The sequence below is a fragment of the Saliphagus infecundisoli genome, assembly GCF_020177375.1.
Taxonomy (GTDB): Archaea; Halobacteriota; Halobacteria; order Halobacteriales; family Natrialbaceae; genus Saliphagus; species Saliphagus infecundisoli.
Window position 1 is genome coordinate 385,291 of sequence record NZ_JAIWHV010000002.1, and the last position, 55,985, is coordinate 441,275.

The 55,985-nt window shown below is 68.7% G+C and carries 54 protein-coding genes (2 of these 54 only partly in view); 34 read left to right on the forward strand and 20 right to left on the reverse strand.

The genetic code is table 11. The features are described 5' to 3' along the window. Positions 1–309, reverse strand: the start of a protein-coding gene (locus LCF40_RS06715) for a hydantoinase/oxoprolinase family protein (protein WP_224827850.1). The gene continues 1,707 nt to the left of window position 1, outside the view; only the first 309 of its 2,016 coding nucleotides appear in the window; its start codon is at positions 307–309; the stop codon falls past the left edge of the window. A gap of 99 nt (positions 310–408) precedes the next feature. Here LCF40_RS06715 and LCF40_RS06720 point away from each other — a divergent pair, with 99 nt between their 5' ends. Beyond that, positions 409–687, forward strand: a complete 279-nt coding sequence (locus LCF40_RS06720; RefSeq protein ID WP_114576903.1) for a DUF5808 domain-containing protein — start codon at positions 409–411, stop codon at positions 685–687. A 78-nt stretch (positions 688–765) separates the two neighbouring features. Then, positions 766–1,311 (forward strand): RdgB/HAM1 family non-canonical purine NTP pyrophosphatase, encoded by a 546-nt coding sequence (gene rdgB / locus LCF40_RS06725; RefSeq protein WP_224827851.1) that lies wholly within the window; start codon positions 766–768, stop codon positions 1,309–1,311. Here rdgB and LCF40_RS06730 read toward each other — a convergent pair whose 3' ends face one another. Continuing rightward, on the reverse strand, positions 1,312–1,827 hold the full coding sequence (locus LCF40_RS06730; RefSeq protein WP_224827852.1) for a DUF7384 family protein: 516 nt from the start codon (positions 1,825–1,827) through the stop codon (positions 1,312–1,314). 168 nt (positions 1,828–1,995) lie between these two features. Between LCF40_RS06730 and LCF40_RS06735 the strand changes: the two genes are divergently transcribed. Both LCF40_RS06735 and thiD read left to right on the forward strand, forming a co-directional pair. Then, positions 1,996–3,006: an AIR synthase-related protein gene (locus LCF40_RS06735; RefSeq protein ID WP_224827853.1), complete on the forward strand. Its 1,011-nt coding sequence runs from the start codon at positions 1,996–1,998 to the stop codon at positions 3,004–3,006. Between the two features lie 68 nt (positions 3,007–3,074). Continuing rightward, a complete protein-coding gene (thiD, locus tag LCF40_RS06740; protein WP_224827854.1) occupies positions 3,075–4,280 on the forward strand; it encodes a bifunctional hydroxymethylpyrimidine kinase/phosphomethylpyrimidine kinase in 1,206 nt (401 codons plus the stop codon). 561 nt (positions 4,281–4,841) lie between these two features. On the opposite strand, the gene LCF40_RS06745 is transcribed toward thiD, so the two are convergent. Continuing rightward, a complete protein-coding gene (locus tag LCF40_RS06745) occupies positions 4,842–5,600 on the reverse strand; it encodes an IclR family transcriptional regulator (RefSeq protein ID WP_224827855.1) in 759 nt (252 codons plus the stop codon). A 147-nt stretch (positions 5,601–5,747) separates the two neighbouring features. Between LCF40_RS06745 and dgoD the strand changes: the two genes are divergently transcribed. Next, a complete protein-coding gene (dgoD, locus tag LCF40_RS06750) occupies positions 5,748–6,932 on the forward strand; it encodes a galactonate dehydratase (RefSeq protein WP_224827856.1) in 1,185 nt (394 codons plus the stop codon). A 4-nt stretch (positions 6,933–6,936) separates the two neighbouring features. On the opposite strand, the gene LCF40_RS06755 is transcribed toward dgoD, so the two are convergent. After that, positions 6,937–10,083 (reverse strand): glycoside hydrolase family 2 TIM barrel-domain containing protein, encoded by a 3,147-nt coding sequence (locus tag LCF40_RS06755; RefSeq protein ID WP_224827857.1) that lies wholly within the window; start codon positions 10,081–10,083, stop codon positions 6,937–6,939. A gap of 211 nt (positions 10,084–10,294) precedes the next feature. Here LCF40_RS06755 and LCF40_RS06760 point away from each other — a divergent pair, with 211 nt between their 5' ends. The 12 genes from LCF40_RS06760 (at position 10,295) to LCF40_RS06815 (ending at position 25,884) form a co-directional block, all read left to right on the forward strand. Continuing rightward, entirely contained in the window at positions 10,295–11,761 is a 1,467-nt protein-coding gene (locus LCF40_RS06760; protein ID WP_224827858.1) for an ABC transporter substrate-binding protein, read from the forward strand. 68 nt (positions 11,762–11,829) lie between these two features. Further along, positions 11,830–13,017, forward strand: a complete 1,188-nt coding sequence (locus LCF40_RS06765) for a carbohydrate ABC transporter permease (RefSeq protein WP_224827859.1) — start codon at positions 11,830–11,832, stop codon at positions 13,015–13,017. Continuing rightward, entirely contained in the window at positions 13,017–13,853 is an 837-nt protein-coding gene (locus LCF40_RS06770) for a carbohydrate ABC transporter permease (protein WP_114576911.1), read from the forward strand. Before LCF40_RS06765 ends, LCF40_RS06770 begins: the two co-directional genes overlap by 1 nt. 10 nt (positions 13,854–13,863) lie before the next feature. After that, positions 13,864–14,991 carry an ABC transporter ATP-binding protein gene (locus tag LCF40_RS06775; protein WP_224827860.1) on the forward strand — a complete coding sequence of 376 codons (1,128 nt, stop codon included), beginning with the start codon at positions 13,864–13,866 and terminating at the stop codon, positions 14,989–14,991. Positions 14,992–15,465: 474 nt separating this feature from the next. Further along, positions 15,466–15,789, forward strand: coding sequence for a tRNA-binding protein (locus LCF40_RS06780; RefSeq protein ID WP_224827861.1), 324 nt, complete (start codon positions 15,466–15,468; stop codon positions 15,787–15,789). A gap of 39 nt (positions 15,790–15,828) precedes the next feature. Continuing rightward, on the forward strand, positions 15,829–18,486 hold the full coding sequence (mutS, locus tag LCF40_RS06785) for a DNA mismatch repair protein MutS (RefSeq protein ID WP_224827862.1): 2,658 nt from the start codon (positions 15,829–15,831) through the stop codon (positions 18,484–18,486). Between the two features lie 347 nt (positions 18,487–18,833). Then, complete coding sequence (locus LCF40_RS06790; protein WP_224827863.1) at positions 18,834–19,463, forward strand: SOUL family heme-binding protein; 630 nt, start codon at positions 18,834–18,836, stop codon at positions 19,461–19,463. 125 nt (positions 19,464–19,588) lie between these two features. Next, entirely contained in the window at positions 19,589–21,730 is a 2,142-nt protein-coding gene (gene mutL / locus LCF40_RS06795) for a DNA mismatch repair endonuclease MutL (protein WP_224827864.1), read from the forward strand. Continuing rightward, on the forward strand, positions 21,727–22,812 hold the full coding sequence (rtcA, locus tag LCF40_RS06800) for an RNA 3'-terminal phosphate cyclase (RefSeq protein WP_263623600.1): 1,086 nt from the start codon (positions 21,727–21,729) through the stop codon (positions 22,810–22,812). The genes mutL and rtcA overlap by 4 nt, the downstream gene beginning before the upstream one ends. Before the next feature lie 88 nt (positions 22,813–22,900). Further along, positions 22,901–23,851, forward strand: coding sequence for a bifunctional 2-dehydro-3-deoxygluconokinase/2-dehydro-3-deoxygalactonokinase (kdgK1, locus tag LCF40_RS06805; protein WP_224827866.1), 951 nt, complete (start codon positions 22,901–22,903; stop codon positions 23,849–23,851). Positions 23,852–23,917: 66 nt separating this feature from the next. Further along, positions 23,918–25,336: a dihydrolipoyl dehydrogenase family protein gene (locus LCF40_RS06810; RefSeq protein WP_224827867.1), complete on the forward strand. Its 1,419-nt coding sequence runs from the start codon at positions 23,918–23,920 to the stop codon at positions 25,334–25,336. Between the two features lie 107 nt (positions 25,337–25,443). Next, entirely contained in the window at positions 25,444–25,884 is a 441-nt protein-coding gene (locus tag LCF40_RS06815) for an Hsp20/alpha crystallin family protein (protein ID WP_224827868.1), read from the forward strand. Between the two features lie 156 nt (positions 25,885–26,040). Here the strand turns inward: LCF40_RS06815 and LCF40_RS06820 are convergent, their stop codons facing one another. The 3 genes from LCF40_RS06820 to LCF40_RS23135 are packed head-to-tail and all read right to left on the reverse strand — an operon-like array spanning position 26,041 to position 27,838. Further along, positions 26,041–27,327 (reverse strand): RNB domain-containing ribonuclease, encoded by a 1,287-nt coding sequence (locus LCF40_RS06820; protein WP_114576922.1) that lies wholly within the window; start codon positions 27,325–27,327, stop codon positions 26,041–26,043. 39 nt (positions 27,328–27,366) lie between these two features. Next, positions 27,367–27,669: a DUF7562 family protein gene (locus tag LCF40_RS06825; protein WP_114576923.1), complete on the reverse strand. Its 303-nt coding sequence runs from the start codon at positions 27,667–27,669 to the stop codon at positions 27,367–27,369. A gap of 34 nt (positions 27,670–27,703) precedes the next feature. After that, a complete protein-coding gene (locus LCF40_RS23135; protein ID WP_263623590.1) occupies positions 27,704–27,838 on the reverse strand; it encodes a hypothetical protein in 135 nt (44 codons plus the stop codon). Positions 27,839–27,895: 57 nt separating this feature from the next. Here LCF40_RS23135 and LCF40_RS06830 point away from each other — a divergent pair, with 57 nt between their 5' ends. The 4 genes from LCF40_RS06830 (at position 27,896) to LCF40_RS06845 (ending at position 30,064) form a co-directional block, all read left to right on the forward strand. Then, on the forward strand, positions 27,896–28,300 hold the full coding sequence (locus LCF40_RS06830) for a DUF5518 domain-containing protein (protein ID WP_157972360.1): 405 nt from the start codon (positions 27,896–27,898) through the stop codon (positions 28,298–28,300). A gap of 117 nt (positions 28,301–28,417) precedes the next feature. Further along, positions 28,418–28,675, forward strand: coding sequence for a hypothetical protein (locus tag LCF40_RS06835; protein ID WP_224827870.1), 258 nt, complete (start codon positions 28,418–28,420; stop codon positions 28,673–28,675). A gap of 54 nt (positions 28,676–28,729) precedes the next feature. Beyond that, positions 28,730–29,335 (forward strand): AI-2E family transporter, encoded by a 606-nt coding sequence (locus tag LCF40_RS06840; RefSeq protein ID WP_224827923.1) that lies wholly within the window; start codon positions 28,730–28,732, stop codon positions 29,333–29,335. 249 nt (positions 29,336–29,584) lie between these two features. After that, the gene (locus LCF40_RS06845; RefSeq protein WP_114576924.1) at positions 29,585–30,064 is read left to right on the forward strand and encodes an RNA-binding protein; all 480 of its coding nucleotides are present in this window, start codon (positions 29,585–29,587) and stop codon (positions 30,062–30,064) included. 122 nt (positions 30,065–30,186) lie between these two features. Here the strand turns inward: LCF40_RS06845 and LCF40_RS06850 are convergent, their stop codons facing one another. Next, the gene (locus tag LCF40_RS06850) at positions 30,187–30,615 is read right to left on the reverse strand and encodes a GNAT family N-acetyltransferase (protein WP_224827924.1); all 429 of its coding nucleotides are present in this window, start codon (positions 30,613–30,615) and stop codon (positions 30,187–30,189) included. A 166-nt stretch (positions 30,616–30,781) separates the two neighbouring features. On the opposite strand from LCF40_RS06850, the gene mdh reads away from it, so the two are divergent. The 5 genes from mdh to LCF40_RS06875 all read left to right on the forward strand — a co-directional run bounded on the left by mdh (position 30,782) and on the right by LCF40_RS06875 (position 34,267). Then, complete coding sequence (gene mdh / locus LCF40_RS06855) at positions 30,782–31,696, forward strand: malate dehydrogenase (protein WP_114576925.1); 915 nt, start codon at positions 30,782–30,784, stop codon at positions 31,694–31,696. Positions 31,697–31,825: 129 nt separating this feature from the next. Then, positions 31,826–32,257 carry a GNAT family N-acetyltransferase gene (locus LCF40_RS06860; RefSeq protein WP_224827871.1) on the forward strand — a complete coding sequence of 144 codons (432 nt, stop codon included), beginning with the start codon at positions 31,826–31,828 and terminating at the stop codon, positions 32,255–32,257. A gap of 93 nt (positions 32,258–32,350) precedes the next feature. Next, complete coding sequence (locus LCF40_RS06865) at positions 32,351–32,629, forward strand: GNAT family N-acetyltransferase (protein WP_224827872.1); 279 nt, start codon at positions 32,351–32,353, stop codon at positions 32,627–32,629. A gap of 131 nt (positions 32,630–32,760) precedes the next feature. Then, the gene (locus LCF40_RS06870) at positions 32,761–34,017 is read left to right on the forward strand and encodes an RNA-guided endonuclease InsQ/TnpB family protein (RefSeq protein WP_224827873.1); all 1,257 of its coding nucleotides are present in this window, start codon (positions 32,761–32,763) and stop codon (positions 34,015–34,017) included. A 19-nt stretch (positions 34,018–34,036) separates the two neighbouring features. Continuing rightward, complete coding sequence (locus LCF40_RS06875; RefSeq protein WP_224827874.1) at positions 34,037–34,267, forward strand: GNAT family N-acetyltransferase; 231 nt, start codon at positions 34,037–34,039, stop codon at positions 34,265–34,267. Here the strand turns inward: LCF40_RS06875 and LCF40_RS06880 are convergent. Beyond that, positions 34,264–34,509: a ferredoxin gene (locus LCF40_RS06880; RefSeq protein WP_114576928.1), complete on the reverse strand. Its 246-nt coding sequence runs from the start codon at positions 34,507–34,509 to the stop codon at positions 34,264–34,266. The genes LCF40_RS06875 and LCF40_RS06880 overlap by 4 nt on opposite strands. A 76-nt stretch (positions 34,510–34,585) precedes the next feature. Then, positions 34,586–35,200 (reverse strand): HAD family hydrolase, encoded by a 615-nt coding sequence (locus tag LCF40_RS06885; RefSeq protein WP_224827875.1) that lies wholly within the window; start codon positions 35,198–35,200, stop codon positions 34,586–34,588. A gap of 157 nt (positions 35,201–35,357) precedes the next feature. On the opposite strand from LCF40_RS06885, the gene LCF40_RS06890 reads away from it, so the two are divergent. Both LCF40_RS06890 and LCF40_RS06895 read left to right on the forward strand, forming a co-directional pair. Further along, positions 35,358–36,113 (forward strand): class I SAM-dependent methyltransferase, encoded by a 756-nt coding sequence (locus tag LCF40_RS06890; protein WP_224827876.1) that lies wholly within the window; start codon positions 35,358–35,360, stop codon positions 36,111–36,113. A 166-nt stretch (positions 36,114–36,279) separates the two neighbouring features. Next, a complete protein-coding gene (locus LCF40_RS06895; protein ID WP_224827877.1) occupies positions 36,280–38,667 on the forward strand; it encodes a heavy metal translocating P-type ATPase in 2,388 nt (795 codons plus the stop codon). A 285-nt stretch (positions 38,668–38,952) separates the two neighbouring features. Here the strand turns inward: LCF40_RS06895 and LCF40_RS06900 are convergent, their stop codons facing one another. Next, positions 38,953–39,948, reverse strand: coding sequence for a radical SAM protein (locus LCF40_RS06900; RefSeq protein WP_224827878.1), 996 nt, complete (start codon positions 39,946–39,948; stop codon positions 38,953–38,955). A gap of 152 nt (positions 39,949–40,100) precedes the next feature. Between LCF40_RS06900 and LCF40_RS06905 the strand changes: the two genes are divergently transcribed. From LCF40_RS06905 to LCF40_RS06915, 3 genes are all read left to right on the forward strand, one after another. Next, on the forward strand, positions 40,101–40,316 hold the full coding sequence (locus LCF40_RS06905) for a hypothetical protein (protein WP_224827879.1): 216 nt from the start codon (positions 40,101–40,103) through the stop codon (positions 40,314–40,316). Between the two features lie 92 nt (positions 40,317–40,408). Next, positions 40,409–41,506, forward strand: a complete 1,098-nt coding sequence (locus LCF40_RS06910; RefSeq protein WP_114576934.1) for a DUF373 family protein — start codon at positions 40,409–40,411, stop codon at positions 41,504–41,506. A gap of 73 nt (positions 41,507–41,579) precedes the next feature. After that, the gene (locus LCF40_RS06915) at positions 41,580–43,565 is read left to right on the forward strand and encodes an alpha/beta hydrolase family protein (RefSeq protein ID WP_224827880.1); all 1,986 of its coding nucleotides are present in this window, start codon (positions 41,580–41,582) and stop codon (positions 43,563–43,565) included. Between the two features lie 15 nt (positions 43,566–43,580). On the opposite strand, the gene LCF40_RS06920 is transcribed toward LCF40_RS06915, so the two are convergent. Continuing rightward, a complete protein-coding gene (locus LCF40_RS06920) occupies positions 43,581–43,778 on the reverse strand; it encodes a hypothetical protein (RefSeq protein ID WP_114576936.1) in 198 nt (65 codons plus the stop codon). Between the two features lie 231 nt (positions 43,779–44,009). Here LCF40_RS06920 and LCF40_RS06925 point away from each other — a divergent pair, with 231 nt between their 5' ends. Beyond that, positions 44,010–44,315, forward strand: coding sequence for a non-histone chromosomal MC1 family protein (locus LCF40_RS06925; RefSeq protein WP_114576937.1), 306 nt, complete (start codon positions 44,010–44,012; stop codon positions 44,313–44,315). A gap of 153 nt (positions 44,316–44,468) precedes the next feature. Here LCF40_RS06925 and metX read toward each other — a convergent pair whose 3' ends face one another. Both metX and LCF40_RS06935 read right to left on the reverse strand, forming a co-directional pair. Next, the gene (gene metX / locus LCF40_RS06930; RefSeq protein WP_114577061.1) at positions 44,469–45,665 is read right to left on the reverse strand and encodes a homoserine O-acetyltransferase MetX; all 1,197 of its coding nucleotides are present in this window, start codon (positions 45,663–45,665) and stop codon (positions 44,469–44,471) included. Between the two features lie 117 nt (positions 45,666–45,782). Next, positions 45,783–47,084 (reverse strand): O-acetylhomoserine aminocarboxypropyltransferase/cysteine synthase family protein, encoded by a 1,302-nt coding sequence (locus LCF40_RS06935; protein WP_224827881.1) that lies wholly within the window; start codon positions 47,082–47,084, stop codon positions 45,783–45,785. Between the two features lie 142 nt (positions 47,085–47,226). Between LCF40_RS06935 and LCF40_RS06940 the strand changes: the two genes are divergently transcribed. Beyond that, the gene (locus tag LCF40_RS06940; RefSeq protein ID WP_318247890.1) at positions 47,227–48,492 is read left to right on the forward strand and encodes an MFS transporter; all 1,266 of its coding nucleotides are present in this window, start codon (positions 47,227–47,229) and stop codon (positions 48,490–48,492) included. Between the two features lie 173 nt (positions 48,493–48,665). Here the strand turns inward: LCF40_RS06940 and aspS are convergent, their stop codons facing one another. The 6 genes from aspS to LCF40_RS06970 all read right to left on the reverse strand — a co-directional run bounded on the left by aspS (position 48,666) and on the right by LCF40_RS06970 (position 55,603). Next, complete coding sequence (aspS, locus tag LCF40_RS06945; RefSeq protein WP_224827883.1) at positions 48,666–49,976, reverse strand: aspartate--tRNA(Asn) ligase; 1,311 nt, start codon at positions 49,974–49,976, stop codon at positions 48,666–48,668. 55 nt (positions 49,977–50,031) lie between these two features. Next, positions 50,032–51,678 (reverse strand): hypothetical protein, encoded by a 1,647-nt coding sequence (locus tag LCF40_RS06950; RefSeq protein WP_224827884.1) that lies wholly within the window; start codon positions 51,676–51,678, stop codon positions 50,032–50,034. Beyond that, the gene (locus LCF40_RS06955) at positions 51,675–53,027 is read right to left on the reverse strand and encodes a DUF58 domain-containing protein (RefSeq protein ID WP_114576942.1); all 1,353 of its coding nucleotides are present in this window, start codon (positions 53,025–53,027) and stop codon (positions 51,675–51,677) included. The genes LCF40_RS06950 and LCF40_RS06955 overlap by 4 nt, the downstream gene beginning before the upstream one ends. Beyond that, a complete protein-coding gene (locus LCF40_RS06960) occupies positions 53,021–53,749 on the reverse strand; it encodes a DUF7269 family protein (protein ID WP_157972361.1) in 729 nt (242 codons plus the stop codon). Before LCF40_RS06960 ends, LCF40_RS06955 begins: the two co-directional genes overlap by 7 nt. Beyond that, complete coding sequence (locus LCF40_RS06965; RefSeq protein WP_224827885.1) at positions 53,746–55,068, reverse strand: DUF4129 domain-containing protein; 1,323 nt, start codon at positions 55,066–55,068, stop codon at positions 53,746–53,748. Before LCF40_RS06965 ends, LCF40_RS06960 begins: the two co-directional genes overlap by 4 nt. Positions 55,069–55,135: 67 nt before the next feature. Then, positions 55,136–55,603 carry a TRAM domain-containing protein gene (locus LCF40_RS06970; RefSeq protein ID WP_114576945.1) on the reverse strand — a complete coding sequence of 156 codons (468 nt, stop codon included), beginning with the start codon at positions 55,601–55,603 and terminating at the stop codon, positions 55,136–55,138. A gap of 150 nt (positions 55,604–55,753) precedes the next feature. Here LCF40_RS06970 and LCF40_RS06975 point away from each other — a divergent pair, with 150 nt between their 5' ends. Next, positions 55,754–55,985, forward strand: the start of a protein-coding gene (locus LCF40_RS06975; RefSeq protein WP_224827886.1) for an electron transfer flavoprotein subunit beta/FixA family protein. The gene runs 566 nt beyond the window's last position; only the first 232 of its 798 coding nucleotides appear in the window; the start codon lies at positions 55,754–55,756; the stop codon falls past the right edge of the window.

The following is a 55,985-nucleotide window of genomic DNA, read 5'->3' on the forward strand; positions in this document are numbered from 1 at the left end:
ATCGGGCCGGTCCTGGCGGCCGATCTCGACGACGTCACGGAACCCCTCGGTGGTGACCAGGGCTGTCTGCGCGCCCGCCCGCTCCAGGAGGGCGTTGACGGGGACGGTCGTCGCGTGGGTGAACTCGCCGATCCCCGCGGGGACGATTCCGGCCCGCTCGCAGGCGACCTCGATCCCCCACATGACGCCGTCGGCCTGCTCGGGCGTCGTCGCCACCTTGGCGGTGACCAAGCCGTCGCCGGTCCGGAGGGTGACGTCGGTGAAGGTCCCGCCGACGTCGACCCCGATTCGGGCGGTCCCGGTTTCCATGGGATATCCGGGAGGCTCCGGGACAAAAACGTGTCCCACCGGCCCCGACCCGCCCGCGGACAACCGAATACTCATATCGGGGGAGGTTCAATGCGGGGTATGGTGGAGAAACCGACGTCCGGCGAGATCTTCGGCGTGCCGTACAACTTCGACCGACCGAGCCTGGGACGGATGCTCTCCGCGTACTGGCAGCCCGGCCAGGGGATGTTAGTCGAGAAGCCCTTCGGCGTCGGCTACACCCTCAACATGGCGAACTGGCGCTCCTGGATCGTGCTGGGCGTCGCCGCCGTCCTCCTCTGGCAGGAAGGCGGGACCGACGCCGCCGGCGAGGTCCCCGACGAGGAAGAGCCCGTCGAGGTCATCGTCGACGACGAGTAAGGCGACGCCTTTCTACCGGGCGCCGTCGGCCGACGGCGGGACCGAAGCCGACTTGGGTCGACCCGTCCGACTTCCCCCATGACCGTTCGGTTCGTCACGGGAAACGAGGGGAAAGTACGGGAGGCCGGCGAGTATCTCACGGAGTCCGTCGAGCAGGTCGACTACGACTATCCCGAGATCCAGGCCGACGACGTCGGCGTGATCGCGTCACGAGGGGCGAGGGAGGCGTTCGCGGACCTCGGCGGCGAGGAGGGGGTCGTCGTCGACGACACCGGGCTCTCCGTCGAGGCCCTCGGCGGGTTCCCGGGGCCGTACTCGGCGTACGTCGAGGACACGCTGGGGATCGAGGCGATCCCGCGGCTGCTGGAGGACGACGCGGATCGCCGGGCACGCTTCCGGACGGTCGTCGCCTACGCCGACGGCGAGGGGGTCGAGACGTTCGAGGGCTCGGTCGGCGGAACGATCGTTTCTCCGCGGGGCGAGGACGGGTTCGGCTACGATCCGGTCTTCGAGTACGACGGACGGACGTTCGCGGAGATGAGCACCGCCGAAAAGAACGCCGTCTCCCATCGCGGGCGCGCCCTCGAGGCGTTCGCGGAGTGGTACGCCGGTCGCGAGCGGTAGTCAGGCCCGGGGATCGCGGTCGGGGCCCGGGTACTCGCCCCCGCGTTCGGCCTCGTAGAGCGACTCGGGGTCGAACAGCCGGGCGAAGGCGTCGGGCGGGCGGACGCTCACCCGCACGTGGGGTTGGAGGGCGATGCCGGCCCCCGGCGAGGCGAGCTCCTCGCTCTCGGTGAGCAGGTGGGCCGCGTTTCCGTGATACGCGGAGGCCAGCGCCGGGTGGTCGTCCTCGGGATGGGTGACCGCGACCCGGTCGGCCTCCAGACGCTCACGGTGGGCGGCCGCGAGGTCCGCATCGGCGAGGGTGGCGACGAGCTCTTCGGTTTCCTCGAGGAGCGGGTCGCTCGCGACCAGGCCCATCCAGGAGTGGGCCCGAACGTGATCGAGGGCCTCGCGGGCGGCACCTCCCACGAGGAGGTCCGCGGCGAGGACCCCGCTGTCGGCGACGACGCGGGTCGGGTCCGGCCGATCGTCGCCCCTGGCGTCGTCGAAACGATCGCCGTCGGCTTCCTCAGCCATCGCTCCCCTCGCGCTCGCGGATCGCCTCCTGGATCCTCGCGGCGTCTACCTCGACGTCGGCCGCCCGCTCGAACAGCGCCGCCCAGTTATCCATACGGGTCGTGGGTGGGGCGGGCGAAAAAGCGTTCCGTCGATAGGGTGAAGGCGCCCCCCTGCCTCGGTTCGGGCGTGACCGACCTCGGCAAGGTAGACCGCGCGTTCTTTGAAGACCGGATCGCCCCGAAGTTGGGTGCCGACCGCGAGGACGTCCGCATCGGTCCGACCCACGGCATCGACTTCGGGTTGCTCTCGGTCGGCGGCCGCGCGGTCGCCGTCGCGACCGACCCGATCTCGATTCTCCCCGTGCTCGGGTTCGAACGCGCGACACGGTTCGCGCTCGACCTCGTGATCGCCGACGTCGCGGTGAGCGGCCTGGCGCCCTCGCATCTCTCGATCTCGTTTACCCTCCCGCCGGAGATGGGCGACGAGGAGTTCGCGACCGTCTGGGAGACGGTAGACCGGGAGTGCCGGGAGATGGGGATCGCCGTCGCGACCGGCCACACCGCCCGCTACTCCGAGTGTTCGTACCCCTGGATCGGCGCGGCCACGGTGTTCGGCGTCGGTGACCCCGAGGAGCTGATCCGCCCCGACGGCGCCCGCCCCGGCGACCGCCTGCTGCTGACGACGGGTCCGGCCGCGGAGGCCGTCGGCGTGCTCGCGACACTCTTTTCCGACCGGATCGATCTTCCCGACTCGGTTCTCTCGGCTGCTCGCGACCGTATCGAGGACGTCCACTGTGCCAGAGACGCCCTCGCGGCCGCCGCGGCAGGTCCCATAAGCGCGATGCACGACGCCACGGAGGGCGGGATCGCGGGCGCGATGAACGAGATGGCGGCGGGCGCGGGCGTCCGCTTCGAGATCGATCGGGACGCCGTCGTGCTCCGGCCGGGCGTCGAGGAGGTCGCGGACCACTTCGACTTCGACTCCTGGGCGGCGACCTCCTGTGGCACCCTCCTGCTCGCGGTCGACCCTTCGGGGGTCGAGCGAGTCGTCGAGGCCCTCGAGGCCCGGGACACTGCCGTCGCCGAGATCGGCCGCGTCCGGGAGGGCGAGGGCGTCGTCGCCGACGGCGAGCGAGTCGCTCCCCCGGAGCGCGACCCCTCCTGGGCGGTGTACGCCGCGCTCGCGGCGGGGTCGTAGCCGCGTCGGTTCCCCGTCGGCGCGAGCGCGACCACCACTGACTTGTACAACCGGAGATTAGGGCGGCCATGCTCCCACCCCATCCCGACTCCCGACCGGTCGCGCTCACGATCGCCGGCAGCGACTCCGGCGGCGGCGCGGGGATCCAGGCCGACCTCGCCGCGATAGCGGGTCAGGGCGCCTACGGCACCTCCGTCGTCACAGCGATCACCGCCCAACACACCCGCGGCGTCGAGGGCTCGTTTCCGTTGCCCGCCGAGGAGGTCGCCGCCCAGCTTTCGGCCGTCCGCGACGACTTCGCGATCACCGGCGCGAAGACGGGGATGCTCGCGACGGCCGAGATCGTCGAGTCGGTCGCCGAGCGAGCGGGAGAGTTCGGGTTCCCGCTCGTCGTCGACCCCGTGATGGTCGCGAGCTCCGGCGACCGGCTGCTCGAGCCCGCGGCCGAACGCGCCTACGAGGAGTTGATCGCCGAGGCGGCGCTCGTCACGCCGAACGCCGACGAGGCCGAGGTTCTCACCGGTCGAACGATCACGAGTCCGGCGGACGCGCGTGCGGCCGGCGAGGACCTCCGCGACCTCGGCGCGGAGGCCGCTCTCGTCACCGGCGGCCACCTTCCCGGGGAGCGAATCTCGGACGTCCTCGTCGACGGCGAGGGCGCACGAACCATGGAGCATCCCCGGATCGACACGGACGCGACCCACGGCTCGGGCTGTGCGCTCTCGGCGGCGATCGCCGCCCGGCTGGCGGCCGGCGACGACCTCCGGGCGGCCGTCGAGGCGGCCGTCGCCGCCCTCTCGCGGGCCGTCCGCTTTCACTATGACGTCGGAGGGGGGCCGGGCGCGGTCAACCACGCACTCGAACTCCGGAACGCGGCCGCGAGAGCCGACGTCGCGGAGGCGGTCGGTGCACTGGCCGAGCCGGACGGCGAGCGCGTCGCGGTCGCCGGCGCGACGCCGTACGCCGCGAACGTCGACGACGTCGCCGTCGCGGACGGCGCCCGACCCCGGTTCGGCCTCGAGACCGACGCCGCGAACGCGCTGCTCGCTGCCCGGGAGGAACGGCCCGACCTCCGCTTTGTGGCCATCGTCGGCGGGAGACGCGCGGCTCCCGCCCGGCCGGTTGTAGAGAGCGATACCGACCCCTCGGAGGGGCCGTTCGACCTCCCTGGCGACCGATCCCCGGTCGCGGTGGCCGGGGCCGAACGGACGGTCCTGTTCGCCGCCGATGCCGGGGAGCTCCGGCGGGCCGTCGCCGACCCCTCCGAGCGGTAGCGAGGGCCGGCGAACTCTCCTCCAGCCGAAGAAACATAAGAATCCGATCTATATATGAAAACAGCCATATAGGGCGGGGAAAACGTCGAAACGTGGGAACCGAGACCAGCGTTGGGGGGTCGTGGGGCGTTGTCTCGCCCCGTCTTCTGCGCTCCACCGGAACGGACGAACGCCGGAAGGGTACGAACACGGATAGAGGGGGCGGGCAGCTTGTCGATTTGTTTCGGGAAACTCCCCGGGACCTCCCGGACCGTTGGACCGAGCCCCTCTATCGACCGTTCGACGATCACCACCGTTCGTGGTTGGTGTTCCCTCACGACGTCTCGGTTCCTCGGCGCCATGGACTCGGTTAATATATTAGGATAGGCGTGTTCGACGAGCAATAATATTTCTTTCACTAGGGCGCAGTCCTCCAGGGGGTCGTCCGGACGGGCGGCGATGGCGACGACATCACCACCGGTCCCGACCTCTGGGTATTACACGCGTATGGGTGTCAGTCTCGGCCGGCGAGCTCCCGCACCAGGAGTGGGTGCCGCCCAGGCGTTCACTCATCGTGAACGCCTACCGCGAGAGGAGGGCGTTCTCGACGGACTTCGCGGCGCTGGTCACCAGCCCCACGGCGTCCTCCTCCAGGCGCTTGCCCGACATGTGGTAGTCGCTGCCCGTGACGCTGATCGCGCCGATCGCCGTCCCCTCGCTCCCGATGATCGGGGAGGCGACACACTGGTGGCCCTTCCGGTACTCCTCGCGGTCGAAGGCGACCCGCCGGTCGCGGACCGAGCGGAGTTCGCGCTCGAGGTCGGCCCGGTCGGTGAGCGTCTTTTCGGTATAGGCCGGCAGGCTCGAGTCTGCGAGCAGGGCGCGTTTCTCGTCGGCCGGAAGATGTGCGAGGATGGCCTTCCCGCCCGCGGTCGCGTGTAGCGGGGCGACGTCGCCCTCCGCGATGTCTCCATCCTCGCTCCCGTCGGGTCTGATCCGGAGCGCGTAGATGCCCCTGTCGTCCTCGCGGGCGATGAAGTTCGCGACGTGGCCGGTGGTCTCGGCCAGGTCGGAGACGACCGGGCGGACGTGTTCGATCGGGAATCGCTCTCTGGCCTGGATCCCCAGGGAGAGAAACCGGTTGCTCAGGTAGTAGCCGTCGCCCTCGCGGACGAGGTAGCCGAGGTCGGTGAGCGTGTGCACGTGTTTGGAGACCGCACCTTTCGAGAGGCCGACCTCCCGCCCGAGGGCACTGATCCCGAGACCGGGCTCGTCGCGGATCGCCTCGACGATCCGGAAGCTGGTTTCGGTCGTCTTCACGCCGCGTCCCGTGTCGCTCATGTATGGGCGGTGGGCCCCGGCGAGCAAAAGCGTTCTCATACCGTGAACGGAAGTGGTTCGCGGACGGGCGAAGACAGGACGTGTACGGCCGATCGCCGGACGGCGGGAGGCGTCGCGTTTATGCCGGATCGGTCCGTCGGTCGGGTCATGAGTTCGGGCAACGCCGAGACGACCGGATCGAGCCGGATCGCCGACTACGAACTGTTCGAGGTCCCGCCAAGGTGGCTGGTGCTCCGCCTCGAGACCGCCGACGGGGTCGTCGGCTGGGGCGAACCGATCGTCGAGGGCCGGGCCCACACCGTGCGAGCGGCCGTCGAGGAACTCCTCGAGAGCTACCTCCTCGGGGAGGACCCCGCCGACATCGAGGACCACTGGCAGACGATGTATCGCGGCGGGTTCTACCGGGGCGGGCCGGTCCTGATGAGCGCCATCGCCGGCATCGACCAGGCGCTGTGGGACATCAAGGGCAAGCGCTTCGGCGCGCCGATCCACGAGTTGCTCGGCGGGAAGGCCAGAGACCGGATTCGGGTCTACCAGTGGATCGGCGGTGATCGGCCCAGCGAGGTGGCCGACGAGGCCCGCCAGAAGGTCGAGAGCGGCTTCACCGCGCTCAAGATGAACGCGACCTCCGAACTCCAGCGGGTGGACGATCCCGCCAGCGTCGCGGCCGCCGTCGACCGCCTCGCCGAGGTCCGCGAGGCCGTCGGTCCCGACGTCGACGTCGGCGTCGACTTCCACGGCCGGGTCACGAAACCGATGGCCAAGCGCCTTGCGGCGGCTCTGGAACCCTACGAGCCGATGTTTGTCGAGGAACCGGTCCTCCCCGAGCACAACGACGCGCTGGGGACGATCGCGGCCCACACGACGACCCCGATCGCGACCGGCGAGCGGATGTACTCCCGCTGGGACTTCAAGGAGGTCTTCGAGGACGGCAGCGTCGACGTCATCCAACCGGATCTCTCTCATGCTGGTGGCATCACTGAAGTCAAGAAGATCGCCGCGATGGCCGAAGCCTACGACGTCGCCGTCGCGCCCCACTGCCCGCTGGGGCCGATCGCGCTGGCCTCGTGTCTCCAGGTCGACGCCTGCTCGCCGAACGCGCTCATCCAGGAACAGAGTTTGAACATCCACTACAACGAGACCAGTGACGTCCTCGACTACCTCGCGGACCCCTCCGTGTTCGACTACGAGGACGGGTTCGTCCAGATTCCCGACGGACCCGGCCTCGGGATCGACGTCAACGAGGCGTACGTCCGCGAGCAAGCAGAGAAGACCGTCGACTGGCACAACCCCGTCTGGCGCCACGAGGACGGCAGCGTCGCCGAGTGGTGAGCGGTCAGTCCCGCGCGAACGGCCGGAGTTCGACGCCGAACTCGATCGATTCCGGGAGAACGCGGTAGGACTCGAGCGTCGCCGGGCCACAGCTTCCCGTCCCGAGCCCGCAGTGGGCGTGATCGATCGAGAGCGACACCTCGTCTCGGCGGGGAACCTCGTGGGGGTGGGCCGCGGCCTCGAGGTCGGCGGTCGTGTAGCGATGAGCCGCGAGATTCAGGAGGTCGTCCCCCGAGACCGAGAGCCCGACGCCGCCGTCGTCGGTGACCGTCGCCCACCGGACGTCCGTCCGATTGCCGTTCTCCTGGGGGCGGACGTAGGGCGTGTGTAGCTCCTCGACCCGGTGCTCGTAGCGGCCGACGAGCGCCGCCTGCTTGCTGTCGGCGTAGGACTCGCCGGGGCCGCGCCCGTACCAGGCAACCCGGTCGAACTCTCCCGGAAGGACGAGGTCGAGGCCGACCCGCGGAAGCGAGGGGAGCCCCGAGAGATCGCCCTCCGGTTCGAGTCGCGTGTCGATCCCGACGCTCCCGTCCGCCGAGACGGTGTACACCTGTTCGACGGCGAACCCGTGGTCGAAGATCGGCGGCGCGAGCCGTCCCTCGACCGTGACCGCCACCTCGTCGTCCCGGGTGGCGTACTCGACGTCGTCGGCCCGGAAGCCGAGTTCGTCCATGCCGTACTCGCGCCAGAGCTGTGCGAACCCCACCGTTCGGACCTCGGTCTCCGAGAGGCGACCCTCGTCGCGGGCGATCTCGGACATCCGCGAGAGGAACGTCCGCGAGAGCGGGAGGCCCCCGTCGTTGTCCGTCGGCGCCCGCCAGAGGCCGAGTTCGGGCCCCGAGGCGAGCAGCTCCCGGCCCCGGTAGGTCAGCGAGTCGATGATTCCCCGAGTCTCGTCGAACGCGACCTCGACGTGGGCGTTCGAGACGACGATGCCGTCGTCGGTCCGGTCACACGAGAGCGGCGCCGACTCCGCGGACGGCGGCGATCCGGGGGAGCCGCCCAGTTCGAACTGGCCGGTCGCGACGGTGTGGCCGGCGGGGGCAAAGCGAGTCCACTCGCCGAGTTCGACCTCGACCGTCAGCAGGCGTTCGGCGTCCTCGGAGAGCGCGTCGGGATCGACCGGGAGCTCGACGGCGGCGCACTCGCCCGGGTCCGGGTCGGGGAGCTCCAGGGAGCCGCTCTCGACGGCCCGGCCGTCGGCCTCGAGACGCCAGGTCGCCCGGAGGTCCGAAAGCGAGCGGAAGTCGTAGCGGTTCTCGACGGTCAACTCGCCCGCCTCGGGGCCCGCCGAGAGGGCGACCGGCTCGACGACCTTCTTGTGCTCGACCAGCCCGGGGGAGGGCTCGCGGTCGGGGAGGACGAGCCCGTTGATGTTGAAGTTTCTGTCGTTCGGTTCGTCGCCGAAGTCCCCGCCGTAGGCGAAGAACTCCGGGCCGTCCGCGCCCGAGGGGTCGGCCGCGCGGGTGACGACCGCCCCCTCGTCGGTCTCGACGGCCCGAATCCCCTGGTCGATCCAGTCCCAGACGAACCCCCCCTGGAGGCGGTCGTTCGCCTCGAACAGTTCCCAGTACTCCGCGAGGTTTCCGGGGCCGTTGCCCATCGCATGGGCGTACTCACAGAGGATCACCGGATGGTCGTATTCGGCCTCGCTCGCCCACGCCTCGAGCTGTTCCCAGGGCGGGTACATCGGGCCGACGACGTCCGAGACCTCCTGGTCTTCGTCGGGTTCGTAGTGGATGGGGCGCGTCGGGTCTCGTTCTCGCGTTTCCTCGGCCATCGCGACGTGGTTCGAGCCGAAGTCGGACTCGTTGCCGAGCGACCAGAGGATCACGCTCGGGTGGTTCTTGTCGCGTTCGACCATCCGGACCATCCGGTCGACGTAGGCGTTCTCCCACTCGGGATCGTCGCTCGGGTGGGCGGTTTCGGGGGCGAACTCCATTCCGTGACACTCGAGGTCGGTCTCGTCGACGACGTAGAGGCCGTACTCGTCACAGAGATCGTAAAACCGGGTGTCGTTGGGGTAGTGGGCGGTCCGGACGGCGTTGACGTTGTGACGCTTCATCAGCTCGACGTCCTCGCGCATCCGTTCGAGGGGGACGTGGCGCCCGCGGTCGGGGTCGAAGTCGTGGCGGTTCACTCCCCGGATCGTCACGGCCTCGCCGTTGACAAGCAGGTGGCCGTCTGCGATCTCGACCTCGCGGAAACCGAGGGTCTCGGCGACGACCGTCCCGCCGGGAACCGAGAGGACGAGCGCGTACAGCGCCGGGGTCTCGGCGGTCCACTGCTCCGGCTCCTCGACGGTCGTCTCGACCGTCGCCGACGCGGTCTCCCCTGGAGCGACGTCCACGCTCCGCTCGAACTCCGCCACCGTTTCCCCCTCCGGGTCCAGCAGCGTCGCCTCCACGGCCGTCTCGGTCGCGGCGCCGCCCGCGTTGGTCACGTCGACGGTCGCCCGGAACCGACCGTCCTCGTACTCGTCGTCGAGTTCCGCGCGGACGTCGACGTCCGAGACGTGGCTCTCGGGGAGGGCGTAGGCGTAGACGTCCCGGAAGATCCCGCTGAGCCACCACATGTCCTGGTCCTCGAGGTAGCTCCCGTTCGACCACTTGTAGACCCGGACGGCGACCGTGTTTTCGCCCGGTTCGACGTGGTCGGTGACGTCGAACTCCGCGGGGAGGCGCGCGCCCTCGCTGTAGCCGACCCGCTGCCCGTTCACCGAGAGGTGAAACGCCGAGTCGACGCCCGCAAAGCGAAGCCGGACCTGCCGACCGTCCCACTCTCCGTCGACCCGGAACGTCCGCCGGTAGGTGGCCGTCGGGTTCTCGGTCGGGACCCGCGGCGGATCGACCGGGAACGGGTAGACGACGTTCGTGTAGTGGGGCGTGCCGTAGCCGGCGAGTTGCCAGTTCAGGGGTACCTCGATGTCGTCCCAGCCCTCCGTATCGAAGTCGGGGTCGGCAGCTCCCTCGGGCGCCTCGGATGGCGTGGGCGCGAGATCGAACTTCCAGGTCCCGTTCAGGGAGGTGATCCAGGGCGAGTCGGCCCGCTCGCTGGCCAGGGCCGTCCCGCGGTCAGGGTAAGGGAGGACGTCGGCGTGCGGTTCGAGTCGGTTTCGGCCGACCGTCTCCGGATCGATCCAGTCGTCCATGCCGGATGGGACGAGCCCGCGATGTTTACTCTTTCGGACGCCTGCAACCCGGGGCGACGACCTCCCGCGACGGCCCTGCGAACTCGACCGGTCTCCTCCACGAGCGCCTCCGGAGGAACGGAAGGGCTCCGTGGGCTTTCCCGTCCGTGTGGTGTGAACGCACGAATCCAAATGTTAATATACCCAAGATCCAATGTGGGAGTGAACATCCATGTCAGGGTCTACTGGTCCTAGTGCGCGCCGTCGACAGCTACTGCGGTCGCTCGGTATCGCCGGCGCCGCCGGCCTCGCCGGCTGTGTCAGCTTCGGGGGCGACGGCGGAAACGGCAACGGTGGAAACGGAAACGGGGGTAACGGGAACGGAAATGGTGGTAACGGTAATGGCGGAAACGGAACTGGCGGAAACGGCAACGGCAACAGCAGCGGAAACGGCAACGAGAGCGGAAACGAAAGCACGAGCGGCGGCTCCGGCGGAGAGATGGCGGACTCCTCCCAGGGGTGGGGCTGGAACATCGCGGCCCAGTCGCTCCAGGACGCCGCCGAGACCTACAACGAGGAGAACGGCACCTCCGTCGAGGTCGAGGAACTCGGGGGCGACGCGTGGGAACAGCGTTTCCAGACCGCGATCACGAGCGGCGAGGGCGCGCCCGACTTCTCGGTCGTCCAGAACTACGACGTGACCAACTACGCGAGCATCGACGGCCTCATGGACCTCACCGACCGGATCGACGAGGCGGGGATCCGAGAGGACATCGTCGAGGGCAAGTGGCAGACGGTCAACTACGACGGTGCCGACTACGCGATCCCGTGGGACATCGGCCCGACCGGCGTCTTCTACAAGCGCGACCGGTACGAGGAGGCCGGCATCGACGTCGACTCGATCGAGACCTGGGACGACTTCATCGAGGCCGGAGGGCAGCTTCCCGACGACGTCTCGATGATCAACCTCCCGCCCCAGGACATGTCGAGCCTGTGGCGCATGCTGCTCCGTCAACTGGGCGGCCAGGCGTTCACCGAAGAGGGCGCCGTCAGCGTCAACAGCGAGGAGAGCGTCCAGGTGGCACAGCTCATCCAGGACATGAGCGACGCCGGGATCACGACGCGGATCGAGACGTGGTCGGGCGGCTGGTTCACCGCGTTTTCCGAGGGGACGCTCGCCTCGGTCGCGACCGCGGCGTGGATGGACGGAACCCTCCGGGCCGAACTGCCGGATACGGAGGGCAACTGGGGCGTCTACAAACTCCCCGCGTTCGAGGAGGGAGGCACCCGCGCGTCGAACCGCGGTGGCTCGAACATGGCGATCCCGTCCCAGATCGAGGACGAGGCGGCGATCAACCGCGCGGCCGACTACTGCATGTGGGCGATGTCGACCCCCGAGGTCCAGAACACGATGCTCGAGGACTACGGGCTCTTCCCGTCGCTGACGTCGGCGTACGACGCCGACATCTACGACGAGGAACTCGACTTCTACGGCGGCCAGCCGGTGTTCCGGCTGTTCGCGGACGTCGCCGAGGAGATCGAACCCTACCGCTACACTACCGACACCCCGGAGGTCCAGGATGCCATCGAGACCGAACTCGGGAACATGCTCGACGGGAACAAATCGCCCGAGGAAGCCGTCACCGACGCCGCCGAGACCGTCGCAGACCGGACCGATCGCGATCTGGCCTCGGAGTAATCGAGGCTTTCACGTACCGTCGAGTTTCATGATCCCACAGCGCATGAGCGAACGACCCACGTCCGCACATGGACGTCCGCCACGCCCGTCGATTCGACCGGGCGCAGCGGGCGTTCGAGCGAGCGTCCGGAACCGCCGCCCGGACGGAACCGACCCCGACGCCCCCCCAGTCCGGCCGCGAGCGACCCCCGGGAAGGCGTCGGACGACCGAGCAGATTGGGGGCCATAGCCCGATGGTCCTCGCTGCCATCCAGTCTCGTATCCGGTCGTCGGCTGCCTACAAGCAGGTGTCCGACGGCGTCCGCTACACCCGCCAGGACGTCTCTCGGATCGTCCCGGAGATTCCCGGCCTTCCCTACGCCTACATCTCGCCGTTTTTCATCCTCTTCGGGGTCTTCCTGCTGTTCCCGACGGCGTACACGCTGTATCTCTCCTTTTTCGACTACGTCGGCGTCTCCAACGAGGTCCTGTTGACGGTGACGATGGGGCCGATGGAGGTGTCGCTCCCGCGGATCGCGAACCTCGAGTTCGTCGGTCTTTCGCACTACGAACGCCTGATCTTCAGGGACTCGCTGTTCCACCGGTCGCTGCTCAATACGACGTTCATCTTCGTCGTCCAGGTGCCGTTGATGGTGATCCTGGGACTGGCGACCGCGCTCGTCCTCGACGCGAAATTCATCCGAGCGAAGGGCCTGTTCCGGACGCTGATCGCCCTCCCGGTTGCGACGGGGCTCGTCGCGTACTCGACGATCTTCCTGTTGTTGTTCAACGGCGAGGTCGGGCTGATCAACTACGTCCTCGAGAGCGTCGGGCTGACGGCGATCCCGTGGCTCGGCGACGGTTTCTGGGCGCGGATCACGCTCGTGATCGCCGTCACGTGGCGCTGGCTCGGCTACAACATGATCATCCTGCTGGCGGGCCTCCAGACCGTGCCCCAGCAGCTGTACGAGGCCGCCGAGATCGACGGCGCCTCCCGGTGGGAGAAGTTCCGGTTCGTCACCCTTCCACAGATCCGTCCCGTCCTGCTGTTCGTCGTCGTCTCCTCGACGATCGGCACCTTCCAGATCTTCGCCGAGCCGTACGTCATCACGGGCGGTGGCCCCTCGAACGCGACGATCACCGTCGTCCAGTACATCTACAACCAGGCGTTCCTCCAACTCAACCTCGGCTACGCCAGCGCGGTGTCGGTTCTCCTCGTCGTAATCGTGAGCATCATGTCAATCATTCAGATACAGTACGGCGGTGGTGACTCGTAATGCGATCGGATACCAAAAAGGAGGGCCTCTGGAAGTTCGGTGCCTACATCTTCCTGTTGACGATCACCGTCCTCGTGATGATTCCCCTCTACTGGATGATCGTCGCGGCGACGATCCCCCAGTCGGAGTTCTTCACGTGGCCCCCGCGGCTGATCCCCGGCACGCAGTGGCTCGCGAACTTCGAGGCGCTCCAGGAGAACGTCAACTTCCTCAGGAGCATGGGCAACAGCGTCATCATCGCCGTGTCCTACACCGCGCTGTCGCTCGTACTCTGTTCGATGGCGGGCTTTGCGTTCGCCAAGTACGAGTTCCGGTTCAAGGAGCCGCTGTTTTACTTCATCCTGGCGACGCTCGTCTTGCCGATCCAGTTGCTGATCATCCCGCTGTTCTTGCTGATGGTCCAGATCGGCTGGACGAACTCGTATCTGGCGGTAATCCTGCCGTGGGCAGCGAACCCGCTGGGGATCTTCCTGATGCGCCAGAACATGAAGGCGATCCCCGACTCCTTGCTCGAGTCCGCACGCATGGATGGCGCGACGGAGTTCCAGTTGTATTATAAGATCGCGCTGCCGACGATGCTGCCCTCGCTGGCGGCGCTCGCGATCATCCTCTTTCTCAATCAGTGGCAGGCGTTTCTCTACCCGCTGGTGATCCTCCAGGACCCACAGATGTACACGATTCCGCTCGCGCTGGCCGACCTCGTCGGCCAACAGCGGGTCTACTTCGACCAGATCATGGTCGCGACGTCGCTGGCGGTGACGCCCATCTTCATCGTGTTCCTCACGATGCAACAGTACTTCATCAAGGGGATCCTCTCGGGATCCGTCAAACAGTAAGGTACTCACCATGGCAACAATCGACATCACGAACCTGCGAAAGGAGTTCGGTGACGGAAACGAGCGGATCGTCGCGGTCGAGGACTTCGACCTGACGATCCAGGACGGGGAGTTCCTCGTGTTCGTCGGCCCCTCGGGCTGTGGGAAGACGACGACCCTGCGATGTATCGCGGGGCTCGAAGACGTCACCGAAGGAACGATCGAGTTCGACGGCGAGGACGTGACCGACCGGCGCGCCAGGGATCGGGACGTGGCGATGGTGTTCCAGAACTACGCGCTGTACCCCCACATGACCGTGCGAAAGAACATCGGGTTCCCGCTGCGGCTCTCGACGAAGAAGTCGACCGACGAGATCGACGACGAGGTCGAGGCGATCGCCTCCATGCTCGGTATCGAGACGCTGCTCGACCAGAAACCGCGGGAGCTCTCGGGGGGCCAACAACAGCGGGTCGCCCTCGGCCGGGCGATCATCCGGGATCCCCAGCTGTTCCTGATGGACGAGCCGCTGTCGAACCTGGACGCGAAACTCCGCTCGACGATGCGCACCGAACTCCAGGAGCTCCAGACCGAACTCGGCGTGACGACGGCGTACGTCACTCACGACCAGACCGAAGCGATGGCGATGGGCGACCGGATCGCGGTGATGAACGACGGGGAACTCCAGCAGGTCGGCACCGCAAGCGAGGTCTATCGGGCGCCGGAAAACGAGTTCGTCGCGGGCTTCATCGGCAGCCCGAGCATCAATCTCCTTACGGCAGACGTCGACGGCGCGACCCTCCGCGGCCCGGGGGGCTTTGCCTACGAGATGGAGGACCCCTCGCTGGTCGAGGGCCACGATCGGATCCGCGTCGGGGTTCGTCCGGAGGATCTGGAACTCGATCCCGACGGGGGCATGCCAAGCGAGGTGACGGTCGTCGAGGAGATGGGCAACGAGAACTTTCTCTATGCGGTGATGGGAGATATCGACATCACCGCCCGGATCGAGAGCGTGATCCATCCCGAGGCGGGCAAGACGGTCACGTTCGGGTTCGACGAGGAGGACCTCTACCTCTTCGACGCGGAGACGACCGAGGCGGTAAAGACGAAAACCGGGGAGACCGACGTCGACTACGACCAGTACGTCCAGCCGAGTCACTGACGACCCCTCCTTTCTTCGGGCGACCACCACGTCCGCGCCCAGGTCCGCTCGGAGTCGGTCGACCTGCTCGTCCTCGAGCGCTCGCTGTCGGGGACCAACGCCGACGACTGGCTGGACCGCCAGCCGGTCCTCGACGAGGAGTCCACGATCGAGACGGGCGAGACTGTTCGAGGAAGTGTGACGTTCGAAATCGTAGTTTTGAACTGATACTCGAGACCGTCCCTCTCGACCGGTCGTGACGATGCTTCTGGATCGACGCTGGGAAGCTGGGAAAGAGAGCGAAGAACGGGATTTTGACGCACACGACGCGATCCGCTCGTGTCCTGATCGAATCGAAAGGGGCTGACGGGCGGATCGGGGACCATCGAATTATAGAAAAAGATTTATGAAATCCAAAATGGTTAGTTGTGGGCGGAAGTTCCGGGGGGAAGCCGTGGCCAAGGGCTTTTTGACTCGCCGCGGTCTGGTGGCGCCATGGTCGAGAGTCCGTTCGAGACGACGGTTCGCGTCGGTCGGGTCGAGCGCGCGGAGGCGTTCCCCGAGACCGACAAGCCGGAGATGGTGAAGCTGTGGATCGATCTCGGCGAGGAAACCGTCCAGTCGGCCGCCCAGTTGGGGTACCGTCACGATCCCGAAGCACTGCCGGGTCGGCAGGTGATCTGTGCGACCGACCTGGGCACCGTTCCGATCGCGGGATTCGAGTCGGAGGCACTGACCCTTGGCGTCCCCGACGAGGAGGGCCACCCGGTGCTCGTGACGCCCGACGAGGACGTCCCGCTCGGGGGATCGCTCTACTGAATCCGCAGGTCTTTAGCGGTGGGCCGAGTGCCTTCGGGTATGCCAGAGGCGACGGGGATCGTCGGGGAGTTCCTCTCTCTCCGGGAGGAGGCCGACGCCGACCTGCTCGCGATGCAGTGTGGGGACTTCTACGAGTTCTTCGCCGAGGACGCCGAACTCGTCGCCGAGGAACTCGACTTGAAGGTCTCCCAGAAGTCCTCCCACGGCTCGTCGTACCCGATGGCGGGCGTCCCCGTCGACGACCTCACGCCGTATCTGAAGGCGCTGGTCGAACGCGGCTACCGCGTCGCGGTCGCGGACCAGTACGACACCGACGACGGCGGCCACGCCCGCGAGGTCGTCCGCGTGGTGACGCCGGGGACCCTCCTCGAGACGAGCGACGCCGACGCCCAGTACCTCGCGGCGGTCGTCGCCGGCGAGGGGTACGGCCTCGCCTTCGCCGACGTCACCACCGGCCGGTTTCTCGTCGCCGACGCCGAGGATCGGGGAGAAGCCCTCACCGAACTCTACCGGTTCTCGCCGGTCGAGATCCTCCCCGGCCCCGAGGTCAGGACCGACGACGACCTCCTCTCGGAGCTGGACGGGACGCTCACCCCCCACGAAACGGAGGCGTTCGCGCCCAAACGCGCCGCCCACGCCGTCGGTGAGCAGTTCGGCCGGGAGACGGTCGATCGCCTCGACGTCTCCCGGGAAGCGATCGCGGCCGCCGGCGCGGTCCTCGCGTACGTCGAGGAAACCGGCGCGGGCGTGCTGGCGTCGATGACCCGGATCGGTGCCCACCACGGCGACGACCACGTCACCCTCGACGCGACCACCCAGCGAAACCTCGAACTCACCGAGACGATGCACGGAGAGAGCGAGGGCTCGCTGTTTTCGACGATCGACCACACCGAGACGAGCGCGGGCGGCCGGTTGTTAAAGGAGTGGCTCTGTCGTCCCCGCCGGTCGCCTGCGCTGTTGGAGGAGCGTCTCGCCTGCGTCGAGGGGCTCTCGACGGCGGCGATGGCCCGCGAGGAGCTCCGCGACCGACTGGGCGAGGCCTACGACCTGGAGCGGCTGGCCTCGCGGGCGACCCACGGTAGCGCCGACGCCCGGGATCTGGTGGCCGTTCGGGAGACCCTCGCCGTCCTCCCCGCGGTCGCCGACGTCGTTTCGTCGACCCCCGATCTCGCCGACTCGCCCCTCCCAGACCGCCTCGAGGAACCCGACCGAGAGGCCGCCGGCGCGTTGTGCCGGGAACTCGAGGAAGCCATCGCCGAGGACCCGCCCTCGACGGTGACCCAGGGCGAACTCCTCCGGCGGGGATACGACCCCGACCTGGACGAGGTGATCGAGCGACACGAGGCGGTCCAGGCGTGGTTCGACGGGTTAGCCGAGCGCGAGAAGCGCCGCCACGGCCTTTCGCACGTGACCGTCGACCGCAACACGACCGACGGCTACTACGTCCAGGTCGGGAAGTCGGCGGCCGACGGCGTTCCCGAGGAGTACGACGAGATCAAGACGCTGAAGAACTCGAAGCGGTTCACGACCGACGAGCTAGAGGAGAAAGAGCGGGAACTGCTCGGATTGGAAGAGCAGCGGGGGGAGCTCGAGTACGACCTCTTCGCCGAACTGCGCGACCGGGTGGGCGAACGCGCCGAACTCCTCCAGGACGTCGGCCGAACCCTGGCGGAGGTGGACGTTCTCGCCGGGCTCGCGACCCACGCCGCCGAGAACCGCTGGATCCGGCCCGACCTGCACGCCGGCGAGGGCCTGTCGATCCAGGCAGGTAGGCATCCGGTCGTCGAGGGCACCACCGAGTTCGTGCCCAACGACGTCGCCTTAGACGACGACCGGCGCTTCCTGATCGTCACCGGGCCGAACATGTCCGGGAAGTCGACGTACATGCGCCAGGTCGCCTGCATCGTCCTCCTGGCCCAGATCGGCAGCTTCGTCCCCGCCCGCGAGGCCGAGATCGGGCTCGTCGACGGCATCTTCACCCGGGTCGGGGCGCTCGACGAACTCGCGGGCGGGCGCTCGACGTTCATGGTCGAGATGAGCGAACTCTCGAACATCCTCCATTCGGCGACCGAGGACTCGCTGGTGATCCTGGACGAGGTCGGCCGCGGGACGGCGACCTACGACGGGATCTCGATCGCGTGGGCCGCGACCGAGTATCTGCACAACGAGGTCGGCGCGAAGACGCTCTTTGCGACCCACTACCACGAACTGACGGGGCTGGCCGACCACCTCCCGCGGGTCGGCAACGTCCACGTCGCCGCCGAGGAGCGAGAGGGCGAGGTCACCTTCCTCCGGACGATCCGCGAGGGTCCCACGGACCGATCCTACGGCATCCATGTCGCCGACCTCGCGGGGGTGCCCGGTCCGGTCGTCTCGCGCTCCCGGGAGGTCCTCGACCGCCTGCGCGATGAGAAGGCGATCGAGGCCAGGGGCGGGGGAGACGACGAGCCGGTCCAGACCGTCTTCGACGTCGGCAGCGGGAGCTTTCGTGGCCCCGCGAACGCCGACGGCGGCGAGCGACCCGCTGAGTCGCGATCCTCGCCGGAGTCGTCCGACGGCGGCGAGTCCACGAAGGGTCTCGATCCCGACGCGAAACGGGTGCTCGAGGACCTCGAGGGGATCGACGTAGCGGAGACGGCGCCGGTCGAACTGCTCTCGAAGGTCAGCGAGTGGCAGCGGACCCTCGAGGACCGGTAGGCAGCGACGGCGTGTGGCGTGGCGGCCGGATCCGCCCCACCCGTCTCTGGAATCGGGGAACCGCTCCGAGTGCGTCTCGCGGAGGTCGGTCCACAGAATCCCTTATTGCCGGCCAGTGTGAACCATACTCATGTTAGAGAGGGACGACCGGGGCCGGCTGCACGTCCCGCGGTATCGGGTGGGCTGTTATTACGGCCGGATGGAGGACTGCTGTTGGGCGTGTATGCTCCGACTCCTGCTGGCCGTACTCCTCGCGTGCAGCCGATGGATGGTCGGGATGGCGTGGTACCGACACTACTCCCGAGTGGGGGTTATGGGTTTTTGGTCGCCGGCGGCGTAGCCGGGCCATGCGATCCCGTCTCGCCACCGTCGTCGCCGCCACCGCCGGGACCTTCCTCGTCGGCTGGATCGGCTGGGGCGTCTACAGCGCCAGGACGACCGAACGCGTTCCCTACGACGTCCTCGAGTCGGGCGACGGATTCGAACTCCGGCGTTACCCCGAAACCGTACTGGTCGAGACGACGGACGACGACGGAACCGACGCGTTTCGGCGTCTGTTCCGGTACATCGACGGCGAGAACGCCGCGAGCGATGAAGTTGCGATGACCGCGCCGGTGCGAACGGGCAGGGGAGAGGGCGAGTCGGTGGCGATGACGGCACCCGTCCGAACCGCCGACCGGGGCGACGGGCCGGTCACGATGGCGTTCTACCTTCCGCCGTCGTACTCGAAGACGTCGGCCCCGGTTCCGACGGATCCGGACGTTCGGCTCGTCGTCGAGCCGCCGCGGACGGTCGCCGTCCGTCGGTTCTCCTGGCTCGCGACCGACCGGCGCGTCGAGGCGCGGCGCCGGGTGCTGGTCGCGGCCGTCGCCGAGCGCGGTCTCGAGGTTCGGGGGGAGCCGGCCCTGTTGCAGTACAACGACCCGTGGACGCCGCCGTTCATGCGTCGAAACGAGGTCGCGGTGACGGTCGGGTAGGGGGAACCGACCCCGCCCGGTTCCGATCGTCCGTCGGGAGCGGAGGGCAACGCCGGTCCCGGGAGATCACCGGCCCGCGCCACCGGGGGACACTTGTGGCGGGAGGCCGTAGCCCCGCCGATCAGATGAGCGACGAGACGGAGCCCGGAGGGGAGGCGGAGTCCGGAGAGGGGACGGCGGACGAGGCGGGGACCGAGATCCGCCGGCTCGACGACGACACCGTCGCCCGGATCGCCGCCGGCGAGGTCGTCGAGCGGCCCGCGAGCGCGGTGAAAGAGCTCGTCGAGAACGCTCTCGACGCCGGCGCCTCGCGTCTCTCGGTCGCGGTCTCGGAAGGGGGGACCGAGTCGATCCGGGTCTCCGACGACGGCCGCGGGATGACCGAAGCCGACGTCCGCGCGGCCGTCCGCGAGCACACGACCAGCAAGATCGGCGACGTCACCGACCTCGATTCGGGGGTTTCGACACTCGGGTTTCGGGGCGAGGCCTTACACACGATCGGCTCCGTCTCCCGGCTCCGGATCGAGACGAAAGCGCGGGGCACGGAGGGTGCGGGCACCGAACTCGTCTCCGAGGGCGGCGAGGTCCGCTCCGTCGAGCCGACGGGCTGTCCCGAGGGCACTGCGGTGACCGTCGAGGACCTCTTTTTTAACACGCCAGCCCGCCGGAAGTTCCTGAAGGCGACCGCGACGGAGTTCGCCCACGTCAACCGCGTGGTCACCCGCTACGCGCTCGCGAACCCCGACGTCGCCGTCTCTCTGACCCACGACGGCCGCGAAGTCTTTTCGACGACCGGCCAGGGCGACCTCCAGGCGGCGGTGCTGTCGGTGTACGGTCGCGAGGTCGCGAGCGCGATGATCCCCGTCGAGAGCGAGGGAGAAGAGCTTCCCGCAGGCCCCCTCGAGTCGGTTTCCGGACTCGTCTCTCACCCCGAGACCAACCGCTCCTCGCGGGAGTACCTCGCGACGTACGTCAACGGCCGCGCGGTCACCTCCCCTGCGATCCGCGAGGGGATCATGGGCGCCTACGAGGGTCAACTCGGCGATCGCTACCCGTTCGTCGTCCTCTTTCTGTCGGTGCCCGGCGACGCGGTGGACGTCAACGTCCACCCCCGCAAGCGCGAGGTCCGCTTCGACGACGACGACGCCGTCCGCCGGAGCGTCGACTCGGCCGTCGAGGCGGCGCTGCTCGACCACGGCTTGCTGCGCTCGACCGCCCCCCGTGGTCGGTCCGCTCCCGAGCAAACGAGCGTCTCCCCATCGAGCAGTCGGCCGGATTCCGACCGGGAACCCGGATCGGCGCAGACGGAGGGGGCGGATGATGCCGAGGTCGCCGAGTCCGCCCGCGCCGGTACAGCCCGCAAGGGCCACCGAGCGCGCGATTCCGGGACGGATTCGGCAGGCGACGCCGCGACCGCCGCCGCGACTGATGCCGCCAGCGCGGACGAAACCGACGCTGGCGAAGCCCCCCAGGACCCTGTCAGCACTCGATCACCGCCGGACCGAACGTCGGCGCCGCCCGACGAAGACGCCCCGCCGGCGCCGTCCGGAAGCGAACCCGCCGACGCTTCGAGCGACCCGGGCCCCTCGCCGGCGCGAGCGTTCGAAGCCGGCGAACAGCGGACTCTCGGCGGAGAGGCCGCGAGCACGGACCGGGAGTTCGATTCCCTGCCCTCGCTGCGGGTGCTCGGCCAGCTCGAGGACACCTATCTCGTCTGTGAGGGCGAGGACGGGCTCGTCCTGATCGACCAGCACGCCGCAGACGAGCGGGTCCACTACGAGCGCCTCCGGGAGGAGTTCGCGGACGACCCGGCCGCACAGACCCTCGCCTCGCCCGTGGAACTCGAGGTGACCGCCGCCGAAGCCGAAGCGTTTTCGGGCTACCGGGAGGCGCTCTCGCGGCTGGGTTTTCACGCGGACCGAACCGGCGACCACACCGTGTCGGTGACGACCGTCCCCGCCGTCGTCGGGGAGGTCATGGCGCCCGAGGGGCTCCGGGACGTCCTCGACTCGGTCGTCGCCGGCGACCGTGAGGCGGGCGCCGAAACCGTAGACGCCCTCGCGGACGACTTCCTCGCGGATCTCGCCTGCCATCCCGCGATCAAAGGCAACACCTCGCTGCGGGAGGGCTCCGTCGTTGATCTCCTCTCGGCGCTCGACGACTGCACCAACCCCTACGCCTGCCCGCACGGCCGGCCGGTGATCATCTCGATCGACGGCGACGAGATCGGTGAGCGATTCGAACGGGACTACCCGGGCCACGCCTGACCGTGCGGGAACTCGACGGATCGGGCGGCGGCGGCCAGTTCCTCCGGACTGCCCTCGCCGTCGCCGCCCTCGAGGGCGAGCCCGTTCGGATCGAACAGGTCCGGGGCGGACGCGACGACCCCGGACTGAAGGCCCAACACCTCGCCGTCCTCGAGACGCTGTCGGCGATCACGGGCGCCGACCGCGAGGGGGCGGAACTCGGCGCGGGGACGGTCGCGTTCGATCCCGGCCCCGTCTCGGGCGGGGAGTATGCGGTCGAGATCGGGACCGCCGGGAGCCTGACACTGCTGTTCGACGCCCTCCTCCCGCTGGCGGTCGCTCTCGAAGAACCCCTCTCCGTGACCGCGACCGGCGGCACCGACGTCGCGTGGTCGCCGCCGATGGACTACCAGCGGCACGTGAAACTGCCGCTGCTCCGGGCGTTCGGGCTCGCGGCGACCGTCGAGGTCGATCGCCGGGGGTTCTACCCTGCAGGAGGCGGCCGGGTGACCCTCCACCTGTTTCCCTCCGCGCTCGAGCCGATCGCCCTCGACGGGAGCGCGACCGACGGCGCGAACCCGGGAGGCATCGACTCGGTTCGGATCCACTCGACGGAGGCCGCCGCCCTCGCCGACAGCGACGTCGCGAAACGCCAGGCCAGAGCAGCGACGGAACGGCTGGACCGGGCGATCGACGAGCGCGTCGAGACGACCGCGGAGAGCCCGGGACCGGGGTCGGCGATCGTGGTCGTGCTCGCCGACGGCGGGCTCCCGCGGGCGGGCTTTACCGCGCTGGGCGAACCCGGGAAGCTCGCCGAGCGCGTCGGCGAGGCGGCCGCCGACGGGGCGAACCGCTTTCTCGAGCGCGACGCCGAGGACGGACCGCCGGCGGTCGACCCCCGCCTGGCCGATCAGCTCCTCCCCACCCTCGCGCTCGCCGGCGGGCGCTACCGGACGCCGGCGGTCACCGACCACCTCGAATCGGCCGCCGGACTGCTCGCGGATCTCGGGTACGATGTCTCGGTCTCGATCGACGCCGGCGGCGCGGTGGTCTCGGGGACGGACGATAAGCCTGGGGACCGACCGCGAGGGGACGACTTATAGCACGCCCGGTCGTCCGATCCCGTATGAACGACCGCGACCCGATCCGGCGGGCCGACGGGATCGGACGGGAGGCCACGAGGCGGGACCGATGACCGACCTCGTCACCTTCGGCGAGACGATGCTCCGGCTCTCGCCGCCGGACAACGAGCGCATCGAGTCCACCGACGAGTTCGAGGTGCGTGCGGCGGGCGCCGAGAGCAACGTCGCCGTCGCCGCCTCCCGGCTGGGCGCCGAGGCGACCTGGACCTCGAAACTGCCCGACTCGCCGCTGGGACGGCGGGTCGTCGGCGAACTCAATCAGTACGGGATCGGGACCGACGTGATCCTCGGGGAGGGCCGCCAGGGCACCTACTACCTCGAGCACGCCGGCAAGCCCCGCGGGACGAACGTCGTCTACGACCGGGCGGACGCGGCGGTGACGACCGCCCGTGCCGAGGAGTTCGACCACGACCTGATCGGCGAGGCGGACTGTTTCTTCACGACGGGGATCACGCCCGCGCTCTCGCCGACGCTCCGGGAGACGACCGGCAAACTGCTCCAGGCCGCAAAGCGCGCGGGGACGGCGACGGCCTTCGACTTCAACTACCGGGGGAAGCTCTGGTCGGAGGCGGAGGCCGAGGAGACGCTGACCGCGCTGTTCGGCGGGATCGACCTCCTCGTGATCGCCACCCGGGACGCCCGGGAGGTGCTCGGCTACGAGGGTGACCCCCGCCAGATCGCCCACAAGCTGGGCTCGGCCTACGAGTTCGACACGGTCGTCGTCACCCGCGGCGCGCGGGGCGCGCTGGCCTGGCACGACAGCGTCGTCCACGACCACGACGCCTACGAGACCGATACCGTGGACCCGATCGGCACCGGCGACGCCTTCACCGGCGCCTTCCTCGCCCGCCGGCTCGCCGGCGACGACGTTCCGACCGCTCTCGAGTACGGCGCCGCGACCGCCGCGCTCAAGCGGACGATTCCGGGGGACATCGCCCTGGTCACCCGCGAGGAGGTCGAGGCGGTCATCGCCGACGAGAGCGGGGAGATATCCCGATAGGGGGGTCGCTCGAGGACGGCACACGGACCCCGAAACGCTATCCGGCAGTCCGCCGTACCGCCGCCCATGTCTCTCCACGTCGCGATCGTCGGCGCCTACGGCAGCGCCGGGGTCGCCGCCGCCGACGAGCTGGTAGACCGCGCGGACGACGGCGGGATCGACGACCTCGAGCTGACGCTGATCGACGACGGCGATCCCGGCGGCGGGCTCTGCATCCTCAGGGGCTGTATGCCATCCAAGGACGTCCTCTCGGCGGCCGAGAACCGGTATCGCGTTCGCCACGACGACCGGCTCTCGGGGACGCCGACGGTCGATCCCGACGCCGTCGTCGCCCGCAAGGACGACCACGTCTCGAACTTCGCCGAACACCGCCGCGAGCACGTTCACGACCTCGCCGAACGAGAGGACGTCGAGTTCCTCCACGAGCGCGCGCGGTTCGTCGCCGACCGCACCCTTGCCGTCGGCTCTCGCGAACTCGAACCCGACTACGTCGTCGTCGCGACCGGCTCCCGCCCCTCGATCCCCGACCTTCCCGGCATGGAGGCGGTCGAACCGCTGACCAGTAGCGACGTCCTCGACGCGACCCGGTTCCCCGACAGCGCGGTCGTGATGGGCTTTGGCTACGTCGGTCTCGAGCTCGCACCCTACCTCGCCGAGGTCGGCGGCGTCGATATAACTGTCATCGAACACGACGAGAGACCTCTCGACGATATGGAAGACGAGTTCGGCGACACGCTCCTCGAGCTCTACCGCGAGCAGTTCGGAATCGACATTCTGGTCGAGACCGACGAGCGACGCGTGGAGGCCACCGAGGGCGGCGTTCGGCTCCACGTCGAGCGGGAGGGCGACGAGGAGGCGATCGAGGCCGACCGGCTCTGTGCCTTCACGGGCCGGGAGCCGAACCTGGAGGGGCTGGGACTCGAGAACACGTCCCTCGAACCCGGCGAGAACTGGGTGGAATCGACGATGCAGGCGACGGGCGACGACCGCGTGTTCGTCGTCGGCGACGCCAACGGCCGCGAGCCGATTCTCCACGTCGCGAAAGAACAGGGGTTCGCGACCGGAGAAAACATCGTTCGACACGCTCGCGGGGCGGAGCTCGAGCCCTACGCGAACGTCCCTCACCACGTGATCTTCTCGGGGCTCGGGGTCTACCCCTTTGCCCGGATCGGCCACACGCCGGAGACGGTCGCGGAGCTGGGGATGGACGCGGTCGTCGTCTCGCGGGAAGCTTCCTCGGACGGCGTGTTCGCCGTGAAGGGACATCCGGAGGGGCGGGCGACGCTCGTCGTCGGCGAGGACGGAACCGTGCTCGGCTACCAGGGTCTTCACTACCAGGCCGACGTGATGGCCAAGACGATGCAGGTGGCCGTCGAGATGGGCCTGGACGTCCGCGAGGTTCCAAAGCGGGCTTACCACCCGACGACGCCCGAGATCCTCGACGGACTGTTCCGGGAGGCCCGTACTGACCTCGGCGACCGCTAGCACTGCGTGGGGCCGACCGACTCGCCGGACGTCGGCTTCCGAACGCGTGATAGCTCACTTCTCACAATAGTTATTATACTCGATAACGTATGTATGTTCGATCACCGATGAGATCCTTCGACGACATGGACAGGCTGTTCGACGAGATGAACCGCACCTTCGAGGAGTTCCGGACGGGACGGCGACACGGGATGCCCGCCCTCGAGCCGGGCGCCGATACCGGTGCCTGGGGGACGGAGGGCGACGGGTCCGTCCTCCACGAGGAGGACGGCGAGTACGTCTTCGTGATGGACCTCCCCGGCTTCGAGCGCGAGGAGATCGATCTCACCTTCGAGGACGGCACCCTCTCCATCGACGCCAGCCACGACGTCGAGGAGGACGCGGAGGGCCACCACGCGATGCGCTCGCGACGGATCGCGCGCTCGGTCTCGATCCCCGGACGCGTCGGCGAGGAGGGGATCAGCGCCTCCTACCGCAACGGCGTCCTCGAGGTCCGCCTTCCCGTCGAGGACGGCCGGGAGAGCGGCCACCACATCGAGATCGAGTAAGCCGATCGCGCTCGGACCCGGTTCCGGGAGGGTTGTGGATCGGCCGGCCGGTCGCTGTGGAGTCGTAGCGCCCTGTCGGGGCGAGCGGCTCGTCTCTCGATACCCGGCTCTTTTCGCCTGTATTGACGTCCCCGGCTCATCGGGTCTCCGACCCTATCAGTCCTCGACGACCTCGATCCCACGATTGTTGACCGCCATCGGGTCGAGTCCGACCTCCTGGAGGAAGTTCTTGTACTCGCGTTCGCACTGTTCTGCGGCCTTCTGTTTGTCGCTGGCCCGATCACAGAGTTCCACGAGGTTCACGGGAACGTCGTTCTCGTGGACGATCCAGTGATTGATGAGGTCCGAGAGCCGGCGAATGGGGCTCGTGAAGTGGCCGTAGATCTCGAAGTTCAGCGCGTGGTGGCCCCCGAAGGGGTCGTTCATGTAGCGAGCGCGGGGCATCACCTTCATCACGGCCCACTGGATCTTGTCGAGTTGGCGACCGGGTGCCTCCTCTAGGGTCGCGTTGACGGCCTTCCGGGGGTCGTCCCATTTGTCGCCGGGGATCGACACGCCGTCGAGATCCTGGATCTCCCGGAGGGCTTCCGACCACTCGTCGGGGCTCGGTTGGGGGTGGACGCGGTACATCGCCTCGACGCCCCGATCCCACATCAGGGTGTGGGTCACCGCCTTGTTCGCCTTCAGCATGCACTCCTCGATGATGGTGTGGGCGCGGTCGCGACTCGGGTTCAGAACCAGGGAGCCGTCCTCCTTTCGCTGCTCGTGCATCCGATCCGCGAGGTCGTGAACCAGGACGTTCTCCTCGTGGAGCGGGAGGTCGGGGTCCTCGAGCCGGGTTTCGGCCTGGCTGTAGGTGAGCCGTTCGTCCGACCGGATGACGGACTTGTAGATCTCGATCTCCTCGTAGCCCAGGGTCTCCTTGTCCAGATGCATCTCGACGGTGTGGGCCAGCCGGTCCTCCTCGGGCACCAGCGAGCAGACCGTCTCGGCGAGGACCGGCGGCAGCATATGGATCGTATAACCGGGGAGGTAGACCGTGTTTCCGCGCTCGACGGCCTCGTCCCACATCGCAGTCTCGGGGTTGACGTAGTGGGTGACGTCGGCGATGTGGACCCAGAGGACGTACTCCTCCTCGCGTTCTTCGATCGAGATGGCGTCGTCGAAGTCCTGGGCGTCTACGGGGTCGGTCGTCCAGGTCGTCAGTTCCCGGAGGTCCCGGCGCTCGTCGACCTCCGATTCGATCTCCGAGCCGACGTCTTCGGTGCGGACCTCGGCCTCCTCGATGACGGTCTCGGGGAACTCGTCGCGGATCTCGAACTTCTCGAAGAGCTCCTCGCGTTTGTTCTCGATGTGGCGCGCGAGCTCCTCGCTTATCTCGACGGGTCCCTGGCCCTCGGCCGTTCCAGCCTCGGCCTGGGCGTCTCCCTGCTGATCGCTCATGGGTTGCGTTCGGGCGAGAGGGTCAAAGGCGTGTCGTCGCTACTCGCGGCGCCCGTGGCCCTCGAGTTCGCGCCGCCGGTCCCCGACGGCCGCCATGTATCGCGCACAGAACTCCGCCTGGTCGAGGCCGTCGCCGAGTTCACAGAGGAGGTCCTCGACCCCGTCCCGTGGACACCGGGAGAGTTCCCGGTCGCAGGGTTTACACAGGTGTTCGAACTCCTTCTCGCCGCGATCCCACCGGTCGCCGTGTTTGTCGTACTCGCGGGCGTCCGCACGCGGAAGGGACGTGCCACAGGCGATACACGTCACGCGGTCGGCCCGCCAGGGGGGCCACGAGACCATATCCGGAGTTCGACGCGTGGCTACTTAGCGGTTGTCACGGTCGGTCGGGCAGCGAGGGAACGTGGCCGTCCGTGGCGTCTCGATCGTCACGCCGGCGGTCGTCCTCTCTGTCGGTCCCAGGGGACTCCGAGGCAACGAGTCGACGAGCCATCCGGTCTGCCGGTTGCACTGTCCGTCTCCCCTGGAACGGGCTTTATGATCGTTGACAGCGTACTAATATGTGATCATGAACATGAACTGGACAGCTGTGGTAACCGGATTCGTCATGACCCTCGTGCTTGGGTTCATCAGCGGCCTCGTCTACGTGGGATCTGAGGCCTCGGTCGTGCTCCTGTACTGGGGCGGAATCGGACTCCTCGGCGGGCTCACTGCCGGGTACATCGTCGGCGGGCGGGTGAGCACCGGAGCGGTCCACGGCGCGGTCGCGACCGTCTTCGGGTCGCTGGTGTTGTTAGCCATCGCGACGTTCACGACCCTCCTGTTCGGGGGGCTCGTCGCCTCGTTCAGCGTGCTCGTCCTGGGCATCCTGATGCTGGCGTTCTACGCCATCCCCGGTGCCGTCGGCGGGGCGCTCGGCTCGTGGGCGAAACACCGCCGGGCCGCACCCGAGCAGGTGGGCGCGCGGACCTGAGAAAGTACCCGAACCCACCTTCTCCCTCGATTAGAGTCGACCGGCATCGACCGGTGAGTGTCATCGATATCGCGAACCGTCCATTAAGACGTTCGAGGTGGAACCGTTCCCGACCGTATGAGCGAAGAACCGATGCGTTCGAACCGATTTCTCCTCCTCATCGGCCTTCTCGTCGGCGTGCTCTCGGTCCTGATCGTCCTGCCCTTTCTCATCTGGATCGTCGTCGCCCTGATCCTCGCGTACGCTCTCGGCCCAGTCAACGACCGGCTCGGGACGCGGGTCGGACCGGAGCTGGCCGCCGGCCTGTCGATACTCGTCGGACTCTTTGTGATCGTCCTTCCGGTCGTGGGCATCCTGGTCGTCGCGGCGAACTAGGCCAGCCGACTCTTCGCGGACCTTCAGCCCGGAGACGTCTCCCAGCTCAACGAGCTGACCGCGGCGCGACTCGGAACGCGGGTTGATCTCGCGGCCCTCCAGGATGCGTTCAGCAGCGCCGTCAAAACGGGCGTACGGGGTCTTGCCGGCAACCTCTTCAGCATCATCGGTGGCCTTCCCGAACTCTTCATCGGGTTCACGGTGCTCTTTTTCGTCCTGTTTCAGTTGCTCCGAAGCGGCGACCGGACCCTCGAGTGGGTTCGGACGGTGTTGCCCCTCGAACCGGCAGTCCAGGACGAACTGTTCGAGGGGACCCATCTGTTGCTCCACAACTCGCTGGTCGGCACCGTCGCCGTCGCCGGCGCACAAGCCGTCTTGCTCGGCGCCGTGTTTCTCGTTCTCGGCCTCGGGAACGTCGTGTTCTGGATCGTCACGACGTTCATCGCGGCGATGGTTCCGCTCGTCGGTGCCTCGATCGTCTGGGCGCCGGCCTCGGTCTCCCTGTTCCTCGTCGGTCGGCCGGTTCCCGCGGTCGTCTCGTCCAGGGCCGCGACTCCGGCTCTCTGGAGTACGTCATCGGCGGCCACGGTCGTGCGCCCGTTGGACGCCGAATCGCCTTCATCGCTGCCGTCCTACGCCCGCCTGGAAGTATCTACGTAGAGAACGCCTATCTCCTCGCCGGCGTACGTGGCCAACGCATACCGTAGCGCGAAGTTCGCCTGAGTCGAGCCGTCGAACGCGACCAGGATCCAAAGTCACATACCGGTCCGAACGACGAGAAGCGATAAGTTTCACCGGTGTCGTCCGGTACCCGCGCTCGGACCGGCTCGCCGTCCGGTCGCGGTGTCGAACCGATCCGCTCGCCCGGGGAACCTCATCTGTTAAATGCGTCCGGAAGGTAGCGCGGGTATGCAGGTCAAATCCCGCCACCACCTCCGCAGCGACGCCGTCTCGGAACTCGAGGACGCCGTTCGGACGAAACTCGGCGTCTCCCTCGCGGGCGACGCCTACGAACACGTCGAGTTCGAGGACAGCGACTGGGAGGTCGTCCTGGTGGACGGAAAGCCACAGGTAGCGGCCTTCGACGGCGAGGACTTCCTCACCGTCCGGGGGGCAAACGCCTACGAGCCAGAGGACCGGGTGGTCGTCGTCGATGCTGGCGCGGTGTCGTTCGTCAGCGACGGCGCCGACGTGATGCGTCCGGGGATTACCGAGGTCAGAGGTGACGTGAGTGAGGGCGATCTGGTGATCATCGCCGAGGAGTCCCACGGCAAGGTCCTGGGGGTCGGGCGGGCCCGCGTTGAGGGCTCCGAGATGGTCGGCGATGAGGGAAAGGTCGTCGACTCGCTGCACCACGTCGGCGACGACCTCTACGAGTTCGCCGGCTGATCGACGACGGCGCCGAGCACGGGGTTCGGCGACCGGGCGGACGGCCTCGAACCGCGCCCTCTCGGATGGGCCTCGGGCGGTTCGAGCGCACCGGCGAACCGTCTGCCGGAAGACCACCCCGCTCACTCCGTCCGACGGTACATCCCCTGCGAGGCGGGCCCGACCTCCTCGTAGCCGAAGTCCTCGTAAAAGCCCTCGACGTCGGCGATGAGGTTGACGTACGCATCCGGGGGTGCCGTCTCCTCGATGTAGCCCTCGAGGGCCTCCATGACCTGCGTCCCGAGCCCCTGGCGCTGGTGATCGGGGTGGACGGCCATATCACAGATATGGTAGACGGTGCCGTCGTCGCCGACGATTCGGCCCATGCCGACGATCTCGCCGGTCGGTTCGTAGAGGGCGACGACCCCGTACAGCGAGTTCGGGAGCCCGCGCTCGAGACCCTCCGGCGATCGAGCCGGAAGATCGGCGGCCGCCCGGAGCCCGGCGAACGTCTCCGGATCGGGGAGTTCCTCGCGGATCGTGTACGTCTCGTTCGCGTCTCGCTCGGCCATGACGATCGGTGGCAGGCCGGTGAAAAAGGGATGCCGGTCGCCCGAGCGCGGAACGCGCCGCCGTCCGCGCGGGTGTTCGACGATCGACGTCAGTTTCGACGTCATATCACGCGAACCGGGGGGTTTCGACGGATTTAACGCGATCACTGGCCCAGGAGTACGTGGTATGACGAAAGTTAGCGTGGTCGGCGCGGCCGGCACGGTCGGAGCCGCCGCGGGCTACAACATCGCGCTCCGGGACGTCTGTGACGAACTCGTCTTCGTGGACATCCCCGACAAGGAAGAAGACACGGTCGGCCAGGCCGCCGACGCCAACCACGGCGTGGCCTACGACTCGAACACCACCGTCAGGCAGGGCGACTACGCCGAGACCGCGGGCTCGGACGTCGTCGTCATCACGGCGGGGATCCCCCGCCAGCCGGGCCAAACCAGGATCGACCTCGCGGGCGACAACGCCCCGATCATGGCCGACATCCAATCCTCGCTCGACGAGCACAACGACGACTACGTCTCGATCACGACCTCGAACCCCGTCGACCTCCTGAACCGTCACCTCTACGAGAGCGGCGACCGCGCCCGCGAGCAGGTGATCGGTTTCGGCGGCCGTCTGGACTCCGCGCGCTTTCGGTACGTGCTCGCCCAGCGTTACGACGTCCCCGTCGGCAACGTCGAGGCCACCATCCTCGGCGAGCACGGCGACGCCCAGGTCCCCGCGTTCTCGAAGGTCCGCGTCGACGGCCGCGACCTCGAGTTTACCGACGAGGAACGCGAGGAGATCCTCGAGGAGCTCCAGACCTCCGCGATGGAGGTCATCGAGAAGAAGGGTGCCACCGAGTGGGGCCCGGCGACCGGCGTCGGCCACATGGTCGAGGCCGTCCTCCGCGACACGGGCGAGATCCTCCCCGCGAGCGTCGCCCTGGAAGGCGAGTACGGCCACGAGGACACCGCCTTCGGCGTCCCCGTCCGGCTCGGCTCCGACGGAGTCGAGGAGATCGTCGAATGGGACCTGACGGAGTTCGAGCGAAACCAGCTGGGCGAGGCCGCCGAGAAGCTCGCCGAGCAGTACGACGAGATCGCCTGAGTCTGTTCGTCAGGGTCCTTCGTCATCTTCGACGCACCGTATTCGGCCAGTGAGACGACGGGGTCGCGCTCGTCCCGCAGTCCCAGACCACCCCAAACCGTTTTCTCTCGGCGAGCGACGGAGCGACCGATGGCCAGGGACCTCACGCCCGCCGACGCACCGGCGTTGACCGATCTCTACGGCGACTACGAGTGGTGGGCCGACCGCGACGTAGAGGAGGTTCGCCGCGCCCTCTCGGGAACCGAGGTCGCCGTCGGGATCGAGGAGGGTGACGAACTCGTCGCCGCCGCGCGGGTGCTGACCGACGGGGTTTATTACGCGAACGTCTTCGACGTGATCGTTGCGTCCGAGCGCCGCGGCGAAGGGTTCGGCCGGACACTCCTCGAAACGCTAGTCGATCACCCCGACCTCGCGGAGGTCGTGGGACTCTCCTTGCTCTGTCGGCGCGGACTGGTTCCTTACTACGAGTCGGTCGGCTTCGAGTGCTTCGATCCCGAGATCGAGGTGCCCGAGGGCGAGAGCGAGGAACTGGTGCGGATGACCTACCGCCAGGAAGGATGATCTCAACGATCGAAGTGAAATGGGTCCACGCAGCCAGTCACGAGCTTCAACGCTGCCGGCCCATTGAAGACTGAGGGGATCGGTCCATCGTGTATGGTGGCCGATCTGTCGATCCGACGGGCTCGAGAGGACGACGTCCCACGATTGCGCGAGCTGATGGAGGCGGCCCACCGCGACGCGGGAGCCTATTTCGAGGACGTCGGCGACGATTTCGACGGACTCGATGACGAGTATTTCCCCGACGGAGAGTTCCTGGTCGGGGAGAGAGGAGGTCGAATCGTTGCCTCGATCGCCTACCGCGACCCCGGCGAGATGATCCGGTTGGTCGCCGACGTCTCCGAGGAGGCGATCCAGCTGAAACGGTTCAACTAATCGGTAGCGCGGAGTCCCCTTCCTCAAGGAGCGAGCGCGGTTCGTAGCGAGCGAGTAGGGAGGGGAGGAGCACGTTCGTATAGCTGAGAATTTCCGTTATCTCTAAATAGCCACAGAGCCACATTGAATATGTGGCAGACGACTACGTGCGTCGGACGGCAATCACCCGCCTCTCGGTAGATGGCGAGCAACGCGAGTTGCTCGAGGATACCATCACCGAGTGGAAGAACGGTTGCCAACTCGCCACAGACCTCGCGTGGGGACGGTGCAACACCAAGAGCGACGTCCAACCTCTCGCCTACGATTCTGTGCGCGAAGATACCGACCTCGGGAGTCAGCATGCAATTCTCGCCACCCACCAAGCCGCACAAGCCATCACCGGCTGTCTCGAACGCCGGTCGAAAGGCAAGAAGGTCAGCAAGCCGACGTTCACCGCGCCGACCGTGAAGTACGATACACGGACGATGACGCTGTTCGATGACGACACCGTTTCCCTCTCCACGACGGAGAGGCGGGTCCGGTGTCCACTCGACCTTCCTAAAGCTGAAGATGGCTATCAGCGTCAGTATCTCGACTCGGACGACTGGAGTGTTACGGAAAGTACGCTCACCACCCGAGACGACGAGTTCTTTTTGCACATCGGATTCCGCCGGTACAAAAACGAGACCGAACGAAACACCGCCGAGGACGGAACGGTCCTCGGGGTTGACCTCGGGATCGAAAACCTCGCCGTCACCAGCACCGCCTCCTTCGTCAGCGGGCGGGAGCTCACCCACGACCTCCGCGAGTTCGAGAAGGTACGCGCCGGGTTGCAACAGACCGGAACACGAAGCGCCCACCGGACGCTCGTTCAGTCGAGTGGTCGGGAACTTCGATACGTCCGTGACGTTCTCCACCGGGCGTCGAACGCGCTGATAGACGAAGCACTCCGATACAACTGTGACGTGATCGCGTTCGAGAATTTGACTCACATCCGCGACCGCACGGGTGCGTCGTGGGGTCACAAGTGGGCGTTCCGAACGCTCTACGAGCAGGTCGAATACAAAGCCGAATCGATCGGAATCTCGGTAAAGCAAGTCGGGTCGGCGTATACGTCGAAGCGGTGTGCCGAGTGTGGATTCACAGCGGACGAGAATCGCCCCTCGCGCACCGACTTCCGGTGTCAGAAGTGCGACTCGGAAGCGAACGCGGATTACAACGCAGCGAAGAACATCGGCATGCGGTATGTCCGTCGAGGCCAACAGTCGTCTCGGCGGACGGGCGACAGTCAGCTCGCCCTCAAGTCTGGAACGGCGACGCCGAAGGGCGGATTTACCGCCTACCCTGATGGGTTCGAGGCTGAGTTCACGGACAAGCCCCACCCTCCACGAGCGAACCCGTCAGGGTGAGCGAAGTAGGGTGGGGTAGTTGACCGTAGCCCCCGAGTACCAGCGGCGGGGCTATGGGGGTCGGATCTACGACGAACTCGAGGCGTGCGCTCGGAACGCGGACTCAGAGGGGATCGTACTCCACACGACCGGGCGTCAGACCGCCGCTCGCCGGTTCTACGAGAAACGCGGATACGATCTTGTGGAACGGGCCGATATCGAGGAATTCTCGGAAGCGTTCGAGCTGTTCGTCTACTGGAAACGCCTTTAGGGAATCAACTGCTCGCCGTCGTCGTCGTAGATCGCAATGGCGTCGACGGGACAGGTCCGGGCGGCGAACTTCGCATCGAGTTCGGCCTCGGCGGGCACCTCGCGGGCGAAGATCCCGTCTTCGACCTCCTCGCCGCCCTCCAGAACCGCTTTCCCCGCGGACTTGTCCTCGCTGAAGGCGTCCCACTCCGCGACGCACTGGTACATCCCGATACAGGTGTCCTCGTCGAACTCGACGCGCATGGGCGGAGATTGACCGGGGCGCCCTAAATCGGTAGCGGTGCCCTCGCCTGCTCCCCCTGCTCGGAAACCCGCCCCCTCACAGCAGGTCTGGCACCGCGGCGAGCGAGCGGGCGACCGCCACGCCCTCGCCACCGGGGTCGTCCTCGCCGACGTACACCCCATGCCAGTCCCGTTCGACCGCCGGCCGGAGGTCCCGCTCGACGTCGTCGGCGACGAACGCGTAGGAGCCGGCGGGCAGACGCTCCTCGGCGATCCGGTAGATTTCGGGATCGGGCTTTTCGACCCCGACCTCCCCCGAGACGACGACGGTCTCGACGCGGTCGGCGAGCCCGACCGCCTCGAGTTTGGCGCGCTGGAGGGAGCCGACGCCGTTGGTGAGCACCCCCAGTTGGTGATCGCCAGCGAGCGTCTCGAGAAGGTCGTCCGCGCCGGGGACCGCCCGGACGGCCTCGACCTCCCGGTCGACCATCGCATCGCTGAACGCGTCGGGATCGACTGGAACGTCGGTTTTCGCGATCGCGGCCGAAAACGGGTCGTCGGCCTCGCCCAGGAGGTCGAAGAACGCCTCGCTGTAGGCCTCCAGTTCCCGAGGTTCGACGCCGAGAGAGCAGAGGGCATCGGCGTAGATCCGCGGGAAGGGTTCGGCGTACTCGATCAGCGTCCCGTCGAGATCGACGTAGACGGCCTGCATACCTCTCGGAGGGCGGGTTCGGAGAAAGCCGTTTCCCCGCCGTGTGGGTCTACCGCGCGCGTCGGGACTGGTCTTCTAACTCTTGTTGCCGTGTCACACGTTACTCGAGGTTATATCTCAACACACAGTAATTACCCCGGAGCGCGTCGGAGCCGATATGGCCGATGAGCCACGAGAAATCGGCGGGCGACCGGACCCGCTCGGGCGGGCGATGTTCGACCACCAGCGCGGCGAGCCGGGCTCGCTCGTCTACCGCGACGGCGAGCGAACGCGCGAGGGCCACGTCGCCGACTACTACTTCGAGCCCCGCTCGGAGTGGGACGACGGTACCGTGGGGCTACTCGAGCGCCTCGCCGCCCACGGCGGCCCGTTTCTGGACGTCGGCTGTGGCGCGGGCCAGCACGCGCTGTGGTTTCAGCACCGGGGCCTGGCGGTCACTGCGGTCGACGTCAGTCCCGGGACCGTCCGGGCCGCCAGTGCGCGCGGCGTCGCGGACGCCTCCACGATGGACATGTTCGATCTCGCCTTCCATCCCGATCGGTTCCGGACCCTCTACGCCCTAGGGACCCAGATCGGGCTCGGCCGGTCGCTCGCGGGCGTCGGCGAACTCCTCGCCGAGTTCGCCCGGGTCACCGACGAGAACGGGCTGGCCGCGATCCACAACTACGATCCCGATACCCTGGAGGGCGACCTGCTCGGCTACCGCTCGGACCCCAGGAAGGGAATCGCCCACCGCTCGTTTCACTTCGAGTACGAGCCGCCCGGATCGGGGGGCCGAGTAGTGGGCCGGACGCTCCAGTTCCTCCTCTTTGGCCCCGACAGGCTGGCCGACGCCGCCGTCGGCACGCCGTGGACGGTGGCCGACGTCTATGCCGGGGAGAACACGTATGTCGCCCTCCTCGAAAAGGAGTAGCCGCCGGCGGCGATTTCCGTTCCGGGGGGCGATCGCCGAGCGAAGGATGGCGCGCCCGCCTCGAGCCGAAGTTACTAGACAAAGCAGAGAATTTTATCAATGATAACCGCTTAAACCCCGATATATAGCAGCTAGTTTAATAATCCGTGGGGCGTAGCGTCCCTCGATGACTTCCACCGACCCATCGGCCGATGGGTCCGGCACGCACGCCAACGACCGTGCCGATCTCGGTCACAGCCACGGCCACGGCGATCGGTCCGAGCACGACGCCGGCAACGTCGTGCGGTTCTCGGTCCCCGACATGGACTGTCCCTCGTGTGCCGGCAAGGTCGAGACCGCCGTCGGCGGCGTCAACGGCGTCTCGACGGTCGATCCCCGGCCGACGACCGGGACCGTCTCCGTCGGATACGACCCGTCGGCCGTTTCCGAGGGCGCACTCGTCGGCGCCATCGAGCGCGCGGGCTACGAGGTCACGGGCGCCACCGACGGGAACAGCGGCGGTGGTGTCGACGGCCAGGACGACATCTGGACGAGCCCGCGGGCGATCAAGACGTGGCTCGGCGGCGGGGTCGTCTCGCTCGGGCTCCTCCTCGAGTTCGTCCTCGGGGGCTGGAACGTCCGGGCGGCGACCGTCGTCGGGAGCGAGCTGTTCGTCGCGGACGTCCTGTTCGTCGTCGCCGTCGCCGTCGGCGGTCAGGAGATCCTCCGGAACGGCTACTACTCGGCGCGAAACCGCTCTCTCGACATCGACTTCCTGATGTCGACGGCGATCCTCGGCGCGCTGACGGCGAGTCTCGCCTTCGGCGAGGCCCTCTACTTCGAGGCCGCCACCCTCGCCGTCCTCTTCAGCGTCGCCGAACTCCTCGAGCGCTACTCGATGGATCGCGCCCGCAACTCGCTCCGAGAGCTGATGGAACTCTCGCCCGAGGACGCCACCGTCAAGCGAGAGGACGGCGAGGAGACGGTTTCGGTCGAGGAGGTCGCTGTCGGCGACGTCGTCGTCGTCCGGCCCGGCGAGAAGGTCCCGACCGATGGGACGGTCGTCGACGGCGAGAGCGCGGTGAACCAGGCCCCGATCACCGGCGAGAGCGTGCCCGTCGACAAAACGACCGGGGACGAAGTGTACGCCGGCACGATCAACGAGGAGGGCTACCTCGAGGTGGAGGTCACCTCGGCGGCGGGCGACGACACCCTCTCGCGGATCGTCGGGATGGTCGAGGACGCCCGGGCCGACAGGACCGAACGCGAGCAGTTCGTCGACCGTTTCGCGGCCTACTACACCCCGGTCGTCGTCGCCTTCGCCGTCCTCGTCACGATCGCTAGCCCCTCGGTTCTCGGGACGACGTGGCCCACGGCCGTCGTCTACGGCCTGACGCTGCTCGTGCTCGCCTGTCCCTGTGCGTTCGTCATCTCGACGCCCGTCTCGGTCGTCTCGGGGATCACGAGCGCCGCGAGAAACGGGGTCCTCGTCAAGGGCGGCACCCATCTCGAGGCGATGGGCGCGGTCGACGTCGTCGCCTTCGACAAGACGGGCACACTCACGGGGGGCGAACTCGCCGTTACCGACGTCGTCGCGTTGAACGGGAACAGCGAGGACGACGTCCTCCGGTGTGCCCGCGGGCTCGAGACGCGCAGCGAACACCCCATCGGGGAGGCGATCGTCGCGGAGGCCAGCGCCGCGGGCGTCGCCGGCCGCGAGATCGACGGCTTCGAGGCCATCACCGGCAAGGGCGTCCGGGCGGAGCTCGACGGGACCCCCCACTTCGCGGGCAAGCCCGCGTTCTTCGAGGAACTCGGCTTCGACCTCTCGCACGTCCACGCGACGACCGATGGCGGGGCCGTCACCTCTACCGCACGGGACCTCTGTGAGCGAAACGACTGTCTCGACCTGCTCGAGGAGACGGTGCCCGCCCTCCAGTCGGAGGGCAAGACCGTCGTCCTCGTCGGGACCGACGACGCACTCGAGGGGGTCATCGCCGTCGCCGACGAGGTCAGACCCGAGGCGAAGCGGGCCGTCGAGCGCCTGAAGGATCTCGGCGTCGAGCGGACGGTGATGCTCACGGGCGACAACGAGCGGACCGCACGCGCAATCGCCGACCGCGTCGGGGTCGACGAGTTCCGGGCGGAACTGCTCCCCGAGGAGAAAGTCGACGCCATCGACGGCCTCGTCGCTACCTCCGACGGCGTCGCGATGGTCGGCGACGGGATCAACGACGCGCCCGCCCTCGCCACGGCGACCGTCGGCGTGGCGATGGGCGCGGCCGGAACCGACACCGCACTGGAGACGGCCGACATCGCCCTGATGGGCGACGACCTCGCGAAGCTCCCGTACCTGTACGAACTCGCGGCCGACGCAAACGGGGTCATCCGCCAGAACGTCTGGGCGAGCCTCGCCGTCAAGGCCGGCCTCTCGCTCGCCGTCCCCTTCGGCTACGTCCCCATCTGGCTGGCAGTCCTCGCGGGCGACGCCGGGATGACCGTCGGCGTCACCGGCAACGCGATGCGCCTCTCGCGGATCGCGCCGGAACTTCCCGACGCCGACCCGCGCGACTGACCGGCGCCACGTTCAGGCCAGCGGCGTCCGCTCGACGACCTGCCCGTCGTCGGTCGGATACTGCGTCGCGAAGTTTTTCCGTTCGGGTGCGCCGGGAGTGGGTAGCGTAACATTTGCACCTTTCAGATCTGCACGCTGCGTCTCCTCACCCCGTCGAGACCGGCCTCGACGATGACGTGTTCAAACGTCGCGCAGACCACTCGAGGCGCACCCGAACGGAAAAACTTCGATGAAAAAGCCGCTCGCTCACGCCGTTCGCTTCGAACCGTGCTTCGCTCGCGGGAACTACGCCAGCGGCGTCCGCTCGACGACCTGGCCGTCGTAGGTCGGATACTGCTCGACGATCTCGCCCTCGGCGAGGTCGCCCTCCGCTACCATCTCCTCTAGGAGCCACCAGGCGACCTCGACGTGGTCGGACTTGATGGTGTAGAACTCCTCGGGAACCCCCAGGTACTCGAGCCGGTCGGGATCGATCCAGGTCTTTCCGTAGACGAGGGTGCCGTCGTCGGTGACGTCGTCGAACTCCCGGCGGACGTTGCGGGCCATCCGCTTCAGGCGGCGGCGGTGCTGGGCGGCGTCCTTGAACACCGAGGTGCAGAAGTAGACCTTCTCGTGGTCGCCCATGACCTCGAGGATCCCCTCGCGGGAGCCCTCGACGGCGCTCATGTGGCCCTCCTGAAGTTCGAAGCCCGCCTCCTGCATCCTCCGATAGTTTCCGTCGCTCATCTCGAACTCGTTGACGTTACAGAAGTCGGCGGCGCCCTCGTCCAGAAAGTCGAGGAACTCCTCCTCGGGGCGGATGCCGGGGATCTCGAAGGCCGGCGTCAGCCCCTCCTCGCGGGCGATGTACAGAATTTCCTCCCACTCGGTGCCGTGCATCTCCCCCCAGAGCTCGAGGGGCGGGTGAAAGCGGATCTCGTCCAACCCTGCTTCGGAGAGCCGGCGCATGTTCTCGCGGCCGCCCGTGATTCCGGTGTAGAGGTGGGTGTGGTGGTCCTCCCCGAACTCGTCTTTGAGGAGAGAGAGATAGTGACAGGTCCGATCGAGGGCCTCCTGGGGCTCCCCGCCCGTAATGGAGGTTCCCAGCGCGTCCATCCGGTGGGCCTCCGTGAGCACGTCCTCGTCGTCCTCGACGAGGCGCTCGTTGGCGTAGACGTCGGTGACGTTCTTTCGGTTCTCGCCGAGGGGACAGTAAAAGCAGTCGCGCTGGTCGCAGTAGCCGTAGACGAACATGACCATCTTCCCACCTTTGGCGCACTGCTCACAGCCCTCCGAGATCATTCACGGGTTATACCGTCCCCGTCCACAAAAGCCGACCGATCCCGGTCGATCCCCGAAGCGCCCGCCGGCGCGGATCGAGGGGTCGGCGTCGTGCCTCCGCACGAACCGATACCGCCTAAAAACATAAGTTGATACGCATTATACGCTGACGTATGGCGTTGTTCCCGCTCTCCCAATCGGAGCTCTGGACCCTTCGAGTGCTGTTTTTCGGCCCCGTTCTCCTCGGTACCGGCGGGATGGCCCTCTCGGGGACTCCGATCGGGGCGTCGCTCCTTTCGGGGGGTACGGTCGGCGGGTTCGTGGTTCTCCCGTTGCTCGTGGGTTACCTGCTCGTCCTCTCGGCCGTCGAGAGCCGATCGGCGTCGTAACCCGAGCACTCGCTCAGGCCGCGCCCGACCGGAACTGACACCCGCCCGACGCGCCCGAAGGTCCTTATCCGTCCGTCGTCTACCCCCGACCGATGCTGCTGATCCTCTGTGTCGACCTCGACGACGACCTCGGCCGCAAGACCGGCTTCTCGACGCCGGTCATCGGCCGCGAGGCAGTCGAGGAGGCCGCGGTCGCGCTCGCGACCGAGGACCCCGAGGACAGCGACGTCAACGTCCTCTTCCAGGGGGTCCACGTCTACGACGACCTCGCGAGCGAGGGCGAGAGCGTCGAGGTCGCCGCCGTCACCGGCAACGAGGAGGGCGACGTCGCCGCCAACCGCGAGGTCGGCGACGAGGTAGACACCGTCCTCGCGAGCCTCCAAACCGGGGAGGACGTCACCGCGCTCGTCATCACCGACGGCGCCCAGGACGAGTCCGTCCTGCCGGTGATCCGTTCTCGGGTGCCCATCGACGGCGTCCGCCGCGTCGTCGTCCGCCAGGCCCAGAACCTGGAGTCGATCTACTACACGATGAAGCAGGTCCTCGCGGACCCCGAGACCCGGGGGACGATCCTGATCCCGATGGGCATCCTCCTCTTGATCTACCCGCTCGCGCTCGTCGGCGCCGTCTTCAGCCTCCCGGGGCTCGTGATCGGATCGACGGCCGCCCTCCTGGGACTGTACCTCATCTCGCGGGGCCTCGCGCTCGGCGACCGGATCGACGAGGCCGCCGAGGGCGCCCGCCGGTCGCTGTACGCCGGTCGGATGACCCTGATCGCCTACGTCGTCGCCGTCGCCCTGCTGATTCTGGGGGGCGTAAACGGGATGAACGCGGTCTCGGACGTGGGGGCGTCGGCAGGCGCCGCCGACGCCCCGGTGGCGCTCGCGGCGTTCGTCTACGGCGCCGTCCAGTGGGTCGCCGCCGCCGGCGTCACGACCAGCCTGGGCCAGATCACCGACGAGTACATCGCCGACCGCCTCGAGTGGCGCTACCTCAACGCGCCCTTCTACGTGATCGCGATCGCGGTCGTCCTCCACGCGGTGAGCGCGTACTTCCTCGATCTGGCCTCGACGTCGTACCTGGCGACGGCGCTCACGGCGGGCACCGTACTCGGAATCGTGAGCACGCTCGCCTTCGCCGTCGCCGAGTCCCGGCTCTCGGAGGGCGGGCGGCGCGTCGAGGGCGCCTGAACGGTCGCAGAGACCCGATCACGGACTCCGGCGTCCACAGTACTTATGGATCGCTGTCGACTCTTCCGGGGGTATGGAGGGGTTCGGCGACGCCATCGACGGCTACGTCGACGTTGAGGACGGAATGGCGCGATACGTCCTGGCCCGGGCGGAAGAGCAGTTCGCGGACGCGCGGGCCGAAAAGCGCTCGATCGATAGCCGCGAGGAGTTCGAACGGCGCCGCGAGGACGTCCGAGCGGCCTTTCGCTCAAGCATCGGCGGGCTCCCCGACCGGATGGCGGACCCGTCGATCGAGACGACGGGCCGGCTCGACCGGACAGGGTACGCGATCGAATCGGTCGTCTTCGAGAGTCGGCCGGACTTTCACGTGACTGCAAACTGTTACGTTCCCGACGGCCGGGGGCCACATCCCGCAGTTCTCTTTCTCTGTGGCCACGTCGACGACCCGAAGGCGGATCCGTACAACCAGCGGGCCTGCATCGAACTGGCGCGCAACGGGTTCGTCGTTCTCATCGTCGACCCGATCGCTCAGGGCGAGCGCCTCCAGTATCGCGATCCAGAGACCGGCGAGGCTATTGTCGCGGGCGGCGGCGGGGTGTTCGCCCACTGCTATGCGGGCCAGAAGTGTTTCTACGCCGGGGCAAACCTCGCCCGGTACATGATCCATGATGCCCGGTGCGGGCTCGACTACCTCGAGGCGCGAGCCGACGTCGACGGCGACCGGATCGGCGCCACCGGTTCCTCCGGCGGCGGGATCCAGACGCTGTACCTCGCCGCCCTCGACGACCGGGTCGCCGCTGCTGCGCCGTGTTGTTCGGTCACCACGCGCAGGGAGTGGCTGAAGACGGGCAAGCGGATCGACGCCGAACAGTCGATCCCCGCCGCGATCCCCCGAGGAATCGACTACGACGACCTGCTCACGAGGATGGCACCACGGCCGGTCTGCGTTGGCGCCGCCGCCTCGGACGAGTATTTTCCGATCGAGGGCAGCCGGGAGGCGGTCGATCGCACCCGCCGGATCTACGACCTGTACGGCGCCGGGGAACGGGTGAACTTCGTCGTCGCCGACCGTCCCCACTGCTCGGTGTACGAACTCGGCGACGGCGTCCTCGAGTGGCTCTGTGAACGTCTGGGCGACGACGAGTACACCTCCCACGAGGACGTCCCTATCGCCGCCCGGACCGAACTGCGGTGTACGCCTGCGGGAAGCGTCCGCGAGGCCTACCCCGACGAGCGGACGATCGACGACCTGATCCGGGAGTACGTCGCGGAAACGACGCCGGGTGGAACGGGATCGGACGACGGCGTCGAATCGGATCCCTCGGGGATGCGAGACGCCGTGATCGAGACGTTCGACCTCGACCGCGAGGGCTGTGAACTCTCGCCGCGGGTCGTCGAGCGAACCACCGTCAAGGGGCTGGACGTCGAACGGCTCTGGTTCAAGACCGAGCGTGATCCGGACGCCGTCGTGGCGGGTGTCCTCGTCTCCGATCCGCGATCGGCGGCCGACGGTCCCGCAGTGGTCCTCTACGAGGGTGGGACGGAGGAACTCCCCGCCCGGAGCGACGATGTCGCGGCTCTCGCGGCGGAGTACGGGGCGGTTCTGGTCTTCGATCCTCGTGGGGTCGGCGCGGTTCGGAACCGAGAGATTCCGATCCCGACCTGGGTCGAGGACTACTACGGGATCTACGGCACCGAGTTCAAACTCGCCTACGACGCCTTGCTGCTCGGGACCTCCCTGCTCGGGATGCGGGTCTACGACGTCATCCGGGCCGCAGAGTTCCTCTGCCAAGAAACCGGCGGCGACCGCGTCTCCTTCGTCGGCGAGGGGACCGGCGCGACCCACGCGCTGTACGCTGCGGCCGCTGCCCGGGACGTAGACCGGGTCGCCCTTCGAGACATGGCCCCGAGCTTCGCTGAGATGGCGACTGATCGAAACCCCCCGTTCCGACCGGAGCTCACCGCGTTTGACGTCGTCAGGACGTGCGACCGAGAGCGGACACTCGCCGCGCTCGCCCGTCGAAACGTAGCCGTCGAGAGCGGCGAGCCATCGGCGTAGGAATCGGGAGAACGCCTAGAACTCGTGTTCGACCTGGTCCTTGTCGGCTTTCTGGATGATGATCTTGTCCTCCCGGACGCGAACGAAGACCTCGTCGCCGATGTCCATCCCCGCGACGGCAAGTTCGTCCTCGTGGAGGTTGAGGTGGACGTTGTGGTAGTCGCCGTCCTCGTCTTTCGCCCCGCTCGGGCTCAACTTCTTTTTCCGTACCATCGCGGTGTTCTATCCCGACCCTCGCCGTAGGATACACTTAAGTGTTTTCTACCCACTGGCGACTGACTCGATCACGTACCGGTCCGATCACCGACGGGTGTCGCGGTTCGACCGGCGCGTCTCCGGCAAGGACCGGCGGCACGATATACTTAAAGATACCGGCGCCGGCGGCCGGTTTCCGGGGATATCTTTATGTCATATCGTGTGCTGAATTGGCACGGAGGCAAAACCATGGTACGAGAAGACGGCAAGCGAAACTTCGCGCTGCGCGAGTCCGACGACGAATCGAGCGTGTTCTCCGGGAACACGCCCCGACAGGCCGCCCTCAAGGCGGCCCGGCGGCTCGAGCCCGGCTCGAGCGAGGACGCCGCCGACCGGACCGAACTGCGGCTCCGGGAGAAAGGCACCGACAAGGTCCACATCTACGACGGCTGGGCCTGGGAGGAGACGGCTCCCGACGACAAACCCGACTGGATGCCCGAGGACATCACCGAGGCCAACGTCTCGAAGAAGGGAATCGAACACCTAGAGGAGTAGCCCGTCCCGTCGTCGGTCGGGTGCGGTGCCCGGCTCGCGAGCCCTCGGCTCGCGACAGTGCCGTCTTCTATCATAGGGTCGGAGACGACGATTTATCGTTCGGTCGTGGTACCGTGTCGCGACGGACGGCGCACTGACTGGTCTCCGACCCTATCAGTCCGAAAAGAGACTCGTGTGGACGGGCGCGAACTCGTCGTCGGGGTCGCGGACGTCCGTGATCGCCCGGCCGGCCAGTCCCTCGGCGAGCAACGCCGAAAGCGGCGGGCCGACCTTCTCGGGTTCGACGAGGAAGGCGTCGTGACCGTGGTCGGAGTCGACCACGTGGTGGGCGACCGAGACGCCGGCCTCGCGACAGGCGTCGGCCAGGGCGTCCGATTGGGCGACCGTAAAGTGCCAGTCGCCGGTAAAGGACAGACAGAGCAGTTCGCCGTCGAACGCCGCCAGCGCGTCGGCATCCGACTCGTAGCCCGCCGAGAGGTCGAAGTCGTCCATCGCCCGCGTCAGGTAGAGGTAGCTGTTGGCGTCGAACCGATCCGTGAAGCTCTCGGCCTGATAGTCGAGATAGGACTCGACCTCACGGTAGGGAAAGAAGGCCGCCGCGGGGTCGGGGGGGTCCTCGCGCGTGGCGTCCCTGCCCGCCGACCGGCGGCCGAACTTCCGGTCCATCGAGGCCTTCGAGAGGTACATCAGGTGGCCGATCTGGCGGGCCCGCGCCAGTCCCGCCTCGGGTTCCGGGCCCCCATAATAGTGGCCGCCGTTCCAGTCGGGGTCGCTCGTGATCGCCCGCCGGGCGATGGCGTCGAGACCGAGACACTGGGCGTCGAGTCGGGCGGCCCCCGCCACCGAGGCCGCTCGCTCGACGTCGTCGGGATACCGCCGGAGCCAGTCTAAGACGTTCATCGCGCCGACGCTCCCGCCGACGACGGCGTGGAGCCGGCCGACGCCGAGCTCGTCGAGCAGCTTTCGCTGGGCGCGGGTCCAGTCGCCGACGGTGACGGGCGGGAAGTCGGTGCCGTACGGTTCGCCCGTCTCGGGGTTCTCGCTTGCGGGCCCCGTCGTGCCGTAACAGGAGCCGGGAACGTTCGCACAGACGACGTAGTACTCGGTTGTGTCGATGGCCTTCCCGGGGCCGACGACGTCGCCCCACCAGGCGCGGGCCTGGCCCGCGGTTTCGTCGCCCGCGTCGGGACGGCGCGCGACGTGGGCACTCCCCGTGAGGGCGTGACAGGCAAGCACCGCGTTCTCGCCGTCGAACTCGCCGTAGCTCTCGTAGGCGACCTCGAGTTCGGGGATCGACTCCCCACACTCGAAGGTGAACGCGCCGAGGGAGACGGCGTCCCGCGTCGTCACGGTTCCCCCCGCTCCCCGGACCGCCCCGCACGTCGCTGGTCCCGCACACTCATACGTGATGTGCATAGAACTCGGTGACAATATAACCCGTAGTTACGGTAAGTTCTGCTCCGACCGTCACTCCGTCGCCGCCGAGATCGCCCGCTCCAAGTCGGCCAGAATATCCGCCGGGTCCTCGATCCCGACCGAGAGTCTGACGAGGTCGGGTGTGACCCCCGCTTCCTCTTGTTCCTCGGGGGTGAGCTGGCCGTGGGTCGTGCTCGCGGGGTGGATCACGAGCGTTTTCGCGTCGCCGATGTTCGCGAGGAACTGGGCGACCTCGACCTCCTCGCAGAACCGCTTGCCGGCATCGTACCCGCCGTCGAGACCGAACGCGATCATCCCGCCGTAGTCGGTGAGGTACTCCGTGGCATTGTCGTGGGTCGGGTGACCCTCGAGTCCGGGATAGGTCACCCATGCCACCTCGTCGTGGTCGGCGAGGTAGTCGGCGACGACTGCGGCGTTCTCGCAGTGCTGGCGCATTCTGAGCGGGAGGGTTTCCAGCCCCTGGAGGGTCTGCCAGGCGTCGAACGGCGACTGCTGGTTGCCGAGACTGCGGAGCGACCGGAAACGGACCGCGGCGGCGAAGGGTGCCTCCGCGAAGTCCCGCGAGAAGTCGACGTCGTGGTAGGCGGGGTTCTGGCCCGCGATCTCCCCGTAGCCGTGATCGCCCCAGGGAAAGGAGCCGCCGTCGACGAGGATGCCGCCGACCGTCGTGCCGGAACCGTGGATCCACTTCGTCGTCGATTCCCAGACGACGTCCGCACCGTGCTCTAGGGGGCGACAGAGCGCGGGCGTCGCGAACGTGTTGTCCACGACGAGGGGAACCCCGTGGCTGTGGGCGATCTCGGCGACCCGTTCGAAGTCCGGCGTCACGAGCGAGGGGTTTCCCACCGTTTCGACGTGGACGAACGCCGTATCCGCATCGATCGCCGCCTCGTAGGCGTCGTACTCGAGGGTCGGGACGAACCGCGTCTCGATCTCCCGGCGGGCGGCGGTCTTCGCGAAGTAGGCGGTCGTTCCGCCGTAGGTGTCCGTCGAGCAGACGACGTTGTCGCCGCCGGCGGCGAGGATCAGCGTCGCCGAGTCGAGGGCGGCCATCCCCGAGGCGGTCGCGACCGCCCCCGGAGCACCCTCGAGGGAGGCCAGTCGGTCCTCCAGGACCTCGACGGTCGGGTTCGAGATCCGCGAGTAGATGTGGCCCTCGCCCTCGAGGGCGTAGAGTTCCGCGGCGCTCGCGGCGTCCTCGAAGCGGTAGGAGGTCGTCTGGTGGATCGGCGGCGCCACCGCGCCGGTCGCCGGATCCGGCCGTTGGCCGGCGTGGACGCTTCGAGTACCGAACCGATCGGAATCGCCGTCGTCCTCCGGGTCGTCGCTCATGTTTTGGACGCATACTCCCGGACACTCATATGACTGCCAGTAACGGCAACGTTGACCGGCCGCGGGTCGATCCTTCACGCCGCCCGGTGTGTCCTCGGATCGACGCGGACCACGGCCGCGCCGAAGATGAACGGACGCCTTCATGTCGCTCCGAGCCCAACCGACGGACGTGTACTCGAGGGAACGAAACGACCGCGACCGTGCCCTGCTGGCGGCGGTCGTCTTCGCCGTCCTCTTCTCCCAGCTCCTGTTGTATCCCGGCGTCTCGACGCTCGTCGAGGCCCTCGGCGCGGATCCCGGCGCCTCGGCCTTGATGGGGACGGCCCTCGAGGCGAGCATGTGGTTCGTCGTCGCGGAGTTCGTCGGCTACGTCGCGTTCGTCGGCGTCTGGGGCGTCGCGAGCGACGCCGCCGGCCGCCGGACCCCCTTCATCGTCGCCGGGGCGCTCGCGGGCGCGGCCGGCTACGCCGCGCTCGCAGCCGTCCCCGCGGTCGGATCTCTCCCCTTCGAGGCCGTCCTCCTCCTGCGAATCTGCCAGGGTGCGATGACCATCGGCCCGTTCTCGCTGACGATGACGATGCTGATGGACCTAGAGGGCGGTCACGGCCGGAACATGGGTGCGGCGGGGATCGCCATCGGACTGGGCGCCGCCCTCGGCGCGCCGATGGGCGGCGCGCTCACGGAGGTCGACCCGATCGCCCCGCTCGCGGTCGCCGCCGCCCTGCTCGTCTGCGTGGGCGGGCTCGTCACCCGCGTCCCCGACCGATCACCCGGTTCCCGGCGCACCCCGCATGCGGTCGTCGCGGGGGTCCGGCGAACCCCTCAGCTCCTCCTTCCCTACGCCTTCGGTCTGATCGACCGACTCACCGCGGGCTTTTTCGCGCTCGTCGGCACCCTCTACTTCCAGGCCATGTTCGACGTCGGCCCCGCGACGACGGGGCTCTTGCTCGCCTGTTTTTTCGCCCCCTTCGCCCTGCTCCAGTACCCGATGGGAGCCCTCTCCGATCGGATCGGACGGGTGCCCCCGATCGTCGTCGGCTCGGTCTGCTACGGCGTCGGCATCCTCGCGGTCGGCGCCGCGCCCACGGTCGGGCTCGCAGCCGCGGCGATGGTCGTCGTCGGCGTCCTCGGCGCGATGGTCTCTCCCGCGACGATGGCGCTGGTCACCGATCTCGCGGCCAACGACGAACGGGGGATCGCGATGGCCGGCTTCAACGTCGCCGGCAGCCTCGGCTTCCTCGCGGGCTTCCTGATCGGGGGGACCGTCGCCGAGGCCTACGGCTACGGGCTGGCTTTCCTCGTCGTCGGCGGCTTAGAGGTTGCCATTGCGGTCATCGCCGCCCCGGTCCTGCTCCGACTCTCGATCGAGGACGGGAGCCGCTTTCTCTCGCGGGCCGACGACTCTTGAAAGGGTCTCTGGCTCCCACTCGACGGACGAGTCGTCGCCGCTCGCGTGTCGCTTCGCTCCCGCTCGCAGTTTTGAGGACGCTCCAACCGGTCGCGTCCTCGCCTACGGCGACAAACGCTGCCGGTCCGGCGGGACTCGTTTCACTCGCCTCGCTGGCTCTCAGAGACCTCGTCCTACGGACTCAGTCTCTGCCGGTCTCGCGGGAAGAGAACGGCCTCCCGGATGTTGTCGAGGTCGAGCATCGTCATCAGCAGGCGCTCGCCACCGAGGCCCCAGCCGGCGTGGGGGGGCATCCCGTACTTGAACATCTTCGTGTAGTACTCGAACTGGGCGGGGTCGAGGCCCTGCTGTTCGAACCCCTCCACTAAGTTCTCGTAGCGGTGTTCGCGCTGTCCACCGGAAACGAGCTCCATCCGGGGGTGCATCAGGTCGAACCCCGTCGAGAGGTCGTCGTCCTGGTCCATGATGTAGAAGGGCTTAATCTCGCTGGGCCAGTCGGTGACGAAGTAGTGGCCGCCGACGTCGCTCCCCAGCGCCTTCTCGGCCTCCGTCGAGAGGTCGTCGCCCCACACCAGCTGGTCGTCGAGTTCGCCCGTCGCGTTGACCCGCTCGATCGCCTCCTCGTAGGAGAGGCGGGGGAACTCGCCGTCGGGAACCGAAAACTCGCTGTCGCCCTCCTCGCCGAGCCCGAGCGTCTCGAGTTCGTCGGCCGACTCCTCGCTCACGGCCTCGTAGGCGGCCTTCACGACGCCCTCGACGACGTCCATCGCGTCGTGGTGGTCACAGAAGGCACCCTCGAAGTCGATCGAGGTCGCCTCGTTGAGATGGCGGGGCGTGTTGTGCTCCTCGGCCCGGAAGATCGGGCCGATCTCGAACACTCGCTCCAGGTTCGAGCCCGCGGTCAGCTGTTTGAACAGCTGGGGGCTCTGGTTCATGAAGGCCTCGCGGCCGAAGTAGGTGATCGGGAACAGCTCGGTCCCACCTTCGGTCCCGGTGGCGACGATCTTCGGCGTGTTGATCTCCGTACAGCCGACCTCGTGGAACTCCTCGCGCACGGCTCGAAGCATCGTCGAGCGGATCTCGAAGATCGCCTGGACCTCCGCCTTCCGGAGGTCGAGCGTGCGGTTGTCCAGCCGGGTCGGGAGTTCGGCGTCCACCTTCCCCGAGGGGTCGAGGGGGAGTTCGGGGTCTGCGGGCGCGATGACCTCGACCGAGTCGGGGGTGATCTCGACGCCCGTCGGCGCGCGCGGTTCCTCCTCGACGGCTCCCGAGACGCTGATGACGCTCTCGCGGGCGGCCTCGAGGCCGGTCTCGACGAGCTCGTCGTCCATCTCGTCTTTCTCGAACTTGATCTGGATCCGCCCGGTGGCGTCCCGGAGGATCAGGAAGGCGATCCCGCCCAGGTCGCGGACCTCGTGGACCCAGCCGGCGACGGTGACCTCGTCGCCCGGCTCGGTCTCTGCAGTATGGGTTCTGTCCTGCATACCCCACGGTTCTCGCAGCCGGAACTTAAGGGCAGCCGTTCTCCGTCAGGGCCTCTCACCCGCGGAGCGCGACGGCGACGAGGACGACCGCGCCGACGCCGATCCCGACGGCGACCGCCGCGAAGCGGGGGCCGCCCAGCGTCGCCTCGACGACGGCGTACCGGTGGAGCGCGATCGCCGCCCCGGCCACCGCGCCCGCGCCCAGCAGCGTCGCCCCGCCGTGGACGAGCTCCGCCCGGAGCGTCGCGGCGCCCGCACCGAGTTCGGTCCGGAGTTCGCTCCCGTACTCCCCGGCGTCCCAGACGACGAACGCCGCTGTGGCGGTCAGCACCGCCGCCTCGAGCCGGGAGACGACGATAAGGGCGGCCGCGAGCGCGAAGACCGAACCCGCGGCGAGGGCGGCGCCGATCGCCCGCGGGGGGAGCACCCGGGCCGCCCGGAGCCCGCTCGCGAGCGCGAGGGTCGCGACGAGCGTGACCAATGCGACCCCGAGGGCGAAGGAGACGAGCGCGAACGGCGCCATCGCGAGCAGGACATCCACGATCCAGGCGGGGAACAGATCGCTTCCGGCCTCGCGGAGCCGGGCGACGGTCCCCGGGTCCGCGAGCGCCCAGGCCAGCGCCAGCGTCACGGCCGCGCCGCCGGCGACGGGGGCGAGTGCCCCCGCCAGCGAGACCGCCGGCCCCCGTCGAAACGCCGACCGAAGCCGGGCGATCGCGAGGGCGGCCAGCCCCAGGACGATCGTCGCGAGCAGGAGCGCCCGGAGCGCGGGTGCCCTGACGAGGGCGACGATCGCGGCGGCGACCCCCGGCGGGAGGTAGGCCTGGAGCCGAGTCGGGGAGGCGAACCCGCCGGCGAGGGCGGAGGGAACCAGCAGGGTCGCGAGCGCGGCCAGCGCCGCGAGCCAGGCGCCGGCGCGCAGGAGCGTCCGGAGGGAGCCCCCGGTCGCCGAGAGGGCGCCACGGCGGTCGGGCGGGAGAACGCGTTCGGGAGGGAACGCGGCGAGCGCCCGGCCGACGACGACCGCAGTGACGACGGCGAGGGCGAGGAAGGTAAGCGTCGCCCACGACCCCGTCGGCGCGACGAGGACGCCGTAGAGCGCCGAGAGCATCGCACGGGCGGCCACCCAGCCCTGCTCGCGGACCGCCGGGTCCGGGAGGATCCGGAGGGCGACGATGCCTGCAACTCCGACGCCCACCAGCACGGAACCGACCGCCGCCCGGCGGACGCCGCCGTTCCCCGCCGCCGGCCAGGCGACGGTCGCCGCCCCGAACCCCGCGTAGACCAGCGCCCAGAGCGCGACCGCCGCGAACAGTCCGGATCCCGCGAGCCCGACGCCGAACGCGAGCGCGACCGTCGCCGGGATCCCGACGAGGGTCGCCGCGGGAACCGCGAGCACCCCGCCCACGGCCCTGACGACCGGCCGCCGGCTCGCGAGGGGCACCGCCGCGACGACGCAGGCGACCCCCGAGAGGGCCGCGACGACGCCCAGCCGGGGGCCGACGAGCGCGCTCCCGGCGGCGACCGCGACCGCGAGCGCGAGGATCGCGGCGGCGCGCTCGCTCGCCGTCGTCGTTTCGAGCACTCGGTCGAGCGCCCGTCGCCCGGCGGCCGCGCCCGCCCGTGCCCCGCTCTCGACGCGCTCCGTGACCTCCGCTGACCGGCCGCCGTCGTCGCCTCCCGCCGGGTGCTCGGAGCTCATCGCCCACCCCCGCGGAGCGCCCGCGCCAGATCGACCGCGAGGGGATCCGCGAGATCCCAGTCCACGACGGTCGCCCCGCGGGCGCGACAGGCCGCCATCCGGTTTTCGCGCTCGAGCCCGGCGACTCTCGCGCCCAGCCCCTTTCGGCTTGCGGAGCCGATTCCGGCCACCGCGGTCGTCATGTCGGGCGCGACGACGGTGACGACCCGCCCGTGCGAGCGGAGCCGGCGGACGACCTCGACGCTCCCCGCGTCGGAAAGCGGGGTACAGAGGACGACCTGGGCGTCGGCCGGGAGCCGGGCGGCGAGATCGGAGACGAGGGCGGCCACCGATGGGTCGTCGTCCCCGTCGCCATCGTCCCGGCCGTCCGTGTCGCTGCCGCCGGCACTGGCTCCCTCCCCGGCGCCGTCGGCGACGGCAGCCGGCCGATCCAGGTCCGCCATGGCCTCGTCCGTCCGTTCCCGGAGCCCGCCGCCGGTCCCCGGCTCGACCGCGAGGTCGCCCGCGAGGGCGGCGAACCCGGTCCGGTTGCCCTCCTCGAGGGAGGCGACGATCCCCCGAGAGGCGGCGTAGAGGCAGAGATCGAAGGAGTCGGGGCCGCCCCGTGGCCCCCGCCGGTGGACGCCCGGCCGGTCGTCCACGACGAAGACGGTCGTCACCCCCCGCTCCTCGCGGTACTCGACGGTCGCGAGCTCGCCGGTGCGGGCCAAGCGATGCCAGTCGATCCGGTTGATCGGGTCGCCCGGGCGGTACTCCCTGGTCGTGTAGAACTCGACGCCGCTGCCCCCGCCGTCGGTCGGCGTCCGGCCGACGAAGCGGACGGTTCGCTCGCGGAACGGAAACGAGTCCAGCAGCGTCTCGCAGGTGACGGCGTCGTCGCCCGCGGTCTCGACGGTTTCGGTCGTCCGAACGCTCGCGACGGCGTTTCGCGTCCGGACCGTCGCCTCGCCGAAGGCGTGACGACCCCGCGGGGGCGCGATCTCGTAGCTGTGGACGGCCTCCTCGTCGGGGCGGATCGCCGTCGCGAGCGCGGGGGTCCCGGAGACGACCGCCGCGCCAGCGGGCGGCTCGTCGGCGATCCTGACGTCGGGGTGGGTCCGCTCGCCCGCGTTCCGGATCTCGAGGGTGACCTCCACGGGCTTGCCCGGCCTGGGCCGGTCGGTCGAGAGCGTCCGTTCGAGTTCTATCTCTCCGGCGGGTTCGCCACCCAGCGAGGACAGGAGGACGACCCCGAGCGAAACCGTCGCGAGCGCGAAGAAGCCGGGACGCCCGAAGGCGACGGCGAGCCCGCAGGCGACCAGCGCGGCGACGAGGCCGATCCGGTGTCTGCCGACGCGCTCGACTACCACGCCGATACCCCCTCACCGTCGGCGTCCTCCCGGTCGGGCCGGGAACTGGGCTCGGGTTCGGGGACCCCGAACGCCGCCGGCTCGGTCTGGACCGCCTCGATCGCCTCCACCGTCGCCCGGAGGCTCCGCCGGTAGGGGTCCTCGGCGGTGAACAGGTCGTAGAGCCAGACCGAAAGCGGGAGCGAGGGCTCCCCGAGGAAGGCCGCGGCCCGCGGCTCGTCGGTCCACTCGCCCCGTTCGACGGCCTCCCGGGCGCCCGCCTCGCCGATGCCCTCCCGGCGGGCGTAGGCGTCGGCCGCGACCGGCCGGAGGCGCTCGACGACCGTCTCCCGGGCGGCCGACCGCGCCGCGCCCCCCCTCGCCTCGTAGTCGGTCGCCCGCCGGACCGCGACCTCGAGGCCGCCCCCGACGACCGGACGCTCTCCTTCCCGGTCGCCCGGGTGTTCGCCGTCGGCCTCGTCCGCCGGGACGGCCGACCGGCCGAGGGGCGCCGCGCTCTCCGCGCGATACCGGCCGACGGCGACGAGCAGGGGAACGAGGACGGTGAGCGTCCCGATCAGGGCGAGCAGCGCCCGTCCGGGATCGACCCGCTTTCCCACGGCGACCAGCGCCGGGAACTCGTCGGTCACCGTGTCCGGGCGGGTCGCGACGAAGATCCCGGCCGCGAGCAAGAGGAGGCCCGCGACCGTCACCGCCCCGAGACGTATCGTGGTCCGGGTCACTCCTCGCCTCGCTCCTCGAGTTCCTCGCTCGCCTCGCTCACCCGCTCAACGCGCTCCTCGGCGTCCCCGCCGCCGTACTCGACGTCCCGGAAGGCGTCGGTGATCGTCGCGACCGGCTCGCGGGGGGCCCCCGACTCGACCGCCCGCCGGGCGACGTCGCCCGGCGTCGCGATCCGCGTCCGGGACAGCGACGAGGCCGCGACGACGGCCGCGAAAGCCTCCCGGATCCGCCCGCGGGCGGCCGAGGGCGCGTCGTCGCCGGCAGGCGTGTCCCCGGCTGGGGCTCCGGGGGACTCGCCTCCGGAGTCGCCCGGCCCGCCAAGCCGGGTCCGGATCGCGGCGAGCGCCCCGGCGACCGCCCCTGCGAGGGCGGCGGGAAGCTCCCTAAGCGGGAAGTCGCCGACGGTCGCCACCAGTGCCTCGAGCCGCCGCGAGGCCGCGACCACCGCGCCCAGCAGGGCGGAGACGACCAGCCCGGGGAGCGACCGGGCGTCGGCTCCCCCCTGGAGGGCGGCCCCGACGGCGAGCGCGAGGAGCGCGGCGAACGCCGCGGCGACGGTCGTCCCTCCACCGGGGATCGCCTCGAAGAGGCCCGATTCGGACCCCGAACTGCCCGCGCCCGCCCCGCTGGCGGCGTCGCCGGCCTCGCTCTCTGACTCGTCCCCGACGTCGGGGTCCTCGCCTGGCTCGGTCGCCCCCTCGTCGAGTTCGCCGTCGATCCCCTCGAGATCCTCCGCGTCGGGGGCGGTCCCCGAGCTCCCCTCGCCCTCCGGTGCGGATTCGGACGCGAGATCGCCGAGCTCGCCGCCCAGCGAGCCCAATCCGGGCGGGACGCCGAGGTCGCCCTCGCGTTCCCCGGCTCGCCGCTGGCCCTGGCCGTAGCCCTCAAGGTCCTCGACGCCCTCGACGTCCTCCTCGCGGATGGCGTCGGCGGGAAGCTCCTCGCCGGCGCCGCCGACGGTCGCGAACACCGCGGCGACGCCCAGCAGCGCCGTGCCGGCCTCGCTGTCGCCGATCCCCTCGCGGATCGCCTCGACGCTCTCCTCGTCGGGGTCGGCGCCCGCGGGCGCGGCGCCGGGGTCGTCGGCCACGGCACTGGCGGCGGCGCCGCCGGCCGCGCCCGCGGTTTCGGGATCGGTCCGTTCGATCGCCTCCTCGCCGGCTCCGCCGGCGTCGGGGCTGTCCTCTAAGCTGCCGCCGGCCGGCGCCTCGCCCGTCAGCATCGGCAGGGCCGTCGCCGCGAGGGCGAGTCCGCCGATGGCGACCAGGAGGGCGACGGCCGGGAGCAGCCGGCTCCCGGCACGGGAGTCTCTCGGCATTGCCAGGGTATACTGTCAGTCGCTACTTACAGTTTGTCGTCGCCCGCGGAGTCCACTCGGCGGGGCTCTACGAGCCCCAGAAGTTCTCGCGGCTGCCCAGCCGCTCGCGATCCGGTCCGCTCCTGCCTCCGTCGTCCGATTCGGTTTCCTCGCTCCCCTCGGCGTCCTCGCCCTCCTCGCCGGCGTCCTCCAGGTCGCCCTCCATCGGGAGGCGCTCTACTTCCTCGGCGCGGGCGTGGTTGCTGTGGACCCGGGTGATCTCGACTCTGGCGCGGACCTCCGGGAGGAGGCCGTCGACCATCACGATGAAGCCGTCGTCGGTCCGGCCGACGCCGGCGCCGCTCTCGTGCATGTCCTCGACGTCGATGACGACCTCCTCGCCGGGCTTGACGGGCTGGGTTTTCAGGTCCTGAATCGGCTGGCTGTAGTGGTTACACCACTCCTTGCCGCCCCGGTCGCCGTAGTGGCGACACCCCATCCCGTGTATCTGCTCGTCGAAGCTCGGGCAGTCGTCGGCGAGTGGACAGTCCGCCATGGGGTTCAGTAGCCAGAGTAGCGTTAAACAGCTTGCGACTCGGATAGGCGTCGGAATCGCTGTGCTCGCAGGCGCCGGAAAACCCCCGACTCGACCCCTGGGCGCACGCTTCCGAAAACGTTTACGGCACGGCGAGGGGAACGTTCGATGATGAAGGTTCTCGTTGCGGTGACGGAGGTGACGACCGTCGACGACGAGTTCGAGATCGACGGGCTCGCGATCGACGACCGCTATCTCGGCGCCGACATGAACGAGTGGGACGAGTACGCCGTCGAGGAGGCCGTCCAGCTCGCAGAGGACGGCGTCGCCGACGAGGTCGTGACGGCGACGGTCGGTCCCGAGGAGGCAGAGGAGACGATCCGACAGGCGCTGGCGAAAGGCG

What these genes read in the sequence shown, in the direction of transcription:
- LCF40_RS06865 (WP_224827872.1), top strand. Translation starts at nt 32,351, where the DNA reads ATGGTGGCCGATCTGTCGATCCGACGGGCTCGAGAGGACGACGTCCCA.
- LCF40_RS06935 (WP_224827881.1), bottom strand. Translation starts at nt 47,084, where the DNA reads ATGAGCGACGACCCGGAGGACGACGGCGATTCCGATCGGTTCGGTACT.
- LCF40_RS06760 (WP_224827858.1), top strand. Translation starts at nt 10,295, where the DNA reads ATGTCAGGGTCTACTGGTCCTAGTGCGCGCCGTCGACAGCTACTGCGG.
- LCF40_RS06770 (WP_114576911.1), top strand. Translation starts at nt 13,017, where the DNA reads ATGCGATCGGATACCAAAAAGGAGGGCCTCTGGAAGTTCGGTGCCTAC.
- LCF40_RS06820 (WP_114576922.1), bottom strand. Translation starts at nt 27,327, where the DNA reads ATGAGCGATCAGCAGGGAGACGCCCAGGCCGAGGCTGGAACGGCCGAG.
- LCF40_RS06850 (WP_224827924.1), bottom strand. Translation starts at nt 30,615, where the DNA reads ATGGCCGAGCGAGACGCGAACGAGACGTACACGATCCGCGAGGAACTC.
- LCF40_RS06890 (WP_224827876.1), top strand. Translation starts at nt 35,358, where the DNA reads ATGGCCGATGAGCCACGAGAAATCGGCGGGCGACCGGACCCGCTCGGG.
- LCF40_RS06720 (WP_114576903.1), top strand. Translation starts at nt 409, where the DNA reads ATGGTGGAGAAACCGACGTCCGGCGAGATCTTCGGCGTGCCGTACAAC.
- LCF40_RS06830 (WP_157972360.1), top strand. Translation starts at nt 27,896, where the DNA reads ATGAACATGAACTGGACAGCTGTGGTAACCGGATTCGTCATGACCCTC.
- aspS (WP_224827883.1), bottom strand. Translation starts at nt 49,976, where the DNA reads ATGCAGGACAGAACCCATACTGCAGAGACCGAGCCGGGCGACGAGGTC.
- mdh (WP_114576925.1), top strand. Translation starts at nt 30,782, where the DNA reads ATGACGAAAGTTAGCGTGGTCGGCGCGGCCGGCACGGTCGGAGCCGCC.
- LCF40_RS06825 (WP_114576923.1), bottom strand. Translation starts at nt 27,669, where the DNA reads ATGGTCTCGTGGCCCCCCTGGCGGGCCGACCGCGTGACGTGTATCGCC.
- LCF40_RS06915 (WP_224827880.1), top strand. Translation starts at nt 41,580, where the DNA reads ATGGAGGGGTTCGGCGACGCCATCGACGGCTACGTCGACGTTGAGGAC.
- LCF40_RS06925 (WP_114576937.1), top strand. Translation starts at nt 44,010, where the DNA reads ATGGTACGAGAAGACGGCAAGCGAAACTTCGCGCTGCGCGAGTCCGAC.
- LCF40_RS06815 (WP_224827868.1), top strand. Translation starts at nt 25,444, where the DNA reads ATGAGATCCTTCGACGACATGGACAGGCTGTTCGACGAGATGAACCGC.
- LCF40_RS06755 (WP_224827857.1), bottom strand. Translation starts at nt 10,083, where the DNA reads ATGGACGACTGGATCGATCCGGAGACGGTCGGCCGAAACCGACTCGAA.
- LCF40_RS06880 (WP_114576928.1), bottom strand. Translation starts at nt 34,509, where the DNA reads ATGCGCGTCGAGTTCGACGAGGACACCTGTATCGGGATGTACCAGTGC.
- mutS (WP_224827862.1), top strand. Translation starts at nt 15,829, where the DNA reads ATGCCAGAGGCGACGGGGATCGTCGGGGAGTTCCTCTCTCTCCGGGAG.
- LCF40_RS06860 (WP_224827871.1), top strand. Translation starts at nt 31,826, where the DNA reads ATGGCCAGGGACCTCACGCCCGCCGACGCACCGGCGTTGACCGATCTC.
- LCF40_RS06845 (WP_114576924.1), top strand. Translation starts at nt 29,585, where the DNA reads ATGCAGGTCAAATCCCGCCACCACCTCCGCAGCGACGCCGTCTCGGAA.
- LCF40_RS06790 (WP_224827863.1), top strand. Translation starts at nt 18,834, where the DNA reads ATGCGATCCCGTCTCGCCACCGTCGTCGCCGCCACCGCCGGGACCTTC.
- LCF40_RS06810 (WP_224827867.1), top strand. Translation starts at nt 23,918, where the DNA reads ATGTCTCTCCACGTCGCGATCGTCGGCGCCTACGGCAGCGCCGGGGTC.
- LCF40_RS06970 (WP_114576945.1), bottom strand. Translation starts at nt 55,603, where the DNA reads ATGGCGGACTGTCCACTCGCCGACGACTGCCCGAGCTTCGACGAGCAG.
- LCF40_RS06940 (WP_318247890.1), top strand. Translation starts at nt 47,227, where the DNA reads ATGTCGCTCCGAGCCCAACCGACGGACGTGTACTCGAGGGAACGAAAC.
- thiD (WP_224827854.1), top strand. Translation starts at nt 3,075, where the DNA reads ATGCTCCCACCCCATCCCGACTCCCGACCGGTCGCGCTCACGATCGCC.
- LCF40_RS06780 (WP_224827861.1), top strand. Translation starts at nt 15,466, where the DNA reads ATGGTCGAGAGTCCGTTCGAGACGACGGTTCGCGTCGGTCGGGTCGAG.
- LCF40_RS06900 (WP_224827878.1), bottom strand. Translation starts at nt 39,948, where the DNA reads ATGATCTCGGAGGGCTGTGAGCAGTGCGCCAAAGGTGGGAAGATGGTC.
- dgoD (WP_224827856.1), top strand. Translation starts at nt 5,748, where the DNA reads ATGAGTTCGGGCAACGCCGAGACGACCGGATCGAGCCGGATCGCCGAC.
- LCF40_RS06965 (WP_224827885.1), bottom strand. Translation starts at nt 55,068, where the DNA reads ATGCCGAGAGACTCCCGTGCCGGGAGCCGGCTGCTCCCGGCCGTCGCC.
- kdgK1 (WP_224827866.1), top strand. Translation starts at nt 22,901, where the DNA reads ATGACCGACCTCGTCACCTTCGGCGAGACGATGCTCCGGCTCTCGCCG.
- LCF40_RS06920 (WP_114576936.1), bottom strand. Translation starts at nt 43,778, where the DNA reads ATGGTACGGAAAAAGAAGTTGAGCCCGAGCGGGGCGAAAGACGAGGAC.
- rdgB (WP_224827851.1), top strand. Translation starts at nt 766, where the DNA reads ATGACCGTTCGGTTCGTCACGGGAAACGAGGGGAAAGTACGGGAGGCC.
- LCF40_RS06895 (WP_224827877.1), top strand. Translation starts at nt 36,280, where the DNA reads ATGACTTCCACCGACCCATCGGCCGATGGGTCCGGCACGCACGCCAAC.
- LCF40_RS06910 (WP_114576934.1), top strand. Translation starts at nt 40,409, where the DNA reads ATGCTGCTGATCCTCTGTGTCGACCTCGACGACGACCTCGGCCGCAAG.
- LCF40_RS06730 (WP_224827852.1), bottom strand. Translation starts at nt 1,827, where the DNA reads ATGGCTGAGGAAGCCGACGGCGATCGTTTCGACGACGCCAGGGGCGAC.
- LCF40_RS06885 (WP_224827875.1), bottom strand. Translation starts at nt 35,200, where the DNA reads ATGCAGGCCGTCTACGTCGATCTCGACGGGACGCTGATCGAGTACGCC.
- LCF40_RS06905 (WP_224827879.1), top strand. Translation starts at nt 40,101, where the DNA reads ATGGCGTTGTTCCCGCTCTCCCAATCGGAGCTCTGGACCCTTCGAGTG.
- LCF40_RS06775 (WP_224827860.1), top strand. Translation starts at nt 13,864, where the DNA reads ATGGCAACAATCGACATCACGAACCTGCGAAAGGAGTTCGGTGACGGA.
- LCF40_RS06835 (WP_224827870.1), top strand. Translation starts at nt 28,418, where the DNA reads ATGAGCGAAGAACCGATGCGTTCGAACCGATTTCTCCTCCTCATCGGC.
- mutL (WP_224827864.1), top strand. Translation starts at nt 19,589, where the DNA reads ATGAGCGACGAGACGGAGCCCGGAGGGGAGGCGGAGTCCGGAGAGGGG.
- LCF40_RS06745 (WP_224827855.1), bottom strand. Translation starts at nt 5,600, where the DNA reads ATGAGCGACACGGGACGCGGCGTGAAGACGACCGAAACCAGCTTCCGG.
- LCF40_RS06765 (WP_224827859.1), top strand. Translation starts at nt 11,830, where the DNA reads ATGGACGTCCGCCACGCCCGTCGATTCGACCGGGCGCAGCGGGCGTTC.
- LCF40_RS06950 (WP_224827884.1), bottom strand. Translation starts at nt 51,678, where the DNA reads ATGAGCTCCGAGCACCCGGCGGGAGGCGACGACGGCGGCCGGTCAGCG.